Source organism: Flavobacterium sp. UBA7680 (assembly GCF_002482975.1).
Classification (GTDB): domain Bacteria; phylum Bacteroidota; class Bacteroidia; order Flavobacteriales; family Flavobacteriaceae; genus Flavobacterium.
In genome coordinates, this window is record NZ_DLHA01000041.1 from 1 (window position 1) to 57,671 (window position 57,671).

Annotated in this window: 51 protein-coding genes, 1 tRNA gene and 1 pseudogene; 27 read left to right on the forward strand and 26 right to left on the reverse strand. The window is 33.7% G+C overall.

What is annotated here, in order from left to right:
* The 10 genes and pseudogenes from secA to B3C18_RS18030 all read left to right on the forward strand — a co-directional run.
* A pseudogene (gene secA, locus B3C18_RS17985) lies at nucleotides 1-984 on the forward strand (preprotein translocase subunit SecA); the annotation flags it as partial.
* 242 nt (nucleotides 985-1,226) lie between these two features.
* A complete protein-coding gene (locus B3C18_RS17990; protein ID WP_291149730.1) occupies nucleotides 1,227-1,604 on the forward strand; it encodes a hypothetical protein in 378 nt (125 codons plus the stop codon).
* Nucleotides 1,605-1,718: 114 nt separating this feature from the next.
* Nucleotides 1,719-2,522, forward strand: coding sequence for an MbnP family protein (locus B3C18_RS17995; RefSeq protein ID WP_291149733.1), 804 nt, complete (start codon nucleotides 1,719-1,721; stop codon nucleotides 2,520-2,522).
* A 148-nt stretch (nucleotides 2,523-2,670) separates the two neighbouring features.
* Entirely contained in the window at nucleotides 2,671-3,717 is a 1,047-nt protein-coding gene (locus B3C18_RS18000; RefSeq protein WP_291149736.1) for a cytochrome-c peroxidase, read from the forward strand.
* Between the two features lie 93 nt (nucleotides 3,718-3,810).
* Nucleotides 3,811-4,770, forward strand: coding sequence for a transporter (locus tag B3C18_RS18005; protein WP_291149739.1), 960 nt, complete (start codon nucleotides 3,811-3,813; stop codon nucleotides 4,768-4,770).
* A gap of 65 nt (nucleotides 4,771-4,835) precedes the next feature.
* Nucleotides 4,836-5,180 (forward strand): hypothetical protein, encoded by a 345-nt coding sequence (locus B3C18_RS18010; protein ID WP_291149742.1) that lies wholly within the window; start codon nucleotides 4,836-4,838, stop codon nucleotides 5,178-5,180.
* A 98-nt stretch (nucleotides 5,181-5,278) separates the two neighbouring features.
* Nucleotides 5,279-7,438: a TonB-dependent receptor gene (locus B3C18_RS18015; protein WP_291149745.1), complete on the forward strand. Its 2,160-nt coding sequence runs from the start codon at nucleotides 5,279-5,281 to the stop codon at nucleotides 7,436-7,438.
* 115 nt (nucleotides 7,439-7,553) lie between these two features.
* Nucleotides 7,554-9,146: a PepSY-associated TM helix domain-containing protein gene (locus tag B3C18_RS18020; protein ID WP_291149748.1), complete on the forward strand. Its 1,593-nt coding sequence runs from the start codon at nucleotides 7,554-7,556 to the stop codon at nucleotides 9,144-9,146.
* Between the two features lie 367 nt (nucleotides 9,147-9,513).
* Entirely contained in the window at nucleotides 9,514-10,080 is a 567-nt protein-coding gene (locus B3C18_RS18025; RefSeq protein ID WP_291149751.1) for a DUF2306 domain-containing protein, read from the forward strand.
* Complete coding sequence (locus B3C18_RS18030; RefSeq protein WP_291149754.1) at nucleotides 10,077-10,973, forward strand: YARHG domain-containing protein; 897 nt, start codon at nucleotides 10,077-10,079, stop codon at nucleotides 10,971-10,973. The genes B3C18_RS18025 and B3C18_RS18030 overlap by 4 nt, the downstream gene beginning before the upstream one ends.
* Before the next feature lie 209 nt (nucleotides 10,974-11,182).
* Here the strand turns inward: B3C18_RS18030 and B3C18_RS18035 are convergent, their stop codons facing one another.
* From B3C18_RS18035 to cysC, 4 genes are all read right to left on the reverse strand, one after another.
* Nucleotides 11,183-11,845 carry a TrmH family RNA methyltransferase gene (locus B3C18_RS18035; RefSeq protein ID WP_291149757.1) on the reverse strand — a complete coding sequence of 221 codons (663 nt, stop codon included), beginning with the start codon at nucleotides 11,843-11,845 and terminating at the stop codon, nucleotides 11,183-11,185.
* A gap of 60 nt (nucleotides 11,846-11,905) precedes the next feature.
* Nucleotides 11,906-12,874 carry a sulfotransferase family protein gene (locus B3C18_RS18040; RefSeq protein ID WP_291149759.1) on the reverse strand — a complete coding sequence of 323 codons (969 nt, stop codon included), beginning with the start codon at nucleotides 12,872-12,874 and terminating at the stop codon, nucleotides 11,906-11,908.
* Between the two features lie 12 nt (nucleotides 12,875-12,886).
* A complete protein-coding gene (locus B3C18_RS18045) occupies nucleotides 12,887-13,570 on the reverse strand; it encodes an aspartyl/asparaginyl beta-hydroxylase domain-containing protein (RefSeq protein WP_291149762.1) in 684 nt (227 codons plus the stop codon).
* Nucleotides 13,571-13,685: 115 nt separating this feature from the next.
* The gene (cysC, locus tag B3C18_RS18050) at nucleotides 13,686-14,219 is read right to left on the reverse strand and encodes an adenylyl-sulfate kinase (RefSeq protein WP_291149765.1); all 534 of its coding nucleotides are present in this window, start codon (nucleotides 14,217-14,219) and stop codon (nucleotides 13,686-13,688) included.
* Nucleotides 14,220-14,746: 527 nt separating this feature from the next.
* On the opposite strand from cysC, the gene B3C18_RS18055 reads away from it, so the two are divergent.
* The 3 genes from B3C18_RS18055 to B3C18_RS18065 all read left to right on the forward strand — a co-directional run bounded on the left by B3C18_RS18055 (nucleotide 14,747) and on the right by B3C18_RS18065 (nucleotide 19,404).
* Complete coding sequence (locus B3C18_RS18055) at nucleotides 14,747-15,436, forward strand: SIR2 family NAD-dependent protein deacylase (protein ID WP_291149768.1); 690 nt, start codon at nucleotides 14,747-14,749, stop codon at nucleotides 15,434-15,436.
* A gap of 224 nt (nucleotides 15,437-15,660) precedes the next feature.
* On the forward strand, nucleotides 15,661-17,007 hold the full coding sequence (gene purB / locus B3C18_RS18060) for an adenylosuccinate lyase (RefSeq protein ID WP_291149771.1): 1,347 nt from the start codon (nucleotides 15,661-15,663) through the stop codon (nucleotides 17,005-17,007).
* 165 nt (nucleotides 17,008-17,172) lie between these two features.
* Nucleotides 17,173-19,404: a cation:proton antiporter gene (locus B3C18_RS18065; protein ID WP_291149774.1), complete on the forward strand. Its 2,232-nt coding sequence runs from the start codon at nucleotides 17,173-17,175 to the stop codon at nucleotides 19,402-19,404.
* 178 nt (nucleotides 19,405-19,582) lie between these two features.
* Here the strand turns inward: B3C18_RS18065 and B3C18_RS18070 are convergent, their stop codons facing one another.
* Complete coding sequence (locus tag B3C18_RS18070; protein WP_291149777.1) at nucleotides 19,583-20,221, reverse strand: peroxiredoxin; 639 nt, start codon at nucleotides 20,219-20,221, stop codon at nucleotides 19,583-19,585.
* A 281-nt stretch (nucleotides 20,222-20,502) separates the two neighbouring features.
* A complete protein-coding gene (locus tag B3C18_RS18075) occupies nucleotides 20,503-21,414 on the reverse strand; it encodes an AEC family transporter (protein WP_291149780.1) in 912 nt (303 codons plus the stop codon).
* 431 nt (nucleotides 21,415-21,845) lie between these two features.
* Between B3C18_RS18075 and B3C18_RS18080 the strand changes: the two genes are divergently transcribed.
* The 3 genes from B3C18_RS18080 (at nucleotide 21,846) to meaB (ending at nucleotide 24,315) form a co-directional block, all read left to right on the forward strand.
* Nucleotides 21,846-22,253 (forward strand): RrF2 family transcriptional regulator, encoded by a 408-nt coding sequence (locus B3C18_RS18080; protein WP_056201713.1) that lies wholly within the window; start codon nucleotides 21,846-21,848, stop codon nucleotides 22,251-22,253.
* Between the two features lie 57 nt (nucleotides 22,254-22,310).
* Complete coding sequence (locus tag B3C18_RS18085; protein ID WP_291149784.1) at nucleotides 22,311-22,952, forward strand: NAD(P)-dependent oxidoreductase; 642 nt, start codon at nucleotides 22,311-22,313, stop codon at nucleotides 22,950-22,952.
* Nucleotides 22,953-23,217: 265 nt separating this feature from the next.
* Nucleotides 23,218-24,315, forward strand: coding sequence for a methylmalonyl Co-A mutase-associated GTPase MeaB (gene meaB / locus B3C18_RS18090; RefSeq protein WP_291149787.1), 1,098 nt, complete (start codon nucleotides 23,218-23,220; stop codon nucleotides 24,313-24,315).
* Between the two features lie 20 nt (nucleotides 24,316-24,335).
* Here the strand turns inward: meaB and B3C18_RS18095 are convergent, their stop codons facing one another.
* The 4 genes from B3C18_RS18095 to B3C18_RS18110 form a co-directional block, all read right to left on the reverse strand.
* A complete protein-coding gene (locus tag B3C18_RS18095; protein ID WP_291149790.1) occupies nucleotides 24,336-24,881 on the reverse strand; it encodes a hypothetical protein in 546 nt (181 codons plus the stop codon).
* 268 nt (nucleotides 24,882-25,149) lie between these two features.
* The gene (locus B3C18_RS18100) at nucleotides 25,150-27,084 is read right to left on the reverse strand and encodes an LTA synthase family protein (RefSeq protein WP_291149793.1); all 1,935 of its coding nucleotides are present in this window, start codon (nucleotides 27,082-27,084) and stop codon (nucleotides 25,150-25,152) included.
* A 203-nt stretch (nucleotides 27,085-27,287) separates the two neighbouring features.
* A complete protein-coding gene (locus B3C18_RS18105) occupies nucleotides 27,288-27,515 on the reverse strand; it encodes a hypothetical protein (protein WP_291149798.1) in 228 nt (75 codons plus the stop codon).
* A gap of 150 nt (nucleotides 27,516-27,665) precedes the next feature.
* Nucleotides 27,666-29,051 (reverse strand): MATE family efflux transporter, encoded by a 1,386-nt coding sequence (locus B3C18_RS18110; RefSeq protein ID WP_291149800.1) that lies wholly within the window; start codon nucleotides 29,049-29,051, stop codon nucleotides 27,666-27,668.
* A gap of 190 nt (nucleotides 29,052-29,241) precedes the next feature.
* Between B3C18_RS18110 and B3C18_RS18115 the strand changes: the two genes are divergently transcribed.
* On the forward strand, nucleotides 29,242-29,766 hold the full coding sequence (locus tag B3C18_RS18115) for a hypothetical protein (protein ID WP_291149803.1): 525 nt from the start codon (nucleotides 29,242-29,244) through the stop codon (nucleotides 29,764-29,766).
* Nucleotides 29,767-30,115: 349 nt separating this feature from the next.
* Here B3C18_RS18115 and B3C18_RS18120 read toward each other — a convergent pair whose 3' ends face one another.
* The 3 genes from B3C18_RS18120 to B3C18_RS18130 form a co-directional block, all read right to left on the reverse strand.
* Nucleotides 30,116-31,894 (reverse strand): cytochrome-c peroxidase, encoded by a 1,779-nt coding sequence (locus B3C18_RS18120; RefSeq protein ID WP_291149806.1) that lies wholly within the window; start codon nucleotides 31,892-31,894, stop codon nucleotides 30,116-30,118.
* 98 nt (nucleotides 31,895-31,992) lie between these two features.
* On the reverse strand, nucleotides 31,993-33,459 hold the full coding sequence (locus B3C18_RS18125; protein ID WP_291149808.1) for a hypothetical protein: 1,467 nt from the start codon (nucleotides 33,457-33,459) through the stop codon (nucleotides 31,993-31,995).
* A 287-nt stretch (nucleotides 33,460-33,746) separates the two neighbouring features.
* Entirely contained in the window at nucleotides 33,747-34,625 is an 879-nt protein-coding gene (locus tag B3C18_RS18130; protein ID WP_291149810.1) for a PPK2 family polyphosphate kinase, read from the reverse strand.
* A gap of 93 nt (nucleotides 34,626-34,718) precedes the next feature.
* Here B3C18_RS18130 and B3C18_RS18135 point away from each other — a divergent pair, with 93 nt between their 5' ends.
* The 8 genes from B3C18_RS18135 to B3C18_RS18170 all read left to right on the forward strand — a co-directional run bounded on the left by B3C18_RS18135 (nucleotide 34,719) and on the right by B3C18_RS18170 (nucleotide 42,366).
* Nucleotides 34,719-35,555, forward strand: coding sequence for a DUF6929 family protein (locus tag B3C18_RS18135; RefSeq protein WP_291149812.1), 837 nt, complete (start codon nucleotides 34,719-34,721; stop codon nucleotides 35,553-35,555).
* A 151-nt stretch (nucleotides 35,556-35,706) separates the two neighbouring features.
* A complete protein-coding gene (locus B3C18_RS18140; RefSeq protein WP_291149813.1) occupies nucleotides 35,707-36,330 on the forward strand; it encodes a hypothetical protein in 624 nt (207 codons plus the stop codon).
* A 349-nt stretch (nucleotides 36,331-36,679) separates the two neighbouring features.
* Nucleotides 36,680-37,180 carry an RNA polymerase sigma factor gene (locus B3C18_RS18145; RefSeq protein ID WP_053474076.1) on the forward strand — a complete coding sequence of 167 codons (501 nt, stop codon included), beginning with the start codon at nucleotides 36,680-36,682 and terminating at the stop codon, nucleotides 37,178-37,180.
* A gap of 2 nt (nucleotides 37,181-37,182) precedes the next feature.
* The gene (locus tag B3C18_RS18150; protein ID WP_291149814.1) at nucleotides 37,183-38,142 is read left to right on the forward strand and encodes a hypothetical protein; all 960 of its coding nucleotides are present in this window, start codon (nucleotides 37,183-37,185) and stop codon (nucleotides 38,140-38,142) included.
* 80 nt (nucleotides 38,143-38,222) lie between these two features.
* A complete protein-coding gene (locus B3C18_RS18155) occupies nucleotides 38,223-40,295 on the forward strand; it encodes a vWA domain-containing protein (RefSeq protein ID WP_291149816.1) in 2,073 nt (690 codons plus the stop codon).
* Between the two features lie 52 nt (nucleotides 40,296-40,347).
* Nucleotides 40,348-40,935 carry an LURP-one-related/scramblase family protein gene (locus tag B3C18_RS18160; RefSeq protein ID WP_053474033.1) on the forward strand — a complete coding sequence of 196 codons (588 nt, stop codon included), beginning with the start codon at nucleotides 40,348-40,350 and terminating at the stop codon, nucleotides 40,933-40,935.
* A 112-nt stretch (nucleotides 40,936-41,047) separates the two neighbouring features.
* On the forward strand, nucleotides 41,048-41,764 hold the full coding sequence (locus tag B3C18_RS18165; protein WP_291149817.1) for a 3-ketoacyl-ACP reductase: 717 nt from the start codon (nucleotides 41,048-41,050) through the stop codon (nucleotides 41,762-41,764).
* Between the two features lie 89 nt (nucleotides 41,765-41,853).
* Nucleotides 41,854-42,366 carry a hypothetical protein gene (locus B3C18_RS18170; RefSeq protein WP_349680588.1) on the forward strand — a complete coding sequence of 171 codons (513 nt, stop codon included), beginning with the start codon at nucleotides 41,854-41,856 and terminating at the stop codon, nucleotides 42,364-42,366.
* Between the two features lie 202 nt (nucleotides 42,367-42,568).
* Here the strand turns inward: B3C18_RS18170 and mtaB are convergent, their stop codons facing one another.
* Entirely contained in the window at nucleotides 42,569-43,903 is a 1,335-nt protein-coding gene (mtaB, locus tag B3C18_RS18175; RefSeq protein WP_291149820.1) for a tRNA (N(6)-L-threonylcarbamoyladenosine(37)-C(2))-methylthiotransferase MtaB, read from the reverse strand.
* A 499-nt stretch (nucleotides 43,904-44,402) separates the two neighbouring features.
* Here mtaB and B3C18_RS18180 point away from each other — a divergent pair, with 499 nt between their 5' ends.
* The gene (locus B3C18_RS18180; RefSeq protein WP_053474077.1) at nucleotides 44,403-44,927 is read left to right on the forward strand and encodes a hypothetical protein; all 525 of its coding nucleotides are present in this window, start codon (nucleotides 44,403-44,405) and stop codon (nucleotides 44,925-44,927) included.
* 85 nt (nucleotides 44,928-45,012) lie between these two features.
* On the opposite strand, the gene B3C18_RS18185 is transcribed toward B3C18_RS18180, so the two are convergent.
* The 12 genes from B3C18_RS18185 to hisS form a co-directional block, all read right to left on the reverse strand.
* Nucleotides 45,013-45,540, reverse strand: a complete 528-nt coding sequence (locus B3C18_RS18185; RefSeq protein ID WP_291149823.1) for a GNAT family N-acetyltransferase — start codon at nucleotides 45,538-45,540, stop codon at nucleotides 45,013-45,015.
* A gap of 8 nt (nucleotides 45,541-45,548) precedes the next feature.
* Nucleotides 45,549-46,352 (reverse strand): Cof-type HAD-IIB family hydrolase, encoded by an 804-nt coding sequence (locus tag B3C18_RS18190; protein WP_291149824.1) that lies wholly within the window; start codon nucleotides 46,350-46,352, stop codon nucleotides 45,549-45,551.
* Between the two features lie 60 nt (nucleotides 46,353-46,412).
* Nucleotides 46,413-46,631 (reverse strand): putative signal transducing protein, encoded by a 219-nt coding sequence (locus B3C18_RS18195; RefSeq protein WP_053474039.1) that lies wholly within the window; start codon nucleotides 46,629-46,631, stop codon nucleotides 46,413-46,415.
* Nucleotides 46,632-46,657: 26 nt separating this feature from the next.
* Entirely contained in the window at nucleotides 46,658-47,473 is an 816-nt protein-coding gene (locus B3C18_RS18200) for an alpha/beta hydrolase (RefSeq protein ID WP_291149827.1), read from the reverse strand.
* A gap of 94 nt (nucleotides 47,474-47,567) precedes the next feature.
* Nucleotides 47,568-48,230: a DEAD/DEAH box helicase gene (locus tag B3C18_RS18205; RefSeq protein WP_291149828.1), complete on the reverse strand. Its 663-nt coding sequence runs from the start codon at nucleotides 48,228-48,230 to the stop codon at nucleotides 47,568-47,570.
* Nucleotides 48,231-48,330: 100 nt separating this feature from the next.
* Nucleotides 48,331-49,494 (reverse strand): sigma-54-dependent transcriptional regulator, encoded by a 1,164-nt coding sequence (locus B3C18_RS18210; RefSeq protein WP_291149831.1) that lies wholly within the window; start codon nucleotides 49,492-49,494, stop codon nucleotides 48,331-48,333.
* Between the two features lie 98 nt (nucleotides 49,495-49,592).
* A complete protein-coding gene (locus tag B3C18_RS18215) occupies nucleotides 49,593-50,909 on the reverse strand; it encodes an ABC transporter permease (protein ID WP_291149833.1) in 1,317 nt (438 codons plus the stop codon).
* 79 nt (nucleotides 50,910-50,988) lie between these two features.
* The gene (locus B3C18_RS18220; RefSeq protein WP_291149835.1) at nucleotides 50,989-51,918 is read right to left on the reverse strand and encodes an ABC transporter ATP-binding protein; all 930 of its coding nucleotides are present in this window, start codon (nucleotides 51,916-51,918) and stop codon (nucleotides 50,989-50,991) included.
* Nucleotides 51,919-52,081: 163 nt separating this feature from the next.
* Complete coding sequence (gene dnaJ, locus B3C18_RS18225; protein WP_291149838.1) at nucleotides 52,082-53,191, reverse strand: molecular chaperone DnaJ; 1,110 nt, start codon at nucleotides 53,189-53,191, stop codon at nucleotides 52,082-52,084.
* Nucleotides 53,192-53,268: 77 nt separating this feature from the next.
* Nucleotides 53,269-53,847, reverse strand: coding sequence for a nucleotide exchange factor GrpE (locus tag B3C18_RS18230; protein ID WP_291149839.1), 579 nt, complete (start codon nucleotides 53,845-53,847; stop codon nucleotides 53,269-53,271).
* Nucleotides 53,848-54,332: 485 nt separating this feature from the next.
* Nucleotides 54,333-54,403: transfer RNA gene (locus tag B3C18_RS18235), tRNA-Trp, on the reverse strand.
* 127 nt (nucleotides 54,404-54,530) lie between these two features.
* Entirely contained in the window at nucleotides 54,531-55,958 is a 1,428-nt protein-coding gene (hisS, locus tag B3C18_RS18240) for a histidine--tRNA ligase (RefSeq protein WP_291149842.1), read from the reverse strand.
* 183 nt (nucleotides 55,959-56,141) lie between these two features.
* On the opposite strand from hisS, the gene B3C18_RS18245 reads away from it, so the two are divergent.
* Complete coding sequence (locus B3C18_RS18245) at nucleotides 56,142-57,386, forward strand: ABC transporter permease (protein ID WP_291149846.1); 1,245 nt, start codon at nucleotides 56,142-56,144, stop codon at nucleotides 57,384-57,386.
* Nucleotides 57,387-57,671: the final 285 nt, after the last annotated feature.

A 57,671-nucleotide genomic window follows, 5' to 3' on the forward strand; every position in this document is an offset into this window, starting at 1 on the left:
AACTTTGGTGTTCGTAAACGTTTATTAGAATATGATGACGTAATGAACTCTCAGCGTGAAGTAGTTTACAAACGTCGTCGTCACGCTTTATTTGGCGAGCGTTTAAAACTGGATATCGCTAATATGCTTTATGATACTTGCGAATTAATCGTAAGCAACAATAAAATTGCTAATGATTTTAAAAGTTTTGATTTTGACTTAATTCGTTATTTCGGAATTACTTCGCCAATTTCAGAGGCTGATTTCCAAAAACTATCAGATATTGAAGTAACTGGAAAAGTTTATAAAGAAGCTTTGGCTTTTTACACTGAAAAAACAGAAAGAAGCGCAAGAGAAGCTTTCCCTATTATTAGAGGAGTTTATGAAGAGCCAAACAATCATTTCGAAAGAATTGTAGTTCCATTTACAGACGGAATCAAAACTTTGAATGTTGTTACAGACTTGAAGAAAGCTTACGAAAGTGAAGGAGCGCAATTAATCGCTGATTTCGAGAAAAATATCACACTTTCTATTGTTGATGAAGCTTGGAAAAAACACTTGCGTAAAATGGACGAATTGAAACAATCTGTTCAATTAGCGGTTCACGAACAAAAAGATCCATTGCTTATTTACAAATTAGAAGCTTTCAACTTGTTTAGAGGAATGTTAGACAACGTTAATAAAGAAGTTATTTCATTCTTGTTCAAAGGTGATTTACCAGCTCAAAACGTTACTTCTGAAATTCACGAAGCAAGAGAAGTTCGTCAAAAAGAGAATTTACAATTAAGTAAAGACGAAATTCCTAACAGTGAAAGCATCAACCGTGAAGCTGGAGAAACACAACAGCGTCAGGTTACAGAAACGATTGTGAGAGATAATCCAAAAATCAATCGTAACGATACTGTAACAGTTCAGGAAGTTGCAACTGGTAAAACAGAAACAATGAAATTCAAAAAAGCAGAAACTCTTTTAGCTTCTGGAGCTTGGGTTATTGTTAAGGAATAATTATTTAGTATTTAGTTTACAGTCTCAGTTTACAGACTAGACGAATTACATATCAAACCCGACAGGTTTTAAAAACCTGTCGGGTTTTTAGTTATTTCTCAGTCGCAGTATTCAGTTTACAGACCGCGACTGAAAACTGTGACTGCGACTGTAAACTTTTTCAGAAAAAACTTTTTCCACAAACTCTTGGTAATAAATGCGAATTAAATGTATTTTTGCATTCGAAACATAGAAACCGCGTTTTGAAACGATTTTTGATCATATTGCTTTCATGCACACTTTTACTGCCCTCTTTTGGCAGTTTCTTTGTTTACACTTCTTTCAAACTTAATCAGGAAGAAATTTCAAAAACGATTTGCGTACAGCGAAAAATGGTTTTTAATTCCTGTAACGGCCGATGTGAACTTCAAAAAAGTTTAAAAAAATACTCGGATAACGAAAAGAAAATGCAGGACAATCTGAAAGAAAAAGCAGAAGTTGTTTACATTCAAAATTCAATTACAGCACAATACAAATTAATAGTTCCAATCGAAAATAAAACACAAAACTTCGGTGTTTTAGACAAAAAACCTATTTCGGTTTCGGTTGTAGCTTTCCATCCACCTTCCTTTTTTATATAATTTTTTAAATCAGATTTCATTTTAAACTGAAATCATTTTTCATTGTTTTAAAAACCAATGAAATAGCATTTATGCATACTTAAAATTTAAATCAAATTATATAAAATTCATAAAATGAAAAATACTTTATACAGAGCTCTTGCTATTGTAACCCTATCTATATCTTTATTTTCTTGTTCAAGCGATGATGACAGCAATAATGTTTCTGGAAACGGAAAACTTATATTAGAATTTGACAACGCTTACGGTGCAAATGACCTTATTTTAAACACACAAGGAAACACAACTTCAAACAGCGAGGTTCTAAAAGTAAGTTTAGTTAAATATATCGTTAGTAATGTAGTTTTAACAAAGGCCGATGGAACAACTTTCACATATCCAAAAAGCAAAAGCTATTTTATTGCAGATGAATCATCTGCTGAAGGGCGCGAATTTGAACTTACTGATGTTCCTGCCGGAGATTATGTAAAAGTAAAATTCGGGATTGGAGTTGATGAAGAACAATGGAAATTAGGAGCTGCCGGACAAGGGGATTTTCTTGCTAAGGCAGATGCTGCAGGAATGATGTGGTCTTGGGCTGCAGGTTATAAATTCCTTGCTTTCGAAGGTACTTTTACTTCACCAACTGTTACAACTGCAACACCTTTTATGATTCATACAGGTAAAACAGGAACAGATTACAACTATACTGAAGTAACGGTTGACATGCCAACAAAAGCATTGGTTCGTACTACAATTACTCCAGAAGTTCATTTAATCACAGATCTTTCGAAAATTATCGACGGTAAAAACAAAATCAAACTTTCAGACAACAACATGGGCGGAATGGGCGCGATGATTATGGGTGGCGCAAATTTGCCATTAATTACTCAAAACATCAGCGCAATGTTTAGAGTAGATCACGTACACAACGACTAAATTTATTTTCAAGAGCACAAAAGTTATAATTCCAAAGACCAAACGTCCCGTTATCCGCTATATCTTTTGTGGTGAACCCCACCACAAAAGGATACCGCTTCTACCGGGGCTAAACAAGAACTTTTGCGCTTCTTAAAACCGAAAAATCATGTTGAACATAAAATATTTCCTATACCTGATTGTACCTTTATTTTGGAGCTGTTCAAGTCAGGATGAGGATGCCGAATATGTAAATATTCCGCTTGAATTTAAAGTTCCGTCAAACTTTCCTGATTTGGCTTATAATATTGCATTAAATCCGCCGACAGAAAAAGGATTTGAACTTGGAAAAAAACTGTTTTATGATGGCCGTTTAGCTTCTGACGGAGTTGTTTCATGCGGTTTCTGTCATATACAAGCCAACGCTTTTACACATCACGGCCATACTGTAAGTCACGGTGTAGATAATGCACAAGGCACCAGAAATACACCTGCAATTCAGAATTTAGCTTACCAAAGTATTTTTATGTACGATGGTGCAGCGGATCATTTAGATTTACAGCCGCTTATTCCGCTTAAAAGCATTATCGAAATGAACGGTGATCTGAATGCGATTTTAAAGATGATGAAAGCCGACAAGGATTATCAAAAATTATTTGGGCAGGCTTTTGATGATGGCGCAATCACAACCGAAAATATGTTGAAAGCACTTTCGCAATTCATGGTTATGGTGGTCTCATCAAATTCAAAGTTTGACAAATACCGACGAAACGAAACTGGCGGAAATTTAACAGCTGATGAACTGGCTGGTTACGATTTATTTAAATCTAAATGCGCTTCATGTCATGCGACAGATTTACAAACCGATAATTCTTTCCGAAACAATGGTTTAGCAGTAAACCCAATGGTAAATGATGTTGGGCGTTATAAAGTAACTGACTTAGCAAGTGATTATTACAAATTTAAAGTACCGAGTTTAAGAAATGTAGAAGTTTCTGGACCGTATATGCATGACGGAAGATTTGGAACTCTGGAAGGTGTTCTAGATCATTATGCCAGCGGAATTGAAGATTCTCAAACATTAGATCCGATTTTGAAACAAAACGGAAAATTTGGGATTCCGCTTTCTGCGAATGAAAAACAACAAATAATTGCCTTTTTAAAAACGTTGACAGACACTCAATATTTGACTGATAAACGTTTTGCTGAATATTAGAATAAAAATATAGCCACAGATTTCACAGATTAAAAAATCAAATTGAATCTCAATAAAAAATCCTTATAATCTGTGGCAGAAAAAATAATTAAAATGAAAAAAATAATAGTAGCTTGTACTTTTTTGATTGGATATTCGGTCTTTAGTTTTACTCCAAAAGATAGTATTTCGGCGTTCACTTTTCATCGTTTGGAAATGATGGAAGATTTTGACTGCGATGCCTGCGGATGCTCTGCAAGCGGTGGAAGTATGGGTTTTAGTTCTATGCTGAACAATAATTTTATCGGTGTACGATATTTTAAACAAAATTATACAAGCCGTGACGGAATCTTTGCCAACTCGCCTTGGATTGACGAAAATTTCAACACCATTCAAGCTTGGGCAAGAATTCCAGTTACAGAAAAAATTCAGATCTCGGCTTTAATTCCATATCATTTTCACGAAAGACAATTAACCGCAGGCAGTGAAAACATTGAGGGTTTGGGAGATATTACAATTATGGGGCTGTATAAGCTTTATGAAACGAAAAGTGACAGCGCAGTTTTTACACATAAAGTAAATATAGGTGCGGGAATTAAAATTCCGACTGGTAAATTTACCGAAGCAAATAATTTGGGAACGGTAAATCAAAGTTTCCAATTAGGAACCGGAAGCTGGGATTACTCTGTAGTTTCAGAATATGTAATTAACCGAAAAGATTTAGGTTTAAATACAACTTTGAATTATATTTTTAAAACTGAAAACAGTAAAAATTACCAATACGGCGATCAGTTTAATTATGCTTCTACTCTATTTTATTTGTTCGATTTAAAAACGATTCAGCTAGTTCCGCAAGCTGGTATTGCTGGAGAGGTTTACCAAACCAATAAGCAGCACGGGTTAGATTTACCAAATACCGCCGGAGATATTTTGTTTGGAAAATTTGGTATTGAAGCCGGAAAGGATAAGTTCTCAATTGGTATAAATGCTATGCTGCCAATTAAGCAAAATTTATCTAACGGAAACATGGAAGCTAATTACAGATGGAGCATTAATTTAAATTATACACTTTAATCAAACTAATTATTTAAAAACCGAAACACATTTTGAAACGATTTTTCGTCATATTTCTTTCCTTTATGCTATTAGTACCCTCTTTTGGCAGTTTCTTTGTTTATACTTCTTTCAAACTTAATCAGGAAGAAATTTCAAAAACGATTTGTGTACAGCGAAAAATGGTTTTTAATTCCTGTAATGGTCGATGTGAACTTCAAAAAAGTTTAAAAAAATACTCGGATAACGAAAAAAGAATGCAGAACAATCTGAAAGAAAAAGCAGAAGTCGTTTACATTCAAAATACTATTGTGACTAGTTACAAATTCGTAACTTCAATAGAATCAAGAGCAAAAATCTTTGCTTCTTTTGACACAAAACCAATCTCGGTTTCAAATTCTACGTTTCGGCCTCCATCCTATTTTATATAAATTTCACACAATCGCTTTTCAATAGTTTTTGAAAAGATTTTTTCTTGCCGTAAAGTCAGGAAAAGCAAAAGTTACTTTAAAATTTATATAAATTTAAAATGAAAAAAATATACATTATCCTATTCTTTATAGGACAATTTGTCTTTGCGCAGAACAAGGTAGAAAAAGACACAACAAAATCACAAGAGCTTGAAAATGTTTTTATAACTGCCAACAGAACTGCTACTAAACGCAAAGAAACCCCTGTTGCCATTAGCAAAATAACAGCCAAAACCATTAACGAAGCAAAAGCAACGGCAGTTTATGAAATCATAAACAAAACGCCGGGAGTTTTAATGGTCAACTTAGGAAACGAACAGCACATGATGTCTATTCGTCAGCCAATGACAACTAATGCCTATTATTTATATCTAGAAGATGGTTTGCCAATTCGCCCAATGGGAATCTTCAATCACAATGCTTTATTAGAAATCAATCAGTATAATTTACAAAGCATTGAAGTTGTAAAAGGTCCGGTTTCTTCTTTATATGGTCCAGAAGCTGTGGGCGGAACAATCAATTTAATTTCGATAAAACCACCTGTTGATCCTGAATTTAAATTTGGTGTTCAGGCAGATAATTATGGCTACAGAAGATTTCAGGCTGCCGGTGGTGCAACCGTAGGAAAAGTTGGTTTTCATATTGCCGGAATTTCGAGTTTACAGGAAAACGGATGGATGACTTATTCTGATTATAACAAAGATAATCTGAATGCGAGAATCGATTATAACATCTCTCCTTCTACCCGATTGATAAGCAATACGATGTATGGAAAATATTATTCGGATATGAGCGGAACGGTTAACGAAGATGCTTTCAACAACAGAACATACAAAAGCACTTCTAATTTTACTTATAGAAAATCTGATGCTTTAAGAACCCGCTTAACGCTAGAACATGATTGGAACAGCAATTCAAGCAGTTACATTACAGCTTATTTGCGTGATAATAAATTAGGGCAAAATCCTTCTTACGGAATTAAATGGAGCCCTACTGTAAATCCTACAACTGCTAAAGGTGAAGTAAATTCAAATAACTTTAAAAGCTACGGAGCAATTGCCCAACACGTTCAAAAATTTGATTTACTTAATATGAAACTTGTTGCCGGAGCTTTATACGATTATTCTCCCGTAACCTATTGGTCCTATGTAATTGACTTAAAAGCAAACCTAAATCCGGGAGAAGCCGGTAAACAAACCGTTGATTCTTATGAAATTATAGCAGAACATCCAGATTCAAAATTAGCTGATTATACTGCAGATATTTATAATTATGCACAATATGCTCAATTTAGCTTTAACCCTTTACCAAAATTAGTTATAACAGTTGGCGGTCGATACGACAACATGAAAGTAGACTATAATAATGCTTTAGACAAATCTACTGGAAGCAAAGTGTATGACAAAACAACTTATAAAACTGGTATAAATTACAATCCGTTTGAGTTTGCGGGCATTTACGCTAATTATTCTCAAGGTTTTGCTCCTCCCGGAATTACCTCTATTTTTAGAACTAAACCCGGAACTGGAGGAACAACAGGCGTTCCAGCTGATTTTTATTACAACTTAGAGCCTGCAACTTTTGATAACGTTGAATTTGGAGGATGGTTTTCTTTGCTTGAAAATAAATTAAATTTTGATTATGCCTTTTATTATATGGAAGGTCAAAACGAGCTGTTAAACATCAAACTTCCAGATAACTCAACAGATTATCGTTCAGCAGGAGAAACCCGTCATAAAGGAATTGAATTTGGAGCTTCATATCGTCCTTCGCAACAATTTAATATTCGCTTGGGCGGAACTTACGCACAGCACACTTATATCGATTTTAAACTTTCGGACAAACCAACCGATCCTGTTCAGGATTTAAACGGAAAAGAAATGCCGGCTGCACCAAAATGGTCTGGAAATTCTGAAGTAAGTTATTATCCAAACTGGCTTCCTAATTTAAGAACTTCTATCGAATGGCAGCTTGTGGGAAGTTATTACCAAGATCAGATCAATACGGTAAAATACGACGGTTATAACATTTTTAACGCAAGAGTTGGTTATCAATGGAAAGGAATTGAAGTATATGGAAACGTAATGAACCTTACTGATAAATTATACGCTTACAACGTTTCGAGAGCAAATACCACAAACGCACAGCCAACATATACGGCGGCAGCTCCAAGAACATTTGTATTTGGAATTCAGTACAATTTTTCATTAAAAAAATAAAATTTATCTGCCACAGATTTCACGGATTAAAAGGATTAATCACAGCATTTTTAAATAAAAATCATTTTAATCTGTGTAATCTGTGGCAAAAAAAATAATCAAAAACAACTCAACTATGAGTAAAGAAACTAAAAAGAAATCTTCTAAGAAAGATTCTAAAATCGTAAAAAAAATCAAGCAGCACATGTACAAGTGGCATCGTGTTATTGGCTTAATTACCATTGTTCCTGTTATTTTCTGGACGTTATCTGGTTTGATGCATCCATTTATGGCGCATTTTTTCAAACCTGAAATTGCACACGAAAAACTGGAACAGCAAATAATCGACAAAAATCAGCTGAAATTATCTATTCAGGAAGTTTTACAAAAAAACGAAATCACTCAATTCAAAAATTTCCGAATCGTCTCTTTTAATAATATTACTTATTATCAGGTAAAAACCATTTTTGGTGAATTATGGTATTATGATGCTTCAAACGGAAAAAAACTGGAAGATGGAGATCAAAAATATGCGGAATGGCTTTCTCGATATTTTCTGGATGATCAAAAAAGTGCAGTAAAAAAGAGCGAAGTTGTAACCGAATTCACTTCGCAATACAAATATGTAAACCGTTATTTACCGGTTTACAAACTGACTTTTGACCGTCCTGATGCCATGCAGGTTTATGTTGAAACATCTTCCAGCAAACTGGCTACTTATAATCCAACTTCGAGACAGGCTTTTATCTGGTTTTTTGATACTTTTCATAATTGGTCATTTATCGATGCCATATCTAACAATAGTATCAGGATTATTACCATGATTTTTTTATTGTCAATTATTGGATTTTCTGCTTTAAGCGGAATCTTAATTTACGGTCTATTATGGAAACAATTCAAAAAAACAGACAATGCAGCGCCTAAAAAAGGTCTTAGAAAATACCACCGTCAAATTGGGATTTGGGTTTCACTTTTTACTTTGACTTTTGCTTTTAGCGGAGGATATCATGCCACAACAAAATGGGCACCTTATACTTTATCGCAAATGGTTTATGAACCTACATTTGTAACTAAAGAAATTCCGCTGGCCAATAATGCACTGGATTTAGACTGGACCCGTTTTCAAAATACAAGCATTATTACTTTAAACGACACAACTTATTTCCGTTGTCAATTGCTTGAAAAAAGTAAATTCAAGACTTCAAAAGTAGATTCTAATTCAAAATGGAATAAAAAGAAAGATCAAAAATCGGAAGTGATTTACATTAACACTGCAACTAACAAAGTTGTACCAAATGTTGATCTTCATTATGCTGAATATCTGGCTTACTATTTTACAGGCGGGGCTCCGCAAGCGGCTTGCTGTGAAATGATCGAAACTTCTGATGAACCCGAAGAATCAATAGAAAACGTAAAATTATTAGAATCAAAAGTTTTAACTGAATTTGAAAGCAGAGAATATGGTTTTGTAAACAAACGACTGCCTGTCGTGAAATTAGTGTACGACACTCCGGAAAAAACAACCTATTTTATCGAAACCTCAACTTCAAGACTGGCGGCTGTAGTTAAAAATGCAGATAAAGTCGAAGGTTATTCTTTTGCCATATTGCATAAATTTTTATTCATGGATTGGGCAGGAAAAAACATTCGTGATCTGGCCACAGTTTTAGCTGCATTGAGCATTTTAATTGTCAGCATTTTAGGTTTTATTTTATTCTTGAAAAAGTAAACAACTACACAACAACCTGCAAGGTTTTCAAAACCTTGTAGGTTTTAAGTTTTTAATATCTAGTCTTTTTTCGCCACGAATTCACGAATGTATTTGTATAAAAATTCATGAATTCGTGGCGAAAACTTTATCCTGTTTGTGTGTAATGTTACACCAAAATACCTACAAGGTTTTGAAAACCTTGCAGGATATCGTGAATTCTAATTCGTGAATTCGTGGCAGAAAACCCTCCCCAACTACAAAAAGTGGCTGGGGATTTTTTATATTTGGTGACTAATAAACCTTTTACAATAAAGAATTGAGAAAAAAGATTCAGTTTTCGTTATTACTAATTTGGACAATCTGTTTTAGTTATTTCTTTATTTTAATGCTGAAGCTAACCTTGCAGTACATTCCGTTAAAAAACGATGCTGCATTTCTCCAAATCAAACAAACCGAAGTTTCTGAAATTCCATATTACATTACCTTCTTTTACATTCATGTTTATTCGACGATTTTTGTTTTGCTTTCGGGATTCTTTCAGTTTAACAATTTTCTATTAAAAAAATATCCTCTTTTACATCGAAATCTTGGAAAACTATATGTTTTTATAATTCTGTTTTTAAGTGCGCCTTCAGGTTTATTTATTGGCTTTTTTGCAAATGGCGGATTTTATTCTAAAATATCTTTTATCACTTTATCCATTCTTTGGTTTTACTTTACTTTAAAAGGTTTTCTGTTCATTAAAAACAAAAATATCACGCAGCACAAGGCCTTTATGCTGCGAAGTTTTGCTTTAACATTTTCTGCCGTTACCTTACGTTTTTGGAAAGTGATTCTTGTATATTTGTTTCACCCTGCACCAATGGATTTATATCAAATTATAGCCTGGTTAGGCTGGATTCCGAATTTATTAATCATCGAATATTATCTTTATCATCAATCAAAAAAATGAAAAAACTCCTTTATTTATTTTTAGCCGTTTCGCTTTTTTCTTGTAATTCTAAAGAAAAACAATCCCAAATCAGTGATAATAAAATGCCCGAAGAAATTCGAACTGATTTATATGGTTCATGGGTTGGTGATTTTGTTATGGTCGAGCGTGATACGAGTATAACCTTAACAGAAAGTCCTAATAATAAAATCAATATTATTATTAAAAAAATTACAGGTGAAGAAGTCATCGGGCAAAGTATTGTTGCCGGAAACAAAAGACCTCTAAAAGGATATATGAAAAAAAAAGGAAATAATTTTTATTTTACTCTAAAAGAACCCGGAGATGATAAAAACGATGGTGTTTTTACTTTTGAAATACAAAATGATTCAATTTTAAAAGGAACATGGATTGCATATAATCCTAAAAAGCAAATCAGTAAAAGGGAATTTGAACTTGTTAAAAAACATTTTCAATACGATCCTAATGTAATGTTACCTGATGACGATTCTTATACTGATTATGAAAATCCAAAAGAAGAAGAAATAACAGATTATGGAATCGAAGAAGATTCATTAAATAATAAAGAACCAGAAAAGTATATCCAAAGTGTATTTCGTTCAGCTTCAGAAAGCATTACAAAACTCAATTCATCGACACAAAAACTTAAAGAATCGGATGTTAAAAACTTAAAAAAGATAGATTTAGAAATTCTTAGAAATACCATTTTTGCCAGACACGGACTTTCGTTTAAAACGAAAAAAGTACGCCAGTTTTTTGATCATATCGAATGGTACATTCCGGTTTCGACTAATGTTGACGATAAATTAACTTCTGTAGAAAAAGAAAATATTGTATTATTAAAACGTTTTGAAAAATATGCCGAAGATAATTACGATTCTTTTGGAAGGTAGTTTATAAGGTGCTAAGATTCTAAGTTGCTGAGATTCTAAGTTTTTCTCAACGACTCTCCTGCAAGTTTTCCAAAACCTTGTAGGTATAACATTTTAAGACTTTAAGTTTTTTTTCGCCACGAATTCACGAATGTATTTGTATAAGTGGATTCGTGGCGAAAAACTTTTCTTAAATACCTACAAGGTTTTGGAAACCTTGCAGGAAATCGCTATCTCGGGTTTTCTTCGTAATAACGTGCTTCGATTCTCTTAATATCTTTAATTGAATTTTTAGCCCACGCCAGACGTTTTTCTAGTATTTCTTCATCAGATAAATGCCAGTTAATATCTGAATTTCGTAGTCTGTTGGTAAGATTTTGGATGATGATCGCAGCAGAAACAGAAATATTCAAACTCTCTGTAAAACCCGCCATAGGAATTTTAAGAAAACCATCAGCTTTTTGTAGAATTTCTTCAGATAATCCGTCTCGTTCCGTTCCAAAAAATAAAGCGCTTGGTTTTGAAATATCAAAATCGTCAAGCAGACAATCATTTTCGTGAGGTGTTGTGGCTATGATTTGGTAACCTTGATTTTTTAAAGTAGAAATGCAGTTTGTAACCGAATCAAAGTTTTTGATATCAACCCATTTTTGGGCGCCCATTGCAATTTCTTTATCAATTCGTTTTCCGTAACGCTGTTCGATAACATTTAGCTCCTGAATCCCAAAAACCTCACAACTGCGCATTACAGCGCTTGTGTTATGCATTTGAAAAACATCTTCGACTGCAATCGTAAAATGTTTGGTTCGGTTTTCTAATACTTTTAAAAATTTCTCTTTTCGGTTGTCTGTCAATATATTTTCGAGAAATGTCAGGTAATCTAAATCAATCATTTTGTTTGTATTTGGCGCAAAAATACATATAAATCAACAGAAAGAAAATTCATCTCTATTTTAGCTTTCCTGATGTTCCAGAAACGTGTTATTTAATTTTTCGTACAGCAGGTTAAGCTTTGTAAAATTAATTTCTAATTCTTCTTCTTTAAAAGAATCACCCGTAAAAGCTTCATTTTCGTTTTTAGAATGGGCATTTAGGCGCTCATACATTTTATCAAGTTCGGAATAAGCATAATTAATATTAATAAACGAAATAAATTTTTCTACAACCTGTTTCATTCCATCATTATAATAAAGAGCCGTAACATTCTGATCTGTTTCGTAAAAACTCAGAAAGCCTTCAAAATATTTCTCTAAAACTAAAGCTCCATATTGCTGAAAACTTATTCTATTTATTTCCTGAGCCGTAATTCCAAAAACACTCGGCGGCAGTAAATTGGGAACCATATGCATTCCCATCTTTTTTTGATGTGATTTCAAAACTTCAGTTGGATTTCTATAAAGCAGCGCAAAAGGTGTTTCAGCAAAAATGCTTCTTAAATAACCCGCATTAAAAATGTGCCAGGCATCCAGTTTTAAAATTAAATTGTTTTGTTCCGGAAATCTTTTCTGTCCTAATAATTTAATAACCGCTTTTAAAAGTGCTGACTTTTTATCTAAACCAAACAAATTACTTCGTAGAATTTCATCCACAATTGGCGCTTCAGAAACCATAATATTTTCTGATGAAGTCGCCAGAGACTGACTCAGCATTGTAGAACCACACCTTGAAACGTGAAATACTAAAGATTTTAAATCGACCGAAACTATTTCTTCAGACCACTCTATAACATTTTCAGGAGTACTAGTTACTTTAAACGGTTTTGAATTGCATTCGTGTTTTCTGCATTTTAAAATAGTTTCTTCAAAAAAAGGCTCGGCATATTTTAAATCTCCCAGATAAATCCATTCAAAATAGATTTCATTATTTTTTTCAATTAACTTATAAGGAATCCAGTTAGAAAGAGGATGATGTATGTTTTCCATTGGTAATTTATTTTATTTTGACTGAAGATCTGCGATAATTTTGGCTGTCATTTCTGACGGATTCCGCGAAAGTTCAGCAATAATCTGCTGTTTTATCTCATCAGAATATTCATTTTTATTTGAAGAAGCATGAATATCAAAACCAATTTCGGCAAATAATTTATCAGACCATTCATTTCGAATGCAGTCAAGAGTAAGATGAATTCGCGGTTCGGTGCTTTTATTTTCAACACTATGCGGGAGCTGAAAATTGGCATACCAGCATTCTCCCATTTTCATAGGAATTAGTTTTTTATCTACATAAAAAAAGACCTCAGAGTTTGTAATGATAGGAATATGAATTCTAAAAAATCCATCTTCATAAGAAGTATCATTATCCACATGTTCTTTTATTTCGCTGTTTGGCCCTAATCGCAGTAATCGCACGGCTTCTTTTTCACATTGAAACCAATCCATAATTTCTCTAAAATAATGGCAACGATCCAGCAGCGGCGTATTTTGGTATTCCTTATTTGAAAAAGAGGTAATATCGTTTACCAAACCCGATTGTGATCGTAAAGAAACACTTGTCCAGTTTCCCTCGTACCGGTTGGTGTTAAAATGCGGAGTCCATAAATCATTTTCGCAAATTGTAAGTTCTTGCTGTAATTTTTCTATCGAAAAGGTAATAGGAAGTAGGCTCGACGAAGGATTCATAAGCTTAGGGTTTAATTTGAGATTGGTTTTGGTCCTGTAAATATATAAAATACACCAACCCAATTGTCAAATAGATAAGCAAAATTTTACAAATTCAGGAATCCGTTTTTTAAGATTAAAGATCTTTCCTTAAATTGTCAATAATGAAGTCATAAAGTTTATTTGTTGAAAAAGATACTGTTTCTAAATCGGTTTTTAAGATTAAATCTGCCTTTTCGGGAGTTTCAAAAACATCACTTATTCCGGTAAAATTTTTAATTCTGTTAAGATCATCTTCTGGCAGTAACGCTTTTTTATATAAACCTTTCGGATCTCTTTTGATCAAATTATTTATCGAACAATCTAAAAAAACAGTTCGTACAAATTCGTGTGTTCTTAATTCATTTCGCAGACTTTCGTACGGATTTATAACCGACATTAAAGTAATGGTATCTTCGGCAACAAAATTTCGTCCCACATTAAAAAGGCGTCGCACATTCTCGCAGCGATCTTCTTTAGAAAATCCTAAATCTTTACAAATTGTTTTTCTGTAAACATCGCCGTCAACAATTTCAGCTTTATAACCGTTTTCGATTAATAAATGCCGAACATTTTGGGCCAATGTCGTTTTTCCTGAACCTGATAATCCTGTAAACTGAATTAAAATCATTTAGAATTTCTTTTGTTTTTATGAGGCATTAAAACTAAATAATCTGCAAAGTCAAAACAATAAGTATAATTACGGTTTTATTGTCTCTCAAAAATATTAAAAAAGAATCGTGCAAATGTGCCGTTAGGCACATAATATCGGTAGATATTTAGGATTCGGTATTCTGTGTCGTGCCGTAGGTACGTGACAAAACGATAGCTGTTGCGTACCTACGGCACGCTAAATTTGGTCCCATTTATATTTTCTACCGATATTTAGTGCCTAACGGCACAAAGCTTATACTTTAAATTGGTTCACAAAAATTATTGTTTTAACTAAAACAAATGTACCGTTAGGTACATAATATCGGTAGATCATAACGTTCGAGGTTCGTTGGCGTGCCGTAGGTACGCAACATAACGATAACTATTACGTACCTACGGCACGTTAAATTTATTCCAATCCTTATTTTCTACCGATATTTAGTGCTTACAGCACAACTCATAATTCGCATAAATTACTATTTTTATCTTCTAATAAATTTTAGAATGAAAAAGAAACTTGTTGTTTTAACCGGCGCCGGAATTAGTGCCGAAAGCGGTATTAAAACCTTTCGTGACAGCGATGGTTTATGGGAAGGTCACGACGTTATGGAAGTCGCAACTCCCGAAGGCTGGAACAAAAATCAGGAATTGGTTCTGGATTTTTACAACAAAAGACGCCAGCAGCTTAAGGAAGTGCAACCCAATTTAGGACATCAAATTTTAGCCGAATTAGAAAAAGATTTCGATGTTTATATCATTACTCAAAATGTTGACGATTTACACGAACGTGCCGGAAGTACTAAAGTTTTGCATTTGCATGGAGAATTATTAAAAGTAAGAAGCGTTAGAAACCGAAATTTAATTTTAGACTGGACTGAGGATTTACTGACAGGTGATTTAGACGAAAACGGACATCAGTTACGCCCGCATATTGTGTGGTTTGGTGAAGAAGTCCCTGCACTGGAAGAAGCAATTGATATAACCGAAACGGCAGATTATTTCGCAGTAATTGGAACTTCATTACAGGTTTATCCTGCGGCAGGTTTAATTTCGTATGCTCCAAGTACAACACCTGTTTTTTATATTGACCCAAAACCTATTTCAATTCCCAATATTCGAAACAAAGTGGAAGTTATTGCAAAAGTTGCATCTGAAGGCGTTGCAGAATTAAAAGAAAAATTAAAATCGATTTAAGAACACATAATTTAATTTATTGAACATAATTATTGAACACGAATTTCACGAATTAGCACGAATATTTTGTGTTATCTAATAAGTAAGTAAAAAAATTAGTGTCAATTCGTGAAATTCGTGTTTTATCTACTTTTTCCCTTTTAAAATACTTTCAATTGACTTTGTGATTACTTTAAATCCGCAAATTCTGTTTATATTTGCACCTTTCGAAAAACAACATAACAATGACTACTCTAAACGAATTGAATGCTATATCGCCAATTGACGGAAGATATAGAAATAAAACTCAAAATTTAGCACCTTTCTTTTCTGAAGAAGCTTTAATAAAATACCGTGTACTGGTTGAAATTGAATATTTCATCGCTTTATGCGAAATTCCTTTACCTCAGCTTTCTGGTGTAAATTCAAACTTATTTGACAGTTTAAGAAATATCTATAAAAATTTCTCTACTGAAGATGCGCTTTGGATTAAAGAAACAGAAAAAGTAACCAACCACGACGTAAAAGCCGTTGAATATTTTATTAAAGATGCTTTTGAAAAATTAGGATTATCTCAATACAAAGAGTTCATTCACTTCGGATTAACATCTCAGGATATCAACAATACTGCCATTCCGCTTTCTACAAAAGAAGCTTTTGAGCAGGTGTATACGCCATCATTAATTTCTGTAATTTCTAAATTAAAAGAATTAAGCGTAGAATGGAAAGATATCCCAATGCTGGCACGTACGCACGGACAGCCGGCTTCTCCTACTCGTTTAGGAAAAGAGATTTTAGTTTTTGTAGAGCGTTTAGAAGAGCAGATGCGTTTGTTATTCAATATTCCGTTTGCGGCTAAATTTGGCGGTGCAACAGGAAATTTCAATGCACATCATGTTGCATATCCGCAAATTGACTGGAAAAAATTCGGAACTAATTTTGTTGAAAGCGAATTAGGTTTACAACATTCATTCCCAACAACTCAAATAGAACATTACGATCATTTTGCTGCGTTTTTTGATGGTTTAAAAAGAATCAACAATATCATTATCGATTTAGATCGTGATATCTGGACGTATGTTTCAATGGATTATTTTAAACAAAAAATCAAAGCGGGCGAAATTGGTTCATCGGCAATGCCGCATAAAGTAAACCCAATTGATTTTGAAAACTCTGAAGGAAACTTAGGAATCGCTAATGCTATTTTCGAGCATTTATCTGCAAAACTTCCTATTTCAAGATTACAGCGTGATTTAACAGACAGTACAGTTTTACGTAATGTTGGTGTACCAATTGGACATACTATTATTGCTTTTGAAGCTACGCTGAAAGGTTTAAACAAGTTATTATTAAACGAAAGCAAATTTGCTGAAGATTTAGAGAAAAACTGGGCGGTTGTGGCAGAAGCAATTCAAACGATTTTACGTCGTGAAGCATATCCAAATCCGTATGAAGCATTAAAAGGTTTAACAAGAACTAATGAAGCTATTGATAAAAATGCAATTCATAATTTTATTGCGACTTTAGAAGTTTCTGATGCTGTTAGAGCCGAATTAATGCAGATAACTCCTAGTAATTACACAGGAATCTAAAGAAAACCTAAAATATTTTGTCAAAAAAAGCTATCTTTATCGAGATAGCTTTTTTTTTAACCCGGAGTATCCAGATTAGTTCACCTGAATTGATTTTAGTAGAAGTTTAGTGAACTTTTATAAGAAATAAAAAGCTGGATTATACTCCTGAAAAATACCACGTTTATGATTGCCTTAAATGCCGCTGCAGAAACTACACACCATTTACAACCTTTAATTAGTGATCTGGGATTAATCCTGATGACTGCCGGAATTGCCGTTCTAATATTTAAAAAAATGAAACAACCACTGGTTTTAGGATATCTGATTGCAGGATTCCTGGCCGGAAACCATTTTGATTTTTTCCCTTCAATAACCGACATGAAAAGTGTGGAAGTCTGGGCAGAAATTGGGGTTATATTTTTATTATTTAGTTTAGGACTTGAATTTAGTTTTAAGAAACTAATGAAAGTAGGCGGAACTTCATCTGTCACAGCAATTACCCAGATATTATTCATGACACTAGTTGGTTATTGTGTTGGACAATGGATGGGCTGGGGAAAAATGGACAGCATTTTTCTCGGGGCTACGCTTTCTATTTCCTCAACAACCATTATTATCAGGGCTTTTGATGAATTGGGAGTCAAAGGAAAAAAGTTCGTTGGGATTGTATTTGGAGCTTTAATTGTTGAAGATATTGTCGCCATTTTAATGCTCGTTTTACTATCGACAATTGCCGTGAGCGATCAGGTTTCGGGCGGTGCGTTAATACAATCGGTTTTAAAACTGGTTTTCTTTTTAATTATCTGGTTTTTGGGCGGAATCTTTATTATTCCAACGATTTTAAAGAAAGCCAAACATCTTTTAACCGATGAAATGCTGCTAATTATTTCCTTGGCATTATGTTTAATGATGGTCATTTTTGCCGCAAATGTTGGTTTTTCTCCGGCTTTAGGAGCTTTTATTATGGGTTCTATTATTGCAGAAACTACAATGGCCGAAAAAATCGAACATTTAATTCAGCCTGTAAAAGATTTATTTGGTGCTGTGTTTTTTGTATCGGTAGGAATGTTAATTAATCCCGAAACATTGGTTACGTACGCACTTCCGGTGGCTTTAATTACACTTTTAACCATTTTCGGAAAAGCATTTAGTTCCTCTATTGGAGCTTTACTTTCGGGACAGCCACTTAAACAATCTGTTCAAACCGGAATGAGTTTAGCGCAAATTGGGGAATTCTCTTTTATTATTGCAACACTTGGAATGACTTTAAAAGTGACAAGTGATTTTTTATATCCTATAATTGTGGCCGTTTCAGCCATTACAACTTTTACAACTCCGTTTTTAATTAAATATTCCGAATCTTTTGCGCAGGTTTTAGAACAAAAAATGCCTAAAAGATGGGTCAAAAATATTAATCGATACAGTTTAAATGCACAAGCCATTAAATCTGTAAGTACCTGGCAGGTTGTACTTCGATCGTCTATAACCCAAATAATCCTGCATACGATAATTATAACTGCTATTATTTTATTATCATCAAAATTCATAGCCCCTTTAGTTGCCGATACAAGATTCGGAAACACTTTGGCCGCACTTATAACTTTAGCCGTAATTGCTCCGTTTTTATGGGCATTATCGCTGCGTCGTGTAAAAGTAGATGAAGTCGAAATACTTTGGGAAGAACGTAAATATCGAGGCGCGCTTTTAATGCTTATTTTAATCAGAATGAGCCTTGGATTATTTTTCGTTGGATTTTTACTGAATATCTTCTTCTCGCCTTTAGTCGCTTTTGTCGCCTTGATTATTGCGATTGGAGCGTATCAGCTTTTTCCAAAAAAACTAAACGAGCAATATCATAAAATCGAAAATCACTTTTTGAAAAACCTCAACGACCGCGAAAACAAAAAAATTGACAGACGTTATGCCAATTTAATGCCGTGGGATGGTCACATGTCTATTTTTGATATTGGAAAAGAATCCAACCTTGCCGGAAAAACACTTGAAGAATTAAAGATCAGGGAACTTCTGGGCATCAACATTGCTTATATACGACGCGGTGAAGTTACGATTCCAATTCCGTCAAAAAACGAACGTTTATTTCCCGGAGATGAAATCTGCGTAATTGGTACCGATGCACAAATTACCGAGTTTACCAAATACCTGACCCAAAACGAAATTGAAGCCAAAACAATCGAAGAATCTGAAATTGTATTACGTCAGCTTGAAGTTTCGCAGGAAGAATTCACCCAAAAAAGCATCGGTCAATTTAGAGGAAAAACCGGCGGAATGGTAGTAGGAATTGAAAGAAACGGAAATAGAATCCTAAATCCTGAATCGAGTTTACTTTTACAACCCAACGATATTATCTGGGTAGTTGGAGATAAGAAAAAGATGGGTGAGCTTCTAAGAGGCTAAGATTCTGAGATACTAAGTTTTTTTCTTTACGAATATATCTTAAAAAAAGGCGCTAAATTTCTAAGCCAATAAGAGTTTAATCTCTCAAAAAACTTAGAAACTTAGCACCTTAGTATCTTAGTATCTTTTAAAAAAAACTTAGAATCTTAACGCCTTAGTATCTTAGTAACTTAGAACCTTATTTATTCGGCTGCGGTGTAATACGCAAATAAGGTTTAATTGCTGTATGTCCTTTTGGAAATTTCGCCGGAATATCACTATCTGGAACGGCTGGTGTAATTACAACATCTTCACCATCTTTCCAGTTTGCCGGAGTGGCTACGCTGTAATTTGCAGTCAATTGTAAACTGTCAATAACACGAAGCAATTCGTCAAAATTTCTTCCTGTTGAAGCTGGGTAAGTTAGAGTCAATTTGATTTTTTTATCGGCACCAATAACAAAAACAGAACGTACTGTAAACTTATCGCTCGCATTAGGGTGAAGCATATCATACAGCGTTGCTATTTTTTTATCTTCATCGGCAATAATTGGAAAATTAACCTCTGTATTTTGAGTTTCGTTAATGTCTTTAATCCACTCCAGGTGCGACTGTAAACCGTCTACACTCAAAGCTATAACTTTAGTATTTCTTTTTGAAAATTCCGGAACATAGTTCGCTACAGTTCCCAATTCAGTTGTACAAACAGGAGTAAAATCTGCTGGATGCGAAAATAAAACGCCCCAAGAATCTCCTAACCATTCATGAAAATTGATTGGTCCTTGTGTAGTTTCTGCCTGAAAATCCGGAGCTATATCGCCTAATCTTAATGTTGACATAATTTATATTTTTTAGTTCCTCTAAAATTAACTAAAAAATGCATTTAGAAAACATTCAATTTCTAAAAAAAAGTTAAAATTCTACATTCTCTATCTAATTACTATTTTAATCTGGTTTTAACACATAGGAACATAGCTTTTTGGAATCTTAAAAAGGCGTTTCACTTGCATTAACAAACATAGGCTATGTGTGAGAAACTAGTTTCTTTTGATCTTCTCTTTTGGACAAGAAAAACTATGTTTCTATGTGTTAAAACAATTACACAACAGTTTATAATAAATTAAATAAACCCCACCACAAAGTACCAAATAGCAAGAGTTACAAACGAAATAGGAATCCCGAAACCAATCATCATACTGCTTAATTTTGGTTTTAAACCATAAGTCGAAGCCAGAATTGCGCCTGTAATCATAGGCGCCATGGCGATTTCTATAATCGTAATTTTTATCGCTTCAGAACGCTGGTTAAAAACAAAAACATAGAGAATAAAAATAATCAGCGGCGTTACAATAAGACGGAAGAAAAGTCCGAGGCGTAAAAATTTCCAATGCTTGCTTTTTCGATCAAAAGTCAATTGTAATCCAACCGAAAATAAAGCCAAAGGCGTAACCAAACTTCCTAGTTTCAATAAAAAAGGCTGAATATTTGAATCTAAATCATAATCAAAAACGTTGAGCAAACACGCCGCAACGAATGTAATAAATGGAGGAAATAAAAGAATCTTCTTCGAAATGCTTTTAAAATCCGGACTCCCTTTAGAATAAAAAGCCGCCACAAAAACACCCAAAGTCGAAACCACCACAAAAGTTCCCGGCTGATCTACCAAAACTGCTGTTTCTAAACCCTTCTTTCCAAACAAAGCCTCAACAATAGGATATCCCAAAAATGACGAATTACTTAATCCCGCAGTCAGGATCAAACAGCCAATAAGTTTATTTGACCAGCCCAGTCGTCGCCCTAAAAAATGAAAAAATATAAAAGCCAGAAAAAAACTAATCCACCCCGCTCCTATCGGGAACAATAATTCGTTGCTCCATTTTATTTTCGGAATATGATATAGCGTTATCGCCGGAAGGCAGACATAAATAACAATTTTATTGATCGTTTTATAAATATGAGTTGGAAACCGCTTTACATTCTGCAAAAGCAATCCTAAAAATAAAAAGAAGAATATTATAATAAAGTTGTTCATATCAAGGGTTCATGACAAAAATAGGGATTTATAAATTGATGTATAAAACAAATTACATCCCTTCTCTAAGTTTTTTGTTATTTTATTAATTTGGCAAAGGCGCAGAGACTTTGTCATTCGACGAAGGAGAAATCTCCGCAAGTAACTCCGCAGCGAGAATCCAATCTTTGTCGAGCTTCTCGCGGAGATTTCTCCCATCGGTCGAAATGACAATATTATCTTCAAACTTTGCGTTTTTAACATTAAGCTTCGGATTATGTGCGAGAAACTAGTTTCTTTTGATCTTCTCTTTTAGACAAAGAAAAACTATGTTCCTATGTGTTTAAAAAAAATTATACATCCTCACACAGAAACAATCAGAATTAATTTTTAGTTAAAATTTGTTTTTGTGTTCTAAAACTTACTACATTTGTAACATATTTTATTACAGTATGCTTTCAGGTAAATTTGCTATTACGATTCACATTCTTACGCTCCTCAATAAATTTCCGAATGATTATTTATCATCAGAATATATTGCAGGAAGTATTAACCTGAATCCGGTTTTGGTTCGAAAAGAAATTGCAAACCTAAAAGCACATCATATTGTAGAAAGTAAAGAAGGAAAAAACGGCGGTACAAAACTGGCTGTAGATTCATCAAAGCTGACTTTAAAAGAAATTTTTGAAATGACTTTTGAAACCATCAATCTCGGTTATGCTAAAAATCAGCCCAATCCCGATTGTCCTGTGGGGAAAAAAATCAATCAGAATCTGGATGCTTTATATGCCGACATGAATCAAAAAGTGAGTGCACAATTGCAAGGGATTTCTTTAGAAGATTTTTCGAACCAGTTTTAAAGCTATTTTTTTACACTAAACTGTAACATTTTTTATTACTAAATAAATTTATATATTATGAAAATCGCAATTATTGGAGCTACTGGATTTGTAGGCTCAGCAATCTTAAACGAATTAGCAGGCAGAAATCACGACATTACTGCTATTGCAAGAAACCCTAAAGACACCGCTGGCATTAACTGGAAAAGTGCTGATATTTTTAATGTAAACGAACTAGCAGAAATTTTAAAAGGAAACGATGCCGTTATCAATGCGTACAATTCAGGATGGACAAACCCTAATATTTATGATGATTTTATTGCCGGATCAAAAGCGATTCAGGAAGCCGTAAAAAAATCGGGTGTTAAACGTTATATCACTATTGGCGGCGCAGGAAGTTTGTTTGTTGCTCCGGGTTTACAAGCGGTTGATACGCCAGATTTTCCAAAAGAATTTTATGCCGGTGCGACTGCAGCGAGAGATTATTTAAATATTTTAAAAGAAGAAAAAGAGTTAGACTGGGCATTTTTTAGTCCTGCTTTCGAAATGCACCAGGGCATTACAACCGGAAGAACAGGAAAATATCGTTTAGGTTTAGAAAATCCTGTTTTTAACGACGAACAAAGAAGTATTTTATCTGTAGAAGATTTAGCAGTTGTAATTGCTGATGAAACTGAAACCCCAAAACACCATCAGGTTCGTTTTACAGCGGCTTATTAATTTTTTTTGCCACGAATTACACGAATTTACACGAATTAGATTATTTCTTAAGTTTCGTATGTCATCCTGAGCGAAGTCGAAGGACACACAAGTAACTCATAATCAAAATTGATAATCTTTGTCAAGCTGATTACGTGTCCTTCGACTTCGCTCAGGATGACAAAAAATATGATAACAAATTCGTGTAAATTCGTGTAATTCGTGCCAAACTAACTTTTTGAAACTGTTTTTGTTTTCTGTACTTTTACAATATTAAAAAAGCATTTTGTCAAGTTTAAAGAAACAGTCGGGCAGTTTAACTGAAAAAGCTGGAATTTCATCTCCTGAAATCACCAATGTTTCGGCTATCCATCAAATCAAAAACAAACGCAGACAGCAGCCTTCTGCTTCGGAATTAATATCTGGAATTCTTTCCGGAAATATAACAGCGCTGAGCCGTGCGATTACGCTTATCGAAAGCACAAATCCTGAACACGCCGCAAAAGCAGACGAAATTATAAAAGGCTGTCTTCCGCATGCTAATAAATCAATCCGCATTGGAATCACTGGTGTTCCCGGAGTAGGAAAAAGTACTTTTATTGAGGCTTTCGGAACTTATTTGACTCAGGCAGGAAAAAAAGTAGCTGTTTTGGCAGTTGATCCCAGCAGTTCAATTTCGCACGGAAGTATTCTGGGCGATAAAACCCGAATGGAAGAATTAGTAAAAGATGAAAATGCTTTTATCCGTCCGAGTGCCTCTGGAGAAAATTTAGGCGGTGTTGCCCGTAAAACCCGGGAAACAATTATTTTATGTGAAGCCGCAGGTTTTGACACGATAATTATAGAAACGGTTGGTGTGGGTCAAAGTGAAACCGCTGTTCACAGTATGGTTGATTTTTTTCTTTTACTAAAAATTTCCGGCGCAGGCGATGAACTTCAAGGCATTAAAAGAGGTATAATGGAAATGGCAGACGCCATCGTGATCAATAAAGCCGACGGTGATAATATCAAAAAAGCCAATCAGGCAAAACTGGAGTTTAATAGAGCCTTGCATTTATTTCCGCCAAAAAAATCAAACTGGCAGCCAAAAGTTACGACTTGCAGTGCTATTACTAAAGAAGGTATTTCGGATATCTGGAACACAATTTCTGATTATTTCGAAATGACGAAAGAAACGGGTTTCTTTCAGGAAAAAAGAAACGAACAAAATCATTTCTGGATGATGGAAACCATCAACGAACAATTGAAACAAAATTTCTACAATCAGCCCGAAATCATTTCATTATTGGAACAAAATAAAAAAGCGGTGCAAAATAATGAAATATCACCTTTTGCAGCCGCTCAGTTTTTATTAAGTGAATATAAAAAGCTCTTAACTCCTTAAAGCTTTTTTTAATATTTCATTTATTTTACATTAATTGAGATTGTATAAGAATCTTCACTTTGTTTAATAGGATATTTACCAGGAACTAAAATATCTGAATTGAATTTTAAAGGTTTAACTAATTCCGGAGCTATAGTTTGTCCTTCCGGTATTAAATAAACTTCACCATTACGTAATAATCCTTTTTTATGTTCTTCTGTTAAAGCACTTTTTTGAATTGTCATGACAAATTTCTCGGCTTCATTTGTAACACGCACTGGTGTTCCATCAGTGTTTGGCTTAGAAAAACCATAGGTCTTCCAATCGTAAAAAACAAAATTACAAAACCCTTCCGGCTGACTGCAGTCAATATTATGTGCTCCCCAAGCATGCACAATAACGCCTTCATAGTGAGGTAAATATCTATGAGTATTTGGTTGATTTTGCTCCTCAGTGTTTGATAATTGAGCATTTTGATCTTCACTTGAATCGTTGTTACAGCTTATAAAAAAAACTGCAAACACAAAAACTAACATCACTTTTAATACTTCAGATTTTTTAATCTTTTTTTGTTGTAAACTTTTCATAATAAATAATTTAATTGACCCTTACTCTATTACTGGCTTTTCAGGTTACGCCTTTTGATTTAGTATAGATCAATTAAATTTATTTTTTGTTACCTTTTTTGTTTGAATTTTAACACAAAAAAAAGCTGCTAAGTATGAAATTACATACCTAACAACTGTACTTCAAAAAACATTAAGATTTTTTATTCACCATATAAGTAATATAAGTTCATTTAAATAGCGCGCGCCAAAACTTAAATTTTCTTATATTACTTATATGGTGAAAAACCTATTTTTTTCTCAGTTTATATTTATTTTCCTTGTATAAATTTCCTGCTGTAATAACATGTGCTAACGCATCTTTTGCTAATTCCTCGTTTAATTTTACTGGAATTAAAGTCGTATCGTTTTTAATTTCGAATTGAAGCGGTTTCAAATTTGGCTGCATAATTACAACTTGATTCTCTACTCTAAAAGCGTTGATATCGTTGAATTGCATAATCGATCTCCCCTGCACTTTCGGATCTAGTTTATTTAGGTTTCTGCCCACCATTGGTGTTTCAAACGGAAGTCCTAAATAACTTAATAACGTTGGCGGAATATCGATTTGACTTGCCAGTCTGTCATAAACTGCACCTTTTGGAACTCCAGGTCCCATAATAAATGCCGGAATATGGAATTTATTTATTGGCACTAAATTCTTTCCGTAAGTTCTGGTATTATGATCTGCGATTACAATGAAAATCGTGTTTTTGAAATACGGTTCTTTTTTAGCCATTTCGAAGAATTTCCCAATCGAGAAATCGGCATATTTCATGGCGTTGTTTACCGTTGCTGCTTTTTTATCAAATTGTTTTATTCTTCCAGCAGGATATTCAAACGGTTCGTGATTTGAAGTTGAAAACATTAAAGAGAAAAATGGTTTATCTCCTTTTGATTTAAAATAATTATTGGCTTTCGTAACCAAATCTTCATCAGAATAACCCCAAGTTCCCTTGAAAGCATATTTATTTCCATCTGATTCAAAATCTTCCTGATCTACAATATCACTGAAACCATTTCCGTTGAAAAACGAAGCCATATTATCGAAATTCGCCATTCCGCCATAAATGAAACTGGTATCGTACCCTTTTTGTTTTAAAGCGTCGGCAAGCGTGAAAAATCCTTGCTGTGAGTTTCCAAGTTTAACCACACTTTCTGACGGTGACGGTAAAAATCCGGTTACAACAGCTTCTATTCCGCGAACGCTTCTGGTTCCGGTGCAATATAAATTGGTAAACAATAATCCTTCTTTTGACAATTTATCAAATTCCGGTGTTAGCGGTTTTCCTCCTAAAATTCCAACGTATTCTGCGCCTAAACTTTCTTGTAGAAAAATCACCAAGTTATATGGTTTTTTCTTAACCGAATCTGGCTGTTGTACATGCAGAAATGGAATTTCGGCATCTGTAAAATCTGTCGGGCCTGCAATCATGTATTTTTTTACACGAGCAATGGCTTCGGCTTCATCCATTTTTCCGTACATTTTTGTGTTTCCTTCATTCTTAATTGAATAAGCGGCAAAAGCAACGGTGTAAAATGAATTCAGTCCTAAAGTATTTGTCAATTGATCTGTCGAGAAAACAGCGTTACTGGCATTGATAGGACGTTTTGAAGTAAGACTTGAACGTGCTCCAAAAAACAATAAAAACGCTACTAATGGAAAAGCTATTAGTTTAAATTTATATGGAGTACTCGTTGTATGAAAATATTTTTTTCCTTTTTTGAAGGCAAAATAAATTACCACTCCTAAAATCAGAAAAGTCACAATGATTGAAGTCAGGTAACTTTTTAAAAGCATTCCAACTACTTCTTTAGGATAAATTAAATAATCTAAGAAAATCTTATTCGGACGTGTGTCGTATTGTTTTACGAAGTCCGGCGAAGCTAATTCTACAAAAAGAATCAGAAACAGGAATAAGAAACTGTAAATTACCAAAAACTTATTGGTAAATTTCAGCCAGTTATTAGGCAGAAAAGTGATTAAAACAGCTGGCAGAAAGGACAAATAACAAAGTAAAATTAAATCCATTCGCAAACCGATTGGAAAAATATACCAGAAATCAGGCGTCTGCTCTACCCTTTCTTTAAAAAGGAAAAATAAAAATATTCGGCTTAAGGTTGTAATCAGTAATCCGATTAATATAAAATTGAAAATAGGTTTTAAATAACTTAATTTTTTCATTAGATAATTTATATTAGTTTTTGGTTGAGATTGTGAAGTTGCAAAGTTTTTGTTTCACGCAGATTTTAAAAGATTTGAGCAGATATACGCAGAATTTTGTTCAGCAAATTTTAAAATTAAATCTGCTTAAATCTGCAAAATCTGCGTGAAAAAATCCCAGAAACATAGAAGACGCACTGCTGTGCGCCTCTACAGATGCCTTTTTACTCTTCGTAACGGTTTATTTCTCTGTCGTAAAATTCATTGGCTTTAACGATAAGGCCTTCCATTTCGGCATTTAATTCTGCTCCATCAAGATCTTCTGCTTCTTCCATAAATTCAACCTCATCATCTTTTAAGTTGATTATAAATCTTGGATAATCAAGGTGAATGATGAAAATATCATCTGGAAAATCAGTATTATCGCCAAGTAAAAATTTAGGTAAGTCCATTTTATATATGTTTATTTTTTTAATTTATAATGTTTGTTTTTTGGCCCACAGATTTTACAGATTAGTGCAGATGAAACAGATTTATTAAAAAACACAGCGTTCATCTGTATCAATCTGTGATATCTGTGGCCTATATTCTAAGCTTCAAATTTAGTTATTTGCAAATGAATTTGAGATTAATTTCTTTGTGAGATAATGAAAGCGCATGTAGAGGAAAATTGCCGCTGTGGTTAATCCTGCCAAAAGCCCTATCCAAACTCCTTGTGCTTTCCAATCTGTATATTCTCCTAAATAATACGAAATAGGAAAACCAACAACCCAATAGGCTACAAAAGTGATATACATAGGGATTTTTACATCCTGTAAACCACGTAAAGCGCCCAGAACCACAACCTGGACTCCGTCTGAAATTTGAAAAATGGCAGCAATCAATAATAATTTTGAAGCGATTTCGATTACTTCGGTATTGTCTAGAATTTGTCCGCTGTTTTCCATATTTAAAAAGATGTGCGGAAAAAAATCATGAAAAACTACAAACAGAAACGCAAAAAATGTTTCGATAACAATGGCAAGTAAAAATATCGAACGAGCTACAACAACAAGGTTTTTATAATCCTGTAATCCTCTTTGGTTACTTACCCTAATCATCGACGTTACGCTCAATCCCATCGCAAACATAAAAGTAAGTGACGACAAACTCAACGCAATTTGATTGGCAGCCTGACTCGTTTTACCAATATTTCCGCAAAGCCAAATGGAAGCGGTAAACAATACGACTTCAAAAAGCATTTGCATGGCAGACGGAAATCCTAAGTTTATTATTTTTTTAAGCGTTGCGCTTTTAATTTCGCTGAAACTGAAATTTTTAAAAAAATGTTTTAAATCATCTCTTCTTGACAGCATAATGTGCATGAACATTACCAGAAATATTCTCGAGATCACGGTACCAAGCGCCGCACCAATAATTCCCATTTTAGGAAAAATCCAAATACCGTAAATCAACAGATAATTTATCCCTACGTGAAGTACGTTTGCCATAATCATAGCATACATCGAGTATTTAGTCATCGATTTTCCGTCGGCAAATTGTTTATAACCCTGATACATTACTAAAGGAATCAGCGAGAAAGCAACCCAGTCTAAATATGGTTTTGCCAATACAATAACTTCTTTAGGCTGTTCTAATAATTCCATTAATGGTTTTGCCAAAACAATTAAAGTAAAAAGCAATAACCCAATAATGGCACATAAAAATAAACCATGATGAAATGCAGAACGAATTTTGCCATCATTTTTTTCAGCATCGCCTTCGGCTACGATGGGCGTAATGGCTGTAGAAAAACCAATTCCTAAGGACATGGCAATAAAAATCATACTGTTACCAAGTGAAACTGCCGCCAATTCTGTACTTCCTAATTTCCCTACCATTATATTATCGACAATACCTATTAAGGTATGCCCAACCATACCTAATATAATAGGATATGCCAGTCTGAAATTATACGAAAACTCTTTGGTGTACTGCTTTAAATTCACTTTAATACTTTTTTAGTGGGCAAAGATAATCAGAAGCTTCGAATTCTATCCTATTAATAAAAAGATAAGCCAATTTTAAGGCTAAAATTAGCATACCGTAATATTATATAACGATTTTTAAAAATTATATAACAAGTCCAAAAGGCCTCTATTCTACTTTTACATTATTAATAATTCAAAGATATATGCCATGAAAAAATTACAGTTTATATGCCTCGCTGCATTCGCATTTTTATATTCTAATGCCAGTTTTGCTCAAGATAATGCAGCAACAAATTACGATCAGGGTTTTAGATTAGGAATTGGTTTAAACGGAGGTATCCCAACTGATACTGACGATTATGATTTTTCAATTGGTGGTGACGTTCGTTTACAATATGACTTATCTAAAAGAACATCTTTGACATTAACTACAGGTTTTACAAACTTGTTTGTGGGGGGTAAAGATGAATTAGGAAACAACATAAAAGATTTAGGATTTATTCCTGCAAAAGCTGGTTTTAAAGCTTTTTTCTGGGAAGATCAATTTTATGTTCTGGGTGAAGTAGGTGCCGGTTTTGCAGTAACAAACGGGTATAATGACACCACATTTTTATGGGCTCCAGGAATTGGGTATGCCAACAAATACATTGACGTGAGTGTCCGTTATGAGGACTACGACAAGTTCAATACCAATCAAGTTGCGCTTCGTTTAGCGTATGGTTTTGATCTATAAAAAGAAAAGGTTTATTTTATTTTTTTGTTTTTGGTAACAAACCCGGAAGTTTTCATAGTCTTCCGGGTTTTGTATTTTATTAAAGTATCGAAAAATAAATACTTTACAAAAATTTCCATTTAATTACCATAGATCAAATAGTTTATTACTGTTCCGTTTTTCTGCCACAGATTAAAAAGATTTTTTGCAAAGGCTATTCTAAAAAAACAATCAGTGAAAATCCTTTAATCTGTGGCAAAATAAATATAATGCAGGTTTCTGCTTTCCTACAACAAACCCGACAGGTTTTAAAAACCTGTCGGGTTTAATGCGTTGAAAAAATTATCTAATTATCAAATTGGCACATTATCTAATTCTTATTTAAGAACTTTTTATCCGTCAATGTTTGCATAAAGGCTATCAGCTGCTTTTTTTCTTTATCAGATAAATTCAATTTGTCTTCGGGCAGTGTTTGATTTGGGACATCAAATCCTAAACCTACTCCTCCGCCCTGATCATAAAAATCTATCACTTCTTCCAGCGTTTTATAAACTCCGTTATGCATATAAGGAGCTGTAAGTTCTATATTTCGTATCGTTGGTGTTTTAAACGAATGCTTATGAATAGCGGCCTGCGTGATTACAAACTTTCCTAAATCGCCATCCAGTTTTTTACTTTTATCAGGAACTCCTAAAATTTCGCTTTCAGATCTGTCAAAATTTGGCGGAACCGTTCCGTTTGTTAACGGAATAAAATGGCAAGTTGCACATTTACCTTTTCCGGCAAATAAATTAAAGCCTGCTTTTTCATCTGCCATAAAAGTTGTTTTATTCTGCATGTAATCATCAAATTTTGAATCATAATGACTCAAAGAGCGAATATAAGATGCCAAAGCATTTTTGATGGCAAATTCGTTTATTTCACCTTTTGGAAAAGCTTTTTTGAACTCTTTTACATAGTCAGCATTTTTTTGAATTGCCAAAGCTGATTCCTCTAAAGATCCATGCATTTCGTTTTCATTTTTAATTACTGCAACTGCCTGATCTTCGAGATAACTTACTCGCGAATCTGTAAAAAACACACGCTGAAAAGCAATATTTGTGAGCGTAGGTGTATTACGCTGAATCATTGATTTTCCGTCTAATGTAACTGCCCTTTCTAATCCGTCTGTAAAAGCTTTATCAGCATGATGGCACGAAGCACATGAACGTGTATTATTCCCCGACAAAATTGGGTCATTAAATAACTTTTTACCCAGAGCGATTTTTTCGGGCGTTGTTCGATAATCTGGGAAACCCGAAAAAGCTTCGGGATCAAAAGCGTCTTTGTCAAATAGCGTTTGGGCTGTTGGCTTTAAACCTCTTTGCTCTTTCATTAACGGAATTCCTAACTCTGTCTGCGTTTTATAAAGTTCTTTACTTAACGGATTTAAAATTTCTTTGATAAAATAAGCACGATCAAATGCATCAAAATTGTTGTTCGCATGCAAATACTTTTTCCCTTTTTCTAAAACTTCAAGAACTTGTGCAGAATTTGAAATCTCTTTATTCTCCAGATAAACACGATAGTATTTTTCGATTGTTTCCAAAGCTGTTGAAGCTTCCGGAAGTGAGTTCAACACAACAGGCGAATCAAACCCCGTAATTCCTAAAGTTATAATTCTATAAACTTCTAATCGCATGGCATCAAAAACATGAGCATCTGTCAATTCATTTGAATTTGAAACTTTTTCTAACCGAATTAAATTTGCCGATAAAACGCCTAATTCCTGAAGCAGTTCTTTTTTATTGTTTTTATCGTATTTAGGAAAAACTAATTCTTCAACAACCTGAAATCCTTCAGGGGAAACCGTTTTACTATCATTTTCTTCAAACTCAGGTATCGCCGGTCCGTTAATCGATTTAGAAACTGCCGGCGAATAATACTCACTTAGCAATTCGACTTTTTTGTAACTTTTATGTGCTTCGAGAAATTGTTTCTGAATTTGAGCTTCTGCGGCATCAGATGCTACTGAATGTTTTAGTTCATTAACTTTTTCGATTAATAAAGTAATGTCTTTTTGAAACAATGTATTTATTTCCTGATGTTTGTCTTTTTTCTGACAAGCAGCAAACACAAGCAGGAAGAACAAACAATATATTTTTTTCATAGTGTTTAATGACAATTAAAAGAGGAATAGGTAGAAAAAACAGAAACCACTACCTCAAATTGAAATAGTGGATAACTGCTTTTCGATAACTTAACAATTTATCTTGCCAAACCTTGTATAACTACAATTTGACTTGCCTGGTTTTCTTCAGGACGGTTTGCTCCGCCATCAGGTTTTAAATATTTTGTACCAGTCCATGAGTGAGGCTGTATACTTAACATAAAAGTATCTGGAATACCTAATTGTTCGGAAACATCAATTAATGCCCCATATTCCCAAACTCCTTTTTTGCTTGGATCAAGATCCTTTGTAGCCACATTATATTTAGCAGCATCTGTTGCTGTACGACGGTGATCTAATTCTACCACGACTTTCAAATCTTTAGTTGCAATGTTGTATTGATAGATGTAAGCATCGTGAGTTTCATCTCCGTATCCGTTTGCATCTTCTTCAATGTAAACGTAGTTTTTAGTCACACAAATGTTATCTGGGTTTTGGAATTTACCAGCAATTCCGCTGCGGTTATCACCGTCAAGAATCACTTCAAGAGTTCCTTTTAACGGGTCAGCGGCATCTAGATTTAATCTGTAAACTCTACCGTATTTAGTTCTTGAACCATCGGCATTAGTTTTATTAATATCTTGTCCAGTTACGTTAAAATACAATTCACGATCTGCATTATCCCCTCCTTTACGGTAATCTAAATCTTCTACACGACCAAATTTAACCGCTTTCAAAGTATTTACAGCCGCATTAATCTGCGCTCCTGTAAGTGTTTTATGATCGTCAATTTTTACAAACGAAACCGGATAAGTTTTACCAGTCTCCATATCTTTTTCTCTCTGGTTGTCGTCATTTCTTTTTAGCATATACAAAGAACCATTGGTTAAATCACCCACAGTATTTGATACATACATGAAAACCTGACCACCATAAGTTCCAGAATCGTCATCTCCAATTACAACAACCGTTTTACCTTTATAAGCAGCACTACGTAATGGCAAAGCATTCTCTGCACTTAAACGTCCGAAACCGGCTAATTCTTTAGATACAGATGCCGAACCTGCGCTTCCATAAGGATCTAATGCATGTGTACGAGATTCTTCTCCAGATTCTCCACAAGTTAAATAAACTGGTCCAAAACCATGTTCTGCTTGTGTAGCCATAGTTGCGCCGCACAATCTCCAGGTTCCTCCGCTAGAATTTAATAAATATTCTCCTTTTGTAGGTTTGAATGTTTTATCAAGTGTAATTCTTGAAACTGCATAGTTATCTTCGTTGTTTACCAAAAAAGTAAAAGTTCCATCTGTGTTTTTCAATAAACCAGAACCATCTGCAGAACCTCCAAAAACATATTTTGGACTATCTGGAAAAACGTCGTCTGAACTAAAAAGAGAATAAATCTTCAGATTCTCAAAACCTGCTTGTGCCTTTAGTAAACTTGGCGTTACAGATTGATCTTTTAACACAACACTTGTTGTTTCTGTTTCATCTTTAGAATCGTTGTTATTACAAGATGTAATAACCGAACCTAAAATAAGTAGAGGTAAAATAATTCGTTTCATTTAGCTAAATATTGGTTTTTATTTTTTTACAAAGTAAATCCCTACTCTTTAACTTAAAATGACTTTGATATTATCAAAAAAATAAGGCTTTAAGCAAAAACGCCTTACAGTATACAAAAAATTAACATTAATTTAGTAATACAAAATACACTTAAACTTGCAGTAACATAAAAACAAAAAAAGAGTCTTACTTTATGACTCCCAAAAAATAAACCCGACAGGTTTTAAAACCTGTCGGGTTTATTGAAGAAATTATCTAATCATCAAATTGACACATTATCTAATTCCTAACTTTTCTCCAAAGTCTTCTTATACGTTTCAAAATTGTCTTTAATTTCTTTAGGTAATTCCGGAACCTGAATATCCGTGTATTGTTTCATCTCTTCCCAAATAATCTTCGCTACAATATAACGCGCCATATCTTTATCATCTGCTGGAATTACGTACCAAGGCGCATTTTCTGTCGAAGTCTCATTTATCGCTTCTTCATAATATTGCTGATATTCGTCCCAATGTTCACGTTCTTTTAAATCGCCCGGAGAAAATTTCCAATTGTGTTTCCCTTCTTCTAAACGACGAAGTAAACGATTCTTTTGTTCGTCTTTACTTAAATGCAGAAAAAACTTCATGACAACTGTTCCGTTTTCAGTGACGTGTTTTTCGAAGTTATTAATATGCTCAATTCGTTTTTTCCAGAATTTAGGTTTAATATCATCAACCGAATTAATTCCCGGTAAATTCTCTGCCAGAATAAATTCAGGATGCACTCTCGTCACCAAAACATTTTCATAATGTGTTCGGTTAAAAATCGCAAACTTTCCTTTTTCAGGCAAAGCAATATAATGACGCCATAAATAATCGTGTTCTAGTTCAGTTGAATTTGGAGTTTTAAAACTATGCACCACAACCCCGCGCGGATTAAATTCTTTAAAAACTTCTCGAATCAAACTGTCTTTTCCTGAAGTATCCATTCCCTGAAGGCAAATCAAAACTCCATATTTATTGTGCGCATACATTACATCCTGAAAATCACTTAATTTTTCTTTTACTTTTTCCAGTTTATCTTCTTTCTCATCATCGTCGGCATCAATATCTAATAAAGTTGGAAGCTTACTTAATTTAATTTTATCTGTGACTTTAAAATCTTTCGGGTCTATTGATTTCATATTTTCAAATTTTGTATCATAAATATAGTAATTTTACTGATTGTGATAGCTATCGGAACTGCTATTCATTACAATACTTTTCAAACAACATTCATGGAAAAATTTACATTAGAAATATTATTTCAAATTATCGGAATCGGTTCGGCATCAGGATTATTTTATAACAATGATGCACTTTATATTATTGGCGATAACAGCGGATTCTTGTACGAATACAATATGCAGAATCAGCAGTTAAACCAGCATCCTTTAATTGATAATCCAACGCAAAATATTCCGAAAAATCTAAAACCTGATTTTGAATCTTTAACGCATCATAACGATACACTTTATATTTTTGGTTCTGGTTCTACCGAAAACCGAAACAAAATGATTGAGTTTAATATTAAATCAAAAACGGTTTTACAAAAAAATAATTTAGTCGATTTATATGGCGTAATGCAGAATTTCGGTTCTATAAAACCAGAAGATTTCAATCTTGAAGGCGCAATTTTTGACGGCGAAAACTGGTATTTATTCAACCGCGGAAACGGAATTTCAAACAAAAACACCATTTTTACAATTCATGCGAAAAGTCTTGGAGATGAATTTGCTTTGGTTGCGACCAATTATAAACTACCAAAAATAAAAGGTGTTCGTTCCAGTTTTACCGATGCTATTTTAGTGGAAGACAAAATCTATTTTCTTTCAACTGCCGAAGACACAAAATCAACTTATGACGATGGAGAAATCCTTGGAAGTTTTATTGGCCGAATCGATCTGAAAACCATGAAAATCGATTTTACTCAAAAAATAACTTCATCTAATAAATTTGAAGGTTTGACTTTCTATAAAAAAGAAAACAACAAAATTGAGTTTTTACTTTGTGAGGATAATGATACGGAACTTTTAGAGACTAAGATTTTTAAATTGACTTTGCCGATTAAATAAGCTTTGAGAATCTTTGTGAAAATCTTTGTGCAGCTTTGAGTTATAATTTTACCGCAAAGATTCGCAAAGAAAATACGCAAAGACACACAAAGTGTTTCGATTTCAATAGCCATAAAATAAAAACACCTTTCAAAGACATATTTACCTATTAATGAAACAACTTTACAAAACCATAATTATTTTATTCTTTATAAGCCTTAAAAGCTACTCTCAAGCAGAAGAAGCTATAATTTATTTTAAAGACGGAGATTCTATTGAAGGCTTTGCTGCTTTAAAATTCAATAAAATAAAATTTAAAGTTTCACAAGACGACAAACCTGATACATGGGACGAAGAATACGTTAAAAAAATTACGCTCTTTGATTCTGGCACAACAAGAACTTTTGAATATGTAAAATTAAATTCTTTAGATAAACCAAAATTGGTAGAGATAATCACTAAAGGAGAAGCAACTTTATATAAAAAATTTGGATCCGATTTTAGTCTTACTGATCAGATTTATAATCCGCACGATGCGCGGCCTGCTGCTTACAATCCTCAAACAAATTCATATTCTCAACTTAGTGAAGCTGCTGAATTTTATTATATCAAAAAACCAAAAGACAAATATCCAACTTGTTTAAATTGTGGAGTTCTTAATGCCTGGAGAAAAAACACTTCCAAATTTTTCTCTGACTGTGATTTTATCGTTAAAAAATTAAAAGGCAACAAATGGGTTTTTGGAGATATAAAAGAAATTGTAGAATTTTATAATGATATTTGTTTAGGAGAATAGATTTTTTCCTTCGAATAAAAATATTTTGTTTTTGAATACATGCCTTTTAAAACAAATTATAATAATACATAGAGACACAAAGTATTTCGATTCCAATAGTACCGTAGAGGCGCACAGCAGTGCGTCTCCGCAAAGAATGTAAAAAAAAGATGCCAAGATTGCGAATTTACGAGACGTTAGACGCACTGCTGTGCGTCTCTACCATAAAAACCTTTGTAACTATGAACCTTTGAACCTGAAAAAAAAACTTTTTTTCATACCCGTCCCAACCTTTTTATCTTTTTCGCTCTCTTTATAATTAAAGACCAATATTGTGATAAACGAAACGCTAATTTCTAACTGCAAAAAAATGAACCGCGATGCGCAGCGTCAGGTTTATGAGCACATGGCTCCAAAATTGTATCGCGTTTGCAAACGATACCTCAAGAAGGAAGAAGAAATCGAAGAAGCTCTGGCCGACGCTTTCTATACCATATTTACAAAACTAGATCAGCTTAAGGAAGAAAAAGCCTTTGAAGCCTGGGCCAGAAAAATTGCCGTTAATTACTGTTTGGCTTCCATCAAGAAAAACACAAATTTCAACATGTACCTTGATGATGTAAAAATGCTTGCACAGCCATTTACAGAAGAAATGAACTCATTAGAAGAAGAAGACTTACTTAATTTATTAAACCATATTCCAGATGGCTGTAAAACTGTTTTTAACCTTTTTGTTATAGAAGGTTTCGGACATAAAGAAATTGCAGCAATGCTTAACATTTCTGAAGGTACTTCAAAATCACAATTGAATGCCGCGAAAACCAAGCTAAAGGAATTAGTAAATAAATTGTATTATCAAAAAGCAAAATAGTCATGGACAATCAAGATAAAATATTCAACAGATTTAAGGAAGCTGCAGATAATGCAGAACCCAAAGATTTTCCGGGAATGGAAAAAGTCTGGTCACGCCTTGAAGACAAACTCGACAGAAAAGAAGATAAAAAAAGCATTGCACTTTGGAAAAAAATCGCTGTCGCAGCTTCACTTCTCTTAGTAATCTCTTTGGGATATCAATTTTTAAAAACAGACAAAACAGCTATTATTCAAACAACGAATAAAGTTGTGGTTAATGAAACTGAAAAAGAAACAATTAACAATTCAGCTTTAGAGAAAAACAAAGCCGTAGTTGCTGCAGATTCTCAATTAGTTTCAAAAGAAGAAGCTGCTAAAATTCTGGAAAAACAAATTCAGCAACAGCAAAAAGTTGCGATACATGAAGTTATAGTTTCTCCAAATATAGATGCAATGTCAATGCCAATTGCTGACGAAGCTCCAGCACCAGTTGTTGCAGAATCGTCATCCTATGAAGAAGATGCCGAAGTTTCAAAAGCTAAAGACAAAATAGATGTAGGTTCTGGATATTCACGAAAATCAGAAAAAGAAACTTTTAAAGCCTCTTCTGCAGAAATGCAATCTCCACGAGCTAAAAAAAGTGCGCCTTTGGTAATCTTAAATGGAAATGCAATGGCTCACAGCGACGAGGTTAAAAAAGACAAAATGATGCAGGCCGAAATCACAAATCTAGAGCCTGAGAATGTTGAATCATTAGTTGTATTAGACGAACCTTTATATATTATTGATGGAATCTACTATTCTGAAAATGATTTATTTGGAAATAATCCAACGAGCCCTTATGCGCCTTTAGATAAACAAGACATTAAAACAATAACCATTTTACAGGATCTTGAAGCCACATCAAAATATGGCGAAAAAGGAAGAAAAGGAGTTGTTATTATTACTACTAAAACAGGAAAACCAGCTTTAAAGAAATAGCCCAAACTCACAAAATCTTAGTCAAAGTTTTAAACTTTGACTAAGAAAAAAATCCGAACATTAATTTAAAACTTACTATCATGAAAAGTCTAAAACTTATTTCATCAGCCATTGCTATGCTTATATGTTTCGTGTCAATGGCGCAGGAAAGAACTATTACAGGAATTGTTACAGATGCAAGTTCGATTGCACTTCCGGGGGTTAATGTCTACATTCAAGGGACAAAAACATATGTTGCTACGGATTTTGATGGAAAATACAGCATTCAAGCTCAAAAAGGCAATGTTCTTGTTTTTTCTTATATCGGACTGAAGAGTGAAACCATTATTGTACAAGATTCAAATGTTATAAATGTTGTATTAAAAGACGATTCTACGCAGCTGCAGGAAGTTGTTACAGTGGCTTACGGAATTTCAAGAACTAAAAGGAAAGCCGCAAAACAATCAAAAAGCCAATATACGCCAGCTCCAAGTGCCACGGAATCTGTTTCTCCGAAAAATGAGCCGATTTACATTGTTGACGGAGTTGCAATAAAAGCCGATCAAATGGCAAAAATTAATCCGAATGATATTGATGATGTAAAAGTTTTAAAAGAGGAATCGGCTACTTCAATTTACGGAAATAAAGCTATAAACGGTGCAGTAGTTATTGTAACGAAAGACGGACTTTACAAAAATCTTTCGGAACAAGAATTAGACAAGAAATTAAATATTATCAGAACAAATCCTGTTCAGCCAACTCAGGAAGATTACAATGCTTTTGTAGAAAATGCCTTTGAAAGTCCAAAAACGGCTCCTCTTTCTACTTTTTCCATAGATGTTGATAATGCTTCTTATACCAATATCAGACGTTTTTTAAATAGCGGACAAAAAGTTCCAAAAGATGCGGTGCGTGTAGAAGAAATGGTGAACTTTTTTAAATACAATTATCCGCAGCCAAAAAATGAACATCCGTTTTCTATTAATACAGAAGTAAGCGATTCGCCTTGGAACTCACAAAATAAAATCCTTAAAATTGGTTTACAGGGAAAAAACATTCCAATTGAAGATTTACCTTCTTCAAATCTTGTTTTCTTAATTGACGTTTCGGATTCAATGGATGACATGAATAAACTGCCTTTGCTAAAACAATCTATGAAAATATTGGTAAATGAATTACGACCAAATGACAAAGTAGCAATTGTGGTTTATGCGGGAGCAGCAGGAATGGTTTTGCCTCCAACTTTTGGAAACGAGAAAAAAACAATAATTAAAGCGCTGGATAAATTAGAAGCCGGAGGAAGTACAGCCGGAGGTGCAGGAATCGAACTCGCCTATAAGATTGCCACAGAAAATTTCATTAAAAGCGGAAACAATCGTGTAATTCTAGCTACTGATGGCGATTTTAATGTAGGAAGTTCTTCTAATTCTGATATGGAACAATTGATCGAAGAAAAAAGAAAAACAGGCGTTTTCTTAACTTGTCTAGGTTACGGAATGGGAAATTACAAAGACAGCAAAATGGAAATCCTTGCGGATAAAGGAAACGGAAATTATGCCTATATCGATAATATTCAGGAAGCAAATCGTTTTCTTGGAAAAGAATTTAAAGGTTCGATGTTTGCGATTGCAAAAGATGTAAAAATCCAGATCGAATTCAATCCAAAACAAGTTCAGGCGTATCGATTAATTGGTTATGAAAATAGAAAACTTCGTCCGGAAGATTTTAAAAATGATGCGATCGATGCCGGAGAATTAGGAAGTAATCATACCGTTACGGCTTTGTATGAAATTATTCCGGCTGGTATAAAAAGCGATTATTTAAATGTTCAGCCGGATGATTTAAAATACACTCAAACCGAAACAAGTTCAAACAATTACAGCGGTGAACTAGCCACAATAAAATTCCGTTACAAAAAACCTGACGGCGATAAAAGTATTGAAATGGTTCAGATAATCAACAACAAATCGGTTAGTTTAGACAGAGCGAGTGATGATTTTAAATTTAGTACAGCCGTGGCTTGGTTTGGATTAAAACTAAGAGATTCAAAATTAATTACTGATAAATCATCTGAAGCTATTGCGGAATTAGCACAACAAGGAATGTCATTTGACAAAGGAGGTTACAAAGCCGAATTTATTCGTCTTATTGAAACTTCTGAAGAATATAATTAATAAATATTTCTTTACATTTGGTTTTTAATCGAATCATTAATTTTATAAACGTATGAATCCAATTTTAAGCCAAAATCTATTTTTAGTTAAAGAACATATCGGAATGTTTAAAGCTGCTAACAACTACGACATTTACGACCCGGAAACGAATCAAATAATTATGAACTGCCGAGAAAATAATCTTGGTTTCTTTACTAAAGTATTTCGTTTTACAGATTATAAAAGAGCGACACCTTTTAATGTTGAAATCACAACTGCTTCGGGCGAAAAATTAATTTCGGTAAAAAGAGGAATTGCAATTTTCAGATCTACTGTTGAAGTTTTTGACGAAAAAGACAGATTAATTGGAACCTTCAAACAGAAATTTTTCTCATTTGGAGGAAGATTTGAAATCTTAGATAAAAATGACAAACCTGCTGCAACGTTACAAGGAAAATGGACAGGATGGGATTTTAAGTTTTCTCACGAAAATAAACAGCTTGCACAAGTAAGCAAGAAATGGGCTGGATTAGGAAAAGAGTTTTTTACAAGTGCAGATAATTATGTACTTCAAATTGAAGAAACTGTACCATCAGATAGTCCGCTTAGACAATTAATTCTTGCTGCCGTTATGTGTATCGACATGGTTTTGAAAGAATAACAAAGTTGTTAAACTTAGATTAAGAAAACACCTAAAAGCATCATTTTAGTTGGCAAAAGTTTTATTTTTGTTAGACTTAAAATGATGCTTTTTGCATTTCTAAATACAAATCATGACAGACTTAAAAAATAAAAATGCGCTTATTACAGGCGCTGGTAAAGGAATTGGAAAAGCGATTGCCATTGCTTTGGCAAAAGAAGGCGTAAATGTAATTCTTGTTGCGAGAACTCAAGCCGATGTGGATCAATTAGCCACTGAAGTAAATCAATTTGGCGTTAAATCTTTAGCTTTATCTGCGGATGTTTCTGACATCAATTCTGTAAATGCTGCCGTTGAAAAAGCTTTAGCCGAATTTAAAACTATTGATATCCTGATTAATAATGCCGGAATTGGTGCTTTTGGAAAATTTCTGGAATTAGAACCTGCTGACTGGGAAAGAATTATTCAGGTAAATTTAATGGGAACATATTATACAACCCGCGCTGTTATTCCTCAAATGATCGAAAGACAAACGGGTGATATCATCAATATTTCTTCAACCGCAGGATTAAACGGAAATGCTGTTACAAGTGCGTACAGTGCCTCAAAATTTGCTGTTATGGGTTTAACGGATTCTTTAATGCAGGAAATGAGAAAACATAATATTCGAGTTACTGCTTTGACGCCAAGCACAGTCGCAACAGATTTAGCAATTGACTTAAAATTAACGGATGGAAATCCAGAAAAAGTAATGCAGTCTGAAGATGTTGCTGAACTGATTATTGCACAGCTTAAATTAAACCGCAGAGTTTTTATTAAAAACAGCAGTATTTGGTCTACTAATCCTTAAAAAATAAATTCCAAATTTTAAATTCCAAATTCCAACTCTTAATGTAATTGGAATTTGGAGTTTAAAAAAATTGGAATTTCAAAACTAAAATGATGGAACAATATTTAAGACAATTAATTGCGATAGAATTTCAGGATAAAAAAGAAATTTTTACCGGATTTCTTATTGATTATTCTGATGACTGGATTTTACTTCGAAATAATCCGGTTGATTATATTTTGGATGGCTTTGTTATTTTGAAAAATAAAAATATCGAAGCAATTCACAGGGATGAAGATCTCGCTTTTACCGAAAAAGTTATTCGTCTAAAAGGAATAAACATTAATACAGAAGATATTATTCCGATTCAGGATCTGAATGCTATTGTAAATTTTCTGGACAGAAAGTATACTATTTTTCAGATTGCTAAAAAATCTTCAAAAGCTGTTTATTTAGGCAAATTGATTTCTCTTACAGCAGATGAACTATTAATTGATTTCCTTGAAACAAAAGGTAAATTTGGTGGTGAATTAGCTTTTAATCCTGAAAAAATCAGAGTTATTGAATTTGATACGGATTATATTAATTCTTTGAAATTGGTGATTCCTGAGAATCAGAAGTAGTTACAAATAGAAAAAGCCTCTTAAAAAGAGGCTTTTTTATTTTCTGTCATTGCGAGGAACGAAGCAATCACACGCTGCATATCTCTTGTGCTTTTGTTAGTGCGGTTGCTTCGTTCCTCGCAATGACAATACTTTGGGTATATGTATGCACGCGATAACTTTGTCAAAGTTTAAAACTTTGACAAAGTTCAACTATACATTTTTAAGCTTCCGCTAATTTATTTACAAACTCCAAACGAACACTTCCATCTTCATCAATTTTTGTCAAATTGATTTCGTGCAAAGTATTAATCAATTCAGGATTCCATGGCGTTTTTACTTTTACGTAGTTTTCAGTAAAACCGTGAATGTAACCTTCTTTATTTTCGCTTTCGAATAAAACTGTTCTGTTTGTTCCTATTTGACTTTCGTAGAAAGCACGACGTTTTTTAACAGATAATCCGCGCAACATTTTGCTTCGTTTTGCTCTTACATTTGCAGGAACAACTCCCGGCATATCTGCAGCTTCTGTATTGTCTCTTTCAGAATACGTGAAAACGTGCAGATAAGAAATATCCATTTCGTTTAAGAAATGATAGGTTTCTAAGAAATGTTCGTCTGTTTCTCCAGGAAAACCAACAATTACATCGACACCAATACAAGCGTGCGACATAACTTCACGAATTTTATTTACACGATCTGTATAGACTTCACGCAAATAACGACGTTTCATTAATTTTAAAATATCGTTGCTTCCTGATTGCAGCGGAATATGGAAATGCGGTACAAAAGTTCGGCTTTTTGAAACGAAATCTATGGTTTCATTTTTCAATAAATTCGGTTCAATAGATGAAATACGAAGACGTTCGATTCCTTCAACTTCATCTAAAGCTTTCACCAAATCAAGAAAAGTATGTTCGTGTTTTTTATTTCCGAATTCGCCTTTTCCGTAATCTCCAATATTAACTCCGGTTAAAACAATTTCACGGATATTTTGAGCCGAAATTTCTTTGGCATTTTTTAAGACATTTTCTAAAGCGTCACTCCTTGAAATCCCGCGCGCTAAAGGGATTGTACAATATGTACATTTATAATCGCAGCCGTCCTGAACTTTCAAAAAGGCACGTGTACGATCGCCAATGGAGTAACTTCCCACATAAAAATCAGCTTCGGCAATTTCGCAGGAATGAACTTCACCCATATCGTTTTTGCTCAAATCATGAATATAATCTGTGATTTTAAATTTTTCTGTAGCTCCCAAAACTAAATCAACGCCATCAACAGCTGCTAATTCTTCTGGTTTTAATTGTGCATAACATCCAACTGCTGCGACAAAAGCTTTATCATTAAGTTTCATTGCCTTTTTTACAACCTGCTTAAACTGCTTATCTGCATTTTCTGTTACAGAACAGGTATTGATAACATATATATCTGCAATTTCTTCAAAATCGACACGATCAAAACCTTCATCATTAAAGTTTCTGGCAATCGTAGAGGTTTCTGAGAAATTCAATTTGCAGCCAAGCGTATAAAAAGCAACTTTTTTTCTATTTTCCATAGGAATGCACTACATTTATAGTAGTAAGATATTATATTTACATCTCTATTAAAGAGTTTGCAAATTTACATACAATATTCTTGAAAATAAAATCAATAATATACTATATATCAATATTTTGCAGAAAGCATGAATTTTAAAACGCATTAAAAAACCAAATAATAAATCATTTATTTCTTAAATTTTGTATTTTAGGAGATGCTAAATTTTAATTCAATAGGAATTAAATGACAAAATTATCGATTAAGTGCAAATTTTATCGATTAAATACATTTTTTTGTCTTTTAAATTAAAATTTTCTTACATTTAACTTTGTTTAGAAAATTTCAGTTTTATATTGAGTTTTTATAGATTTTAAACTTTAATATTAATATAATAACAATTCATATAAAACAATTTTGTTTTTCAATCGTTATGTTGTTGTTTTGTTATTAAAAAACGAATGGGAACGCCGAAAACCATAAAGAGTAGGCAAAAATTAAAAATTAAAAACTCCACTATGAAAGCATTTTTACCCACGATCTGCTTGATGTTCTTGACCATTTTTAGTTCGCAAGCGCAAACTAATGCCCCAGCTGCAAATGCAAACCCATTTCCATCTATTAGTACTTTAACAAATTGGGCGAGTTTAAACTCTCAATCACAATTTGATATTGCAATTCGTGCGGTTGGATTTAAATTTGAAGTAAAGGAGCCAAGTACAGAATCTACAGCTTACACTTATATTCGTAAAGTAACTGTAAATGAAGTAAACTATACAGATAGAATTGTTTACAGAATTACTAATAATAATTCAGCAAGTATTATCTCTTTAGTTACTGCTTCTACAGATTTAGTAAGTTTATATACTCCACAATTAGCAACATTCAAAAACAACAATTGTAAAACTGAAATGTCAAAAGACAAAAACACAACTTGCAGCTGTTACGAAAGTGCCGTTTATGCAATTGATCTTTGCGACGAGCGTGTAAAACTTACAATGGGTGACGGAAATAAATATTTTGTTTCTGTAGCTAAAAAATAATTGCAAGAAATTACGTTTTCCAAATCTTTGCAGACTTTTATAGTTTTCAAAGATTTGGAGGAACGATTTCTTAAAACACAATTCCTTATAAGTTTGGACTTTTGAGTTCGTACCAAACTTCTATTTCTCCTTCATATTCGAAAGAATTTACAAAATGGAAACCTAGTTTTTCTAAAATCTTTCTGGAATTTTCATTTCCCGCATCCGCGAAAGCGTAAAGTTTTTCTACTTTCATTTCGTTAAAAGCATAATCAATAAAAGCTTTTCCAGCTTCAGATGCATATCCTTTTCCCCAATGTTTTTCGATAAAACGATATCCTAACTCGTAAAAGTTTTTATGCTTATTGATTTCGTCCGTAATATATTTTATTCCCGACCAGCCAATAAATTCATTGGTTTCTTTTAAAACCACAGCCCAACGGCCTGTTCCAAAATCTTTGTATTGTTTTTGAACAAATTTGATATAATCAATACTTTCTTCAATATGTTTTACGGGATTATTCCCTAAAAACAAATGCACATTCGGATTCGAATCCAATTCGAACATTCCTTCAGCATCAGAAAATTCTAATTCCCGTAATATCAAACGTTCTGTTTCGATTGGATTTTTCATCTCAAAAATTAATTTAAAATATATTTCTGTACGACTTCGGCAACGCCGTCATTGTTATTTGAAGATACAATTAAATTTGCTTTATCGCGCAATTCTGGCGTTACATTATCAACCCAAACACCTAAACCGGCATATTCGATCATCGTTAAGTCATTTCCCGCGTTTCCAACAGCGATAATTTCACTTTGATGAATTCCAAGTCTATCTGCTAATTGTTTTAAACTTGTCGCTTTATCAATTCCGTTTTGTGCTGCTTCAAGGAAAAAAGGTTTAGACATTGAAACGCTCAAATGTGGCATTGCAACTAATAAATCTTTTTCGACTTCTTTTAAATAAGCAGGATTTTCAAGTAAAATACATTTTACAGCAGGTCTGTCAACATAATCTTTAAAACTCGAAACTTTACGGTGCGCCATTCCGGTAATATCTTTTTCGATTTCGATATATTCAGAATCGGTTTCGCTTATAATTTCGTCATCTAAATACGTAATGATGTGCGTTTTCATTTTTACACTATAATCGTATAAAGCGTGGATTTGTTCTACAGTAAGTTTCTGCTCAAATAAAACAAGATCATCTTTCACCTGGCTGATAATAGCTCCGTTAAAAGAAATCATATAAGAATCATTTAAATCTAATTCCAGCTCTTTAGCATAAGCAATCATTGCCGATGTTGGCCTTCCCGAAGCCAAAACAACATAAACACCTTTTGCCTGTGCTTCTAATAAAACTTTTTTATTTAAATCAGAAATTTTGTGGTCGTCTGTCAACAAGGTATCATCCATGTCGAGAACTAACATTTTATATTGCATGTTTTTTTAGTTTGCAGTTTTCAGTCTCAGTTTTCAGTTCTTACTGAGACTGAAAACTTCTTAAATACTCATTCTAAACTCTTCAATAACCGGATTTGCTTTTGCAAAATCTGTTTCCTGAATGAAAACCTCAACGGCCAAATCTGTACCGCCAAAACCTCCTAAACGAGCTGATTGAATATTATCTTTTTTTACAGTTTCTACACCGGCTTCTTCTAATCTTTCCTGCAAAGCAATTGCTAATACTTCACTTCCCGAAAACACCTTCATTAATCCCATGACATTTTATTTTATTAATTATTAATCTATTCTAGTATTGTTTTTAATTGATTTTGAAAATCTTTATTTTCATTTATTCCAATATGTTCCTGATTTTTTAATGGATAAAAAACAGCATTTGATTTCAAAAGCTGTTTTAACCGAACTGAATTCTCAAAAGGAATTAATTGGTCTGCCGTTCCATGAAAAATATAAATTGGAGCTTTTATCTGCGGAAGATATACATTGGTTTCTAAACTAAACTTTTTCATAAAGTCCGGAAACATTGGCACTCGTTTACTTGACAATTCTAAAAAATTATAATACGGCGCCTGCAACAGTAAAGCTTTTGGTTTATTTTCGAAAGCTAATTTAGCCGCAAATCCAGAACCTATCGAATATCCGGCAATTATGATTTTATTTTCGGGATATCTTTTCGTCATTGACTGATACACAATTGAAATATCTTTTGACAATTGTTCTTCATTTTCGATTTCACCTTCGCTTTTCCCGAAACTTCTATAATCTAAAATAAAGATATCGTATCCTAATGAAGTATAAATTTTTGCAATTTTACCCCAAGTTTCAAGTGTTCCGGCATTTCCATGAAGATAAAAAACGAGTCCTTTAGAATTCTCGGTCTTAAATAATAATCCGTTAAGAATAGTTCCGTCAAAGGATTTGATATTTATCTCTTCGAATTTTTGCTGATAATCAAACTTATAATCCTTTGGTAATCTTGAACTATGAAAAACCAATTCAACCTGATTGAAATAAACATACGAAATTATCAAAACATAAATAATCAGAAAAAAGCACAAAAGTACGATTGATAAGAATTTGAGTGTTTTGAATATTTCCATATTTATTAGTTAGTTTTCAGTCTCAGTCGCAGTTTTCAGTGAAGCTTGTAAACTGTGACTGAAAACTTCGACTGAGACTGAAAATTACGACTTTTTACTCTTCCTCGATATCGTCTTCTTCTTCATCCAATTCCTCCTCGCTTTCTTCATCCATATCAAATAAATAAGGCTCCAGTAACATTTTATCTGCCAAAATTTCGATACGTTCTGTCAAAGTTTCAGCAAAAATTAAACGCTGCGTTTTGGCAATACTGTTAGAAATACGCATGATTTTAGTTTCATGGCGCAATTTCAAAATAGGATCTGCATCATCAAGGATAAACATTTTCAAACGGTTTACATTATAACCCGCCGTCGAAAACATATCGCTCAATTTGTTTGGTGTTCCAATTAAAACATCAATTCCCGTAGAAACGTAATTTTTGTCATAATCCATATCGCCTTTGTCATGAACACCATACACTTCGAGATTCGTATATTTTCCGTATTTCTCAAAAAGCTCTTCCATTTCAAGCACTTTTGCTTTGTCTTCAACAATAATCAAAGCGCGTGGCGATTCTTCCGTTTTACCAGCCAATTGCTGAATCACATTCAAAACAATTGTGGTTGTTTTTCCGCTTTTCTCCGGAGAAATAACAATACAATCCGCACCACTTTTTATGGTCGAAAAAGTTTCCAGCTGCAAAACATTTGCTTCTGTTAAACCGTTTTCAATTAAAGCGTCTTGTAATTTCTCGTTTATTTTTTTTAGTTTCATTTTTTTTATGCTTTAAGCTGTAAGCCTTAGGCTTTAAGCTAAATATATATTTTTAAAAGCTTAAAGCCTAAAGCTTAAAGCCTACAGCGCGAAGCACCATCTATTTGCTTGCGAACATTTTTACGTCGCCTTCAGAGATTTCATTTCCTCCTAAAATGATTAATCTTTCGACAACATTTCGAAGTTCACGAATATTTCCTGTCCAATCGTATTCTTGTAATAATTGTATGGCTTGCGCCGAAAACACCTTAACCACATTTCCTTGCTCTGATGCAATTTTCTCTGCAAAATGCCTTATCAAAGCCGGAATATCGTCACGTCTTTCATTCAATGGCGGAACTTTAATTAAAATTACAGCCAAACGATGGTATAAATCTTCACGGAAACGGCCTTCAGCAATTTCTGTTTTTAAATCTTTATTTGTTGCGGCAACCACACGAACATCAACTTTAATGTCTTTTTCGGCACCAACTCTGGTAATCATACTTTCCTGAAGCGCACGTAAAACTTTGGCTTGCGCCGAAAGACTCATATCTCCAATTTCATCTAAGAAAATAGTTCCTTTATCAGCCGCTTCAAACTTTCCGGCACGATCCTTAACTGCCGATGTAAAAGCACCTTTTACGTGTCCGAATAATTCACTTTCGATCAATTCACTCGGAATAGCCGCGCAGTTTACTTCAATTAAAGGAAAATTAGCACGTTCGCTTTTTTCATGTAATTGATGTGCTACTAATTCTTTTCCGGTTCCGTTTGGCCCCGTAATTAAAACCCTGGCTTCGGTTTGAGCAACTTTATCAATCATAACTTTAATATGATTAATAGATTCGCTGTCGCCAATCATTTCGTAATTTTTGCTGACTTTTTTCTTTAAGATTTTATTCTCAACAACTAATTGTTTTTTGTCTAAAGCATTACGAACGGTATTCAATAATCGGTTTAAATCTGGTGGTTTTGAGATATAATCAAAAGCGCCTAAACGCATGGTATGAATCGCGGTTTCCATATCGCCATGACCTGAAATCATAACCATCGGAATTTCCGGTTTTATTTTTTTTACTTCTTCTAAAACCTCAACACCGTCCAATTTTGGCATTTTGATATCGCACAAAACCAAATCGTAATCGTTGTTTTTTATTTTTTCAAGACCCGCGGCTCCATCTTCAGCTTCATCAACCTGATAGGTATCATTTTCTTCTGATAATATTTTTACCAAAACTCTTCTAATCGCTGCTTCGTCTTCGATAATTAGTATTTTACTCATTCTTTTTTAAGATACTAAGATGCTAAGATACTAAGGTTCTGAGTTTTTTTAGCTAAAATCTTAGCGTCTCAGAAACTTAGAAACTTAGAATCTCTAAGTTAATATTTTAGCCATTTATACAATTCCTTCCACGTTGGTTTTTTGCCGTACATTAAAATACCTACTCGGTAAATTTTTGCGGCGAACCAAACGACAAGGAAAAAGGTAGCAAACAATAATGATACCGAAATTGCAATTTGCCACCACGGCACGCCAAACGGAATACGCATTAGCATAACTATTGGCGACGTAAGCGGAATCATTGAAAATACAACTGCAACAGTTCCATGCGGGTCGTTTACAACCGTAAAAAATCCGATGTAGACGCTTAGAATTAACGGCATTAATATTGGCAGTAAAAATTGCTGAGAATCGGTTTGATTATCAACTGCTGCTCCAATTGCGGCATAAAACGAACTGTATAGAAAATAACCTCCAATAAAATAAATTACAAACCCAATTATGATACTTGCAATTGGCAGGTTCCATAATTCGGTAATATACATTTGTGCTGTTCCTGAAAATTCATGTTGTGCGGATTGCATTAATTCCGGCGAAATTCTGGCTGTTGGTCCAACGTTTACTCCAAAAAATGTTGATGCCGCAAACATTAATCCCAAACCAATAATCGCCCAAATCATAAATTGTAAAATTCCTGCTAGAGAAGTTCCAACGATTTTACCAATCATTAATTGAAATGGTTTTACAGATGAAATAATGATTTCGATAATACGGTTTGTCTTTTCTTCGATTACACTTCGCATTACCATATTTCCGTAAATGATAATGAACATCATAATCAAATAACCGAATGCACCGCCTATTGCAATTTTTATTTCATTTAAACCTTTTAAACTTTCTTCTCCCGAAGCTTTAACCAAATGAATATTAACCTCTGATTGTGCTTTTTGAATTGCCAGAGTATCTAGTTTGGCTTCTTCGAGATTTAGTTTGGTGATTTTTGTTCCGATGATTTTCTGCGTGCTTTCTATAAAAGAAATACTCGGACTATTATTTGAAATAAATTCAATTTTACTTTCTAAATCTTTTGTTTTATTTGTTTTTGGAATGACAATTAATCCGCTGAAATTTTCTTTTGTAATACTGTCTTTTAAAGCTTTTACATCAATTTCAGATAAATTCAGATATTTGAATTCGGCACCTTTTTTATTTTCTTTTAAAAAGTCGGCAGCAAAAAGTCCAGTTTCATCATGAATAGCAATACGTTTTGTTTCGGCTTTCATTGTGCTCAAATAACCGATAAAAACGGCTATCACAACAAATAAAAGCGGACTCAAAAAAGTCATGACAACAAAAGATTTATTGCGGACTTTGGCAATAAATTCTCTTTTTATAATCAACGAAATGATGCTCATAAATATTTTAAATTTTCAAATTCCAAATTCCAATTTTGAACACTCTTAAATTGGAATTTGGAATTTCTTTTTTGGAATTTTATTTTGTATTTTCAGTAACTGTTTGAATAAAAATATCGTGTACACTTGGAATTTTTTCTACGAAATGTGTTACTTGTCCGCGTTGTGTCAGGATATGTAATAATTCATTTGGCGTTGCATTTCCTATTTGAATATTTAATTTTAAATCGTCGTTTAAGGATTTAAAATTTGCAGGCGAAACAGTAAACTTTTGTGTAATATCGTACATCAAGCCTTCAACGTTGTTTGTCAGGATTCCAACTTCAAAACTGTTGGTTTTAAACTGGCGTTTTACATCGCCCACTTTTCCTTCAATCAGTTTATTTGATTTGTGAATTAATGCAATATGGTCGCAAAGTTCTTCGACACTTTCCATTCTGTGTGTGGAGAAAATAATAGTTGCTCCCTCCTCTTTTAATGCCAAAATTTCATCCTTTATAACATTGGCATTTACGGGATCAAAACCTGAGAAAGGCTCATCAAAAATTAACAATTTTGGTTTGTGCAAAACACAAACTACAAACTGAATTTTTTGTGCCATTCCTTTAGAAAGTTCCTGAATTTTTTTATTCCACCAGCCCTGAATTCCTAAACGGTCAAACCAGTAATCCAATTGCTTTTTGGCTTCAGCTTTAGAAAGTCCTTTCATTTGTGCGAGATACAAACATTGTTCCCCCACTTTCATCGAGCTGTACAATCCTCTTTCTTCCGGAAGATAACCAATTGTCTGCACGTGTTTTGGGTGCAGTCTTTCTCCATCTAAAATTACTTCGCCACTGTCTGGCATTGTAATTTGATTGATGATTCTGATTAGGGAAGTTTTTCCAGCTCCATTAGGACCTAAAAGTCCATATATACTGCCTTTTGGGACATTTAATGAAACTTCGTTAAGCGCTACATAATCGCCATATTGTTTTACGACTTTATGTACTTCGAGTAAGTTGCTCATTTTGTTTTTTTGGATTTTCTTGCGCTGGCTTTTGTTATTTTTACCAACAGTCTGTAAAAGTAAATAATTACTAGCGAATCTGCATAATAATACGCAAAAAACCCATTCTATTTATGTTTAGAATGGGTTTTGAATTTATTTAAACATTTTAGAAAAGTTTAGATTATGAGAACATATCTTTTACTTTTTCAAAAAATGATTTTTCTGATTTCTCTGGACTTGGCGCAAAATGCTCATCGTTTAAAGCATTTTCAAAGAATTGTTTTTGTTCTTTGTTTAATGTTTTTGGTGTCCAAACATTTACGTGAACCAATAAATCTCCGCTTCCGTAACCGTTTAAACTTGGAATTCCTTTTCCTTTTAATCTTAAGATTTTTCCAGATTGAATTCCTTCTTCCAGTTTAATACGAACTTTTCCGTTGATGGCTTCGATATCTTTTGAAACCCCTAAAACTGCTTCAGGGAAACTGATGTATAAATCAAAATGAATGTTTTCACCTTCACGTTTTAAGAATTCGTGTTCTACTTCTTCAATGGCAACAATTAAATCTCCCGGAATACTATTTCCCGGTGCATCGTTTCCTTTGTTTGAAACTTTCAACTGCATTCCGTCAGTAACACCTGCCGGGATTTTGATTGATACAGTTTCATCTTCCTGAACCATTCCTTGTGCATCTGCCTCAGAAGGTCTTTTATCTAAAATTTGACCAGAACCACCACAAGTAGGACAAGTTGATGCAGATTGCATTCTTCCTAAAATGGTATTGGTTACACGCATCACCTGACCTTGACCGTTACAAGTTGTACAAGTTTTATACGTTACACCTTTTGCCTGAACTTTACGTTTTACTTTTACTTTTTTCTCAACACCATTTGCAATTTCTTCTAAAGTAAGTTTTACTTTAATTCGAAGATTGCTTCCTTTAGCACGGCGAGGGCCTCCGCCTCCGCCTCCGAAACCGCCAAATCCTCCTCCAAAAATGTCACCAAACTGGCTGAAAATGTCATCCATATTCATACCGCCATGACCACCGCCAAATCCGCCAGAACCATCAAATGCCTGATGTCCGTATTGATCGTATTTTGCTTTTTTGTTAGGATCGCTTAAAACTTCATAAGCTTCAGCTGCTAATTTAAAGTTTTCTTCTGCCTCTTTGTCGCCCGGGTTTTTATCAGGGTGGTATTTAAGCGCACTTTTTCTATATGCTTTTTTTATTTCGGCAGCGTCAGCATTTTTTGAAATGCCTAGTATTTCGTAAAAATCTTTTTTCATAGTTAGGTTTAAATTACAAATCCAAAAAGTTCAAAATCCAATTTAAAACTGGCCTCTGAGACTTCTGTTTGCATTTTTTAGTTTCCGATTACTACTTTAGGGAAACGAATAATTTTGTCTCCTAATTTGTATCCTTTTTCAATAACATCAACAATTTTCCCTTTTAATTTTTCAGACGGAGCTGGAATTTGGGTAATTGCCTCAGCAAAATCAGCATTAAAAGCATCACCTGCTCTTACTTCAACTTGCTCTAAACCTTTAGAAACTAAAGTACTTTTAAGCTTTTCATGAATCAACTCAACACCTTTTTTCAAATTTTCATCTTCAGATTTGTTGATCTCTACAGTCGCTCTGTCAAAATCATCTAAAACAGGAAGCATTGCTAACAAAACTTCTTGATTTGCAGTTTTAAACAAATCGATGCGCTCTTTTGAAGTTCTTTTTTTGTAATTTTCAAATTCGGCAAATAATCTCAAAAACTTATCTTTTTCCTTTGCCAAGTCTTGAGCTAATTGCTCTTCAACACTTAATTCTTCAACAATTAACTGCTCACCGTTGGCATTGTTCTCTAACGTTACATCGTCTAATTCCTGATCGAATTCTGTATTTTCAGTAGTCATATTACTTTTATTTTTAAAAATATTCTTAAACTTCATTTTTATTTCTTTCTGTTGGATTGCAAAAGTACTGCCAAATCTTCTAAAATGTCAAATTGTCACTTTATTAAATATGAGTGTTTTAAAAAGCGAAAATAGGCAATAAAAATTTATTATAATTTTAAGACTATTACGATTTAGTTTGTCGTATCTTTGGTATCCAAATTGGGAACATAAATTATTACCTATCAAAATTGAATTTAAGGGTTGGCTTCGGCCTCATAAATAATTATTAATTCAAGTTTACCTTATATTAAAAAAAGCTTCGCCTTACAGAGACGAAGCTTTTTTTTATGCTTTTTTATCTTTAAAAAAAATAACGCAAAGAACGCTAAGTTTTTTTTATTCTTAAGCTTTTTAAAAAAGGCAAAGTTCGCAAAGCTTTATATTGATTTAGCTTTGCGAACTTTATATTTTTAAAGTATTCTTGGTAAAAACCTTTGCGTTCTTTGCGGTAAAAAAATCCTTTGCGATAAAAAACATTGCACGGGCGGAGGGATTCGAACCCCCATCAACGGTTTTGGAGACCGCTATTCTACCCTTGAACTACGCCCGTAACTTGTAACTTAAGGTCCGCAAATTAAAAGTTTTTTTTCTTTACCAGCAACTATTTCACGAAGAGATTTAAAAAGAAAATCCTTTAAATTTGAACAATCTGAGGCAAAAACCTTCATTCCAAATAGTTAAGCTAACAAAGCATTTTTTAATCCTTCGAAATCTACTAAAACCTGTTCGCCTGTCACTAAATTCTTTAAAGCGTAAGAATCTGATGCAATTTCCTGATCGCCTGCAATTACTGCAAATGGAATAAAGCGTTTATCTGCATATTGAAATTGTTTTCCAACTTTTACATTATCTGGATACAATTCTACTTTTATATTTTCCTGTCTTAATTTCTGAATAGCTTTTGAAGCGTACAAAGCTTCTTTATCTCCATAATTGATAAATATTGCTTTTGAAGTCGCTGCAACAGTTTCCGGGAATAATTGTAATTCTTCTAAAACTAAATAAATTCTATCTAATCCAAAAGAGATTCCGACACCGCTCATATTTTTTAAACCAAAAATACCAGTCAAATCGTCGTATCTTCCGCCACCGCCAATAGAACCCATTGAAACCGTTTTTGGAGCTCCAACTTCAAAAATAGCTCCGGTATAATAATTTAATCCGCGTGCCAAAGTCACATCAAGATCTAAAATTGCGCTTGACAATCCTAAAACTGCAACATTGTCACAAATAAATTTTAATTCTTCAACACCTTTCATTCCTTCTTCTGATGAAGCTAATAATTCTGAAAGCTGCTTGATTTTATCTGCAAAAGTTCCGGTGAAGCTAAAAAGCGGCTGTACTTTTACCAACGCTGTTTCAGAAATACCTTTTTCGATCATTTCTTTCTTTACGCCATCTTCTCCAATTTTATCTAATTTATCAAGAGCAACTGTAAAATCAATTAATTTATCTGAAGCTCCGATAACTTCCGCAATTCCAGATAATATTTTTCTGTTATTGATTTTGATCGTTACACCTTCTAAACCTAAAGAGGTAAAAACGGTATCGTATAACTGAACCAATTCTACTTCCTGCCAAAGTGATGTTGAACCCACGACATCGGCATCACATTGATAGAATTCTCTGTAGCGTCCTCTTTGTGGTCTGTCAGCTCTCCAAACTGGCTGAATTTGATATCTTTTAAAAGGAAATTCAATTTCATTTTGGTGCTGTACAACGTATCTTGCAAACGGAACTGTTAAGTCGTAACGTAATGCTTTTTCTGAAATTCTTCCTGTAAATTTATTCAGTTCAATTCTTTGACTTAAATCTATTGTTTCGGCAGAATTAACTTGCAGCGATTCTATAGATTCCGGTAATTCAATTTTATTTTTATTGAAGAAAAAGTTACCTGAATTCAGAATTTTAAAAATCAAACGATCTCCTTCTTCTCCATATTTTCCCATCAAAGTATCTGAGTTTTCAAACGAAGGAGTTTCTATTGGCTGAAAACCAAACTTTTCAAAATTAGTTTTTATTGTCTGAATAATATATTGACGTTTTGACACCTCGGCAGGCGAAAAATCTCTTGTCCCTTGTGGAATACTTGGTTTTGAAGCCATCTTTTTTATTTTAGATTTCTGATTTTAGATTTTAGATTTACTGTGAAATCTAAAAACCTAAAATTCTTTGATATTATTTTCTTTTAATTTTAATCGACTGCAAATATCTTACTTTTTAAAATAAATAATAGCGGTTCGAAAACAAACTTGTAACAAAAACCGTATTTTCGTGACAAATTGGTCATGATGCTAAAATTATTTAAAGAAAATATCCGAATTGCTTTTGGTTCTATCAAAACTCAATTACTGCGAACCATTCTTACTGTTTTAATTATTGCTATCGGAATTACCGCTTTGGTTGGAATTTTAACTGTTGTAACAGCACTTGAAAATACGGTTTCGACCAATTTTGCTTCGATGGGAGCGAATACTTTTAACATCAATCAATATGAAAATACAGTTCGTAACCGCGGCGGAAATGAACGAGAAGTTATAAATCCTATTATTTCTTACCCTGAAGCGGTTGCTTTTAAAAATAAATACAAATATCCTTTTACTGAAACTTCTCTTTCCTTTACGGCAACATCAAAAGCCGAAGTAAAATATTTAGATACTAAAACAGATCCTGAAATTACGGTTGTAGGGGTTGACGAACATTTTATTTCAAACTCAGGTTTAGAAACTACTTTAGGTCGTTCTTTTAATCAATTTGATATTGATAACAATACCTATTCCTGCGTTGTAGGTTCTGATTTTGAAAAAGGTTTATTAAAAGATGTGAACCCAATTGATAAAGTAATTTCGATTCGCGGTGCACGCTTTAAAGTTATTGGCGTTTTAAAAGAAAAAGGTTCGACATTTGGAAACAGTCAGGATTTACGCGTTTTAATTCCTATTCAGGTGGCACGTTCTTTATTTACTGCACCTAACATTAATTATACTGTCAGTGTGATGGTTTCTAAAAAAGAACTTCTGGATGAAGCCGTTGATAATGCAACAAGTACAATGCGAAGAGTTCGAAAACTAAGTCCTGTTCGTGATAATAATTTTGGCATTGGTCGAAGTGATGATTTAATCAACAGAATTTTAGGAATTACAAAATACTTAGGCTGGGCATCGTGGATTATTTCTGTTATAACCATTTTAGGTTCATCAATCGCTTTAATGAATATTATGATTGTTTCGGTTACAGAACGTACTCGCGAAATTGGTGTTCGAAAAGCTTTGGGTGCAACAAAAGTGACAATTTCTGTTCAGTTTTTTATTGAAACTTTATTAATTGGACAAATTGGCGGTTTGGTCGGAATTGTGTTAGGAATTCTAATAGGTTTCGCTTTTGCAGCCGCAATGAGTTTTGCTTTCGTGATTCCGTGGATGGCAATTTTTGCTGCTTTTGGAACCAGTTTTATGGTCGCAATTGTTTCTGGTTTATATCCTGCAATTAAAGCTTCACAATTAGATCCTATTGAGGCTTTGCGATATGAGTAATCTTCACGTTTCCTGCAAGGTTTCCAAAACCTTGTAGGTTTAAAATTTATTAACGATGAAAATACAATACCTACAAGGTTTTGGAAACCTTGCAGGACTCTGAAATAGTTTTCATAAGTTTTCTTTTTTCAACTCCTATTATATCAAATTCAAAATAATCCTCGAACTCAATTATTTCATGAGGCTGCTCATTTAGAATTCTATCTACTGTCTCACCATCAAATGTTACAGTTTCAGCAAATAGATCATCTACAATTAAAATACAATTGTCGTGCAAATAAAAAA

Excerpts from the sequence above, each read along its gene's own strand:
- B3C18_RS17995 (WP_291149733.1), top strand. The coding sequence starts at position 1,719 with ATGAAAAATACTTTATACAGAGCTCTTGCTATTGTAACCCTATCTATA.
- B3C18_RS18000 (WP_291149736.1), top strand. The coding sequence starts at position 2,671 with ATGTTGAACATAAAATATTTCCTATACCTGATTGTACCTTTATTTTGG.
- B3C18_RS18005 (WP_291149739.1), top strand. The coding sequence starts at position 3,811 with ATGAAAAAAATAATAGTAGCTTGTACTTTTTTGATTGGATATTCGGTC.
- B3C18_RS18010 (WP_291149742.1), top strand. The coding sequence starts at position 4,836 with ATGCTATTAGTACCCTCTTTTGGCAGTTTCTTTGTTTATACTTCTTTC.
- B3C18_RS18015 (WP_291149745.1), top strand. The coding sequence starts at position 5,279 with ATGAAAAAAATATACATTATCCTATTCTTTATAGGACAATTTGTCTTT.
- B3C18_RS18020 (WP_291149748.1), top strand. The coding sequence starts at position 7,554 with ATGAGTAAAGAAACTAAAAAGAAATCTTCTAAGAAAGATTCTAAAATC.
- B3C18_RS18025 (WP_291149751.1), top strand. The coding sequence starts at position 9,514 with ATGCTGAAGCTAACCTTGCAGTACATTCCGTTAAAAAACGATGCTGCA.
- B3C18_RS18030 (WP_291149754.1), top strand. The coding sequence starts at position 10,077 with ATGAAAAAACTCCTTTATTTATTTTTAGCCGTTTCGCTTTTTTCTTGT.
- B3C18_RS18035 (WP_291149757.1), bottom strand. The coding sequence starts at position 11,845 with ATGATTGATTTAGATTACCTGACATTTCTCGAAAATATATTGACAGAC.
- B3C18_RS18040 (WP_291149759.1), bottom strand. The coding sequence starts at position 12,874 with ATGGAAAACATACATCATCCTCTTTCTAACTGGATTCCTTATAAGTTA.
- B3C18_RS18045 (WP_291149762.1), bottom strand. The coding sequence starts at position 13,570 with ATGAATCCTTCGTCGAGCCTACTTCCTATTACCTTTTCGATAGAAAAA.
- cysC (WP_291149765.1), bottom strand. The coding sequence starts at position 14,219 with ATGATTTTAATTCAGTTTACAGGATTATCAGGTTCAGGAAAAACGACA.
- B3C18_RS18055 (WP_291149768.1), top strand. The coding sequence starts at position 14,747 with ATGAAAAAGAAACTTGTTGTTTTAACCGGCGCCGGAATTAGTGCCGAA.
- purB (WP_291149771.1), top strand. The coding sequence starts at position 15,661 with ATGACTACTCTAAACGAATTGAATGCTATATCGCCAATTGACGGAAGA.
- B3C18_RS18065 (WP_291149774.1), top strand. The coding sequence starts at position 17,173 with ATGATTGCCTTAAATGCCGCTGCAGAAACTACACACCATTTACAACCT.
- B3C18_RS18070 (WP_291149777.1), bottom strand. The coding sequence starts at position 20,221 with ATGTCAACATTAAGATTAGGCGATATAGCTCCGGATTTTCAGGCAGAA.
- B3C18_RS18075 (WP_291149780.1), bottom strand. The coding sequence starts at position 21,414 with ATGAACAACTTTATTATAATATTCTTCTTTTTATTTTTAGGATTGCTT.
- B3C18_RS18080 (WP_056201713.1), top strand. The coding sequence starts at position 21,846 with ATGCTTTCAGGTAAATTTGCTATTACGATTCACATTCTTACGCTCCTC.
- B3C18_RS18085 (WP_291149784.1), top strand. The coding sequence starts at position 22,311 with ATGAAAATCGCAATTATTGGAGCTACTGGATTTGTAGGCTCAGCAATC.
- B3C18_RS18095 (WP_291149790.1), bottom strand. The coding sequence starts at position 24,881 with ATGAAAAGTTTACAACAAAAAAAGATTAAAAAATCTGAAGTATTAAAA.
- B3C18_RS18100 (WP_291149793.1), bottom strand. The coding sequence starts at position 27,084 with ATGAAAAAATTAAGTTATTTAAAACCTATTTTCAATTTTATATTAATC.
- B3C18_RS18105 (WP_291149798.1), bottom strand. The coding sequence starts at position 27,515 with ATGGACTTACCTAAATTTTTACTTGGCGATAATACTGATTTTCCAGAT.
- B3C18_RS18115 (WP_291149803.1), top strand. The coding sequence starts at position 29,242 with ATGAAAAAATTACAGTTTATATGCCTCGCTGCATTCGCATTTTTATAT.
- B3C18_RS18120 (WP_291149806.1), bottom strand. The coding sequence starts at position 31,894 with ATGAAAAAAATATATTGTTTGTTCTTCCTGCTTGTGTTTGCTGCTTGT.
- B3C18_RS18125 (WP_291149808.1), bottom strand. The coding sequence starts at position 33,459 with ATGAAACGAATTATTTTACCTCTACTTATTTTAGGTTCGGTTATTACA.
- B3C18_RS18130 (WP_291149810.1), bottom strand. The coding sequence starts at position 34,625 with ATGAAATCAATAGACCCGAAAGATTTTAAAGTCACAGATAAAATTAAA.
- B3C18_RS18135 (WP_291149812.1), top strand. The coding sequence starts at position 34,719 with ATGGAAAAATTTACATTAGAAATATTATTTCAAATTATCGGAATCGGT.
- B3C18_RS18140 (WP_291149813.1), top strand. The coding sequence starts at position 35,707 with ATGAAACAACTTTACAAAACCATAATTATTTTATTCTTTATAAGCCTT.
- B3C18_RS18145 (WP_053474076.1), top strand. The coding sequence starts at position 36,680 with ATGAACCGCGATGCGCAGCGTCAGGTTTATGAGCACATGGCTCCAAAA.
- B3C18_RS18150 (WP_291149814.1), top strand. The coding sequence starts at position 37,183 with ATGGACAATCAAGATAAAATATTCAACAGATTTAAGGAAGCTGCAGAT.
- B3C18_RS18155 (WP_291149816.1), top strand. The coding sequence starts at position 38,223 with ATGAAAAGTCTAAAACTTATTTCATCAGCCATTGCTATGCTTATATGT.
- B3C18_RS18160 (WP_053474033.1), top strand. The coding sequence starts at position 40,348 with ATGAATCCAATTTTAAGCCAAAATCTATTTTTAGTTAAAGAACATATC.
- B3C18_RS18165 (WP_291149817.1), top strand. The coding sequence starts at position 41,048 with ATGACAGACTTAAAAAATAAAAATGCGCTTATTACAGGCGCTGGTAAA.
- B3C18_RS18170 (WP_349680588.1), top strand. The coding sequence starts at position 41,854 with ATGATGGAACAATATTTAAGACAATTAATTGCGATAGAATTTCAGGAT.
- mtaB (WP_291149820.1), bottom strand. The coding sequence starts at position 43,903 with ATGGAAAATAGAAAAAAAGTTGCTTTTTATACGCTTGGCTGCAAATTG.
- B3C18_RS18180 (WP_053474077.1), top strand. The coding sequence starts at position 44,403 with ATGAAAGCATTTTTACCCACGATCTGCTTGATGTTCTTGACCATTTTT.
- B3C18_RS18185 (WP_291149823.1), bottom strand. The coding sequence starts at position 45,540 with ATGAAAAATCCAATCGAAACAGAACGTTTGATATTACGGGAATTAGAA.
- B3C18_RS18190 (WP_291149824.1), bottom strand. The coding sequence starts at position 46,352 with ATGCAATATAAAATGTTAGTTCTCGACATGGATGATACCTTGTTGACA.
- B3C18_RS18195 (WP_053474039.1), bottom strand. The coding sequence starts at position 46,631 with ATGGGATTAATGAAGGTGTTTTCGGGAAGTGAAGTATTAGCAATTGCT.
- B3C18_RS18200 (WP_291149827.1), bottom strand. The coding sequence starts at position 47,473 with ATGGAAATATTCAAAACACTCAAATTCTTATCAATCGTACTTTTGTGC.
- B3C18_RS18205 (WP_291149828.1), bottom strand. The coding sequence starts at position 48,230 with ATGAAACTAAAAAAAATAAACGAGAAATTACAAGACGCTTTAATTGAA.
- B3C18_RS18210 (WP_291149831.1), bottom strand. The coding sequence starts at position 49,494 with ATGAGTAAAATACTAATTATCGAAGACGAAGCAGCGATTAGAAGAGTT.
- B3C18_RS18215 (WP_291149833.1), bottom strand. The coding sequence starts at position 50,909 with ATGAGCATCATTTCGTTGATTATAAAAAGAGAATTTATTGCCAAAGTC.
- B3C18_RS18220 (WP_291149835.1), bottom strand. The coding sequence starts at position 51,918 with ATGAGCAACTTACTCGAAGTACATAAAGTCGTAAAACAATATGGCGAT.
- dnaJ (WP_291149838.1), bottom strand. The coding sequence starts at position 53,191 with ATGAAAAAAGATTTTTACGAAATACTAGGCATTTCAAAAAATGCTGAC.
- B3C18_RS18230 (WP_291149839.1), bottom strand. The coding sequence starts at position 53,847 with ATGAAGTTTAAGAATATTTTTAAAAATAAAAGTAATATGACTACTGAA.
- hisS (WP_291149842.1), bottom strand. The coding sequence starts at position 55,958 with ATGGCTTCAAAACCAAGTATTCCACAAGGGACAAGAGATTTTTCGCCT.
- B3C18_RS18245 (WP_291149846.1), top strand. The coding sequence starts at position 56,142 with ATGATGCTAAAATTATTTAAAGAAAATATCCGAATTGCTTTTGGTTCT.